Here is a 56,969-nt window from a genome sequence, read left to right as displayed (position 1 = left end):
AAAGTTTGGTAGGGAATAGTGTTTTCTTAACCGCTTCCAATGTAGCCTGTTGAATGATCTGGTGATCTCGGTGACCAGAAATTCCAGACGGCGGGAAGGTGATAACAAGATCGGGACGTATTTGTTCCATGATCTTAGACAAATCATCGACGAGCTGATGGAAAGGGAGTTTGGCTAAACGACCATCTCCATAATCCCGCAAAATGCACTCGTTCATGCCGAGGACATCAAGAGCCCGTGCCAGTTCTTGGGTGCGGACATCACCTAGCTCCTCTTGGGTGCAAAGCGGTGGTTGTCCCGTTTTTCCTGCTTCGCCACGAGTGGCACAATAGAGCGTTTGTTGGACGCCTTCTGCGCTAAAACGAGCGATGGTGCCGCCACAAGTAAATGTTTCATCATCAGGATGGGCAAAACAATACAGAACATGTTGGGACATTTGGTCAATTCCTTTCTAGTTGAATGGGTCTTCTTACGTTATTATAACTAATTGTTTTCTCTGTTTTTAAATATACAAGAAAACAGAGACAATCTTTGGTTGTTTAGTGTATTATTGTATACTGAATGATGGTCTTTTAAGCAAGTAGTAATAATTCTGAGGTGGTCAGGATGGAACAACAGTCTGTTGCAACAGGTCGTCAACCGGAAGAGCGAGAAAATTTGGATGTCTTGGTTTCTACACAAACAGTGATTCAAAAGGCGTTGGAAAAGTTAGGTTATCCCCAAGCGGTATTCGAATTGCTAAAAGAACCCCTGCGTGTATTAACCGTTCGCATTCCTGTACGTATGGATGATGGTACAGTGAAAGTGTTTACGGGATATCGCGCTCAACATAATGATGCCGTCGGACCTACCAAGGGTGGTGTGCGTTTCCATCCAGACGTAACAGAATCCGAAGTGAAAGCGCTATCAATTTGGATGAGCTTAAAAGCGGGAATCGTCGATCTCCCGTATGGTGGGGGAAAGGGGGGAATCATCTGTGATCCGCGCAACATGTCTTTCCGCGAATTGGAACGCTTATCCCGCGGCTATGTGCGGGCGATCAGCCAAATCGTGGGGCCTACCAAAGATATTCCGGCACCGGATGTCTTTACCAACTCACAAATCATGGCGTGGATGATGGACGAATACAGCCGCATCCGTGAATTTGATTCCCCAGGGTTTATCACGGGCAAGCCGCTGGTGTTGGGTGGTTCCCGCGGTCGTGAAACGGCAACGGCTAAAGGGGTTACCCTGATGATACGGGAAGCGGCCAAAAAACGCGGCCTGCACATTGAAGGTGCGCGGGTGGTCATCCAAGGTTTCGGCAACGCCGGCAGCTTCTTGGCCAAATTCATGCATGATGCGGGGGCCAAAGTGATCGGCATTTCGGATGCCTATGGGGCTCTGCATGATCCAAAGGGATTGGATATCGACTATCTGTTGGATCGTCGCGATTCTTTTGGAACCGTCACCAAACTGTTTAAAGATACCATCTCCAATCAGGAACTGCTTGAGCTCGATTGCGACATTTTGGTTCCGGCGGCGGTGGAAAACCAAATCACGGCCAAGAATGCGGATCGCATTAAAGCCAATATCGTTGTCGAGGCGGCCAATGGCCCCACTACGTTGGAAGCGACCAACATCCTCCACGAACGTGGAATCCTTTTGGTGCCAGACGTATTGGCGAGCGCGGGTGGCGTCACCGTTTCTTACTTCGAATGGGTGCAAAATAACCAAGGGTATTATTGGTCTGACGAAGAAGTGGAACAAAAGTTGGAAGACATTATGGTGCGTGCTTTTGAAAACGTGTATAACACAGCAAAAAACCGCAATGTGGACATGCGCCTCGCCGCGTATATGGTCGGTGTGAGAAAAATGGCAGAAGCATCACGTTTCCGTGGTTGGGTATAGTATAATAAGGTGAGTGGTTAGGAGAACACCCTAAGTGAAGGGTGTTCTTCTTTTGCATCGTTGGAGGTGACTGTATGTTATGTTTGATGTCATTGTAGTCGGAGCGGGCCCCTGCGGATTGTCTGCCGCGATTGAGCTTCAAAAAGAGGGATTGGAGCCGTTAATCATCGAAAAAGGCTGTTTGGTAAATTCGATTTATCATTATCCTTTGTCCATGACTTTCTTTAGCTCAGCCGACAATTTGGAGATCGGAGGTATCCCATTTACGACGGTTAATGAAAAACCCACCCGATATGAAGCGTTGGCCTATTTTCGGACCGTGGTCAGAAAACACCATTTGGAACTTCACACTTACGAAAAAGTCGTGGAAATAGAACGGCTGAAAGAAGGGTTTCGCGTGATGACGTCCAGACGGGATGGACGTGGCATATATGAAGTGAAATATGTGGTATTGGCTACAGGGTATTATGATAACCCCAACTTGATGAATATTCCGGGGGAAGATTTGCCCCATGTGAAACATTATTTTCACGATGCCCATCCGTATGCGGGGGATCGGGTCGTGGTGATCGGCGGACGAAACTCCGCGATTGATGTGGCGCTTGACCTGCATCATGTGGGGGCGCACGTGACTATGGTTTACCGCAAAAATTCCTTTCATGATAGCGTCAAAGCATGGGTGAGGCCGTTGATTGAAACCGCGATCGAAAAAGAACGCATCCATATGCACTGGGGAGCGGAGGTGCGTGAGATCACTCCACGAGCCGTAGTGATAGAAAAAGACGGGGAATTGACGGAGATTCCAGCTGATGCCGTGTTTGCGATGACGGGATATCGACCCAACTTATCGTTTGTGGAGCGGTTGGGCGGAGAGATAGACCATGAGACGGGTGTGCCGATTTTGTCAGATGCGATGGAAACCACGGTGCCCGGGTTGTTTCTGGCCGGAGTGATCGCCACAGGACATGATGCAACCAAAGTTTTTATCGAGAACGGACGTTATCATGGCCGTTCGATTGCGCGCCATATCCGGGACAAACAGAAGCTAACCTGCCCGTAAAGCAAAAAAAGCGATTCCGGGAGCCGGAAATCGCTTTTTTATTTAGCTGTGAAGGCCCAATTGCAGCATGAATAACAAGGCGATGATAAAAAATGGGAGCGGCACTTCCCTCGCGCGTTTCGCCGCGATTTTCAAAATGGCATAGGCGATAAAACCGAAAGCGATACCATTGGGGATGCTGTAGGTAAAAGGGATGAAGGCAAAGGTGATAAACGCCGGCAATCCCTCCGTAAAATCGGTAAATGGAATCGATTGCACCTCTTGCATCATCAAACCTCCCACCACGATCATAATGGCGGCTACCGCGCTTTCCGGAATCCAGTTGAGGAAGGGAATAAAGACGAGCGAGAGCAGGAACAGCCCCCCCGTCGTGATGGCCGTCAGCCCCGTTTTGCCCCCGGATTGGGTCCCTGTGGCGCTTTCCAAGGCGCAGATCGTCGCACTTGTTCCCAAAAGTCCTGCGACAATGTTGGATAAACCACTGGCCTGAAAAGCGGCGGGGAATTTTTGCTTGTCTTCCAGTAATCCTTGCAACAGCCCCATATTTTCAAACACGAGAATCATGGTTAAGGTGAAAGTGGCCACCCAGAAAGAGAGTTTGCCCATGCCGTACAGCACAAAGTTGCCCAGCAGGGGAGCATAGCCGGCCAACGACAGGGAAGTCGGCTCACTGTGGATCGACGCCGGGTTTGCCATGAGTGAGACCAAGGTGGCCAAGAATAGGGTGATTAAAAATGCGCCCTGCACTTTGCGCACATAGAGAATCGTCAGCAGGACGAGGCTGAATACAGTCAACCACGCTTTTGGCTGATGCAGATCACCGATGCTGACAAAGGTTTGTTCATTCGCGATGATCAATCCGCCCTTTTGCAAACCAATGAAGGTGATAAGTAGGCCGATGCCCACCGTCATCCCTTTTTTTAAGGCGGTGGGTACTGCGTTGCTCAGCCAGACGGCCAGAGGCGTAAAGGTGATGATGGAAAACAAGATGCCAGCCATCACCACCACGGTTAACGCTTCTTGCCAGGTGAGCCCCATCTCATGCACCATCGTATAAGTGAAAAACGCGTTGACGCCCATGCCCGGTACGACGACGATCGGGGCATTTGCCCACAACCCCATCAACAAGCAGCCGAGGCATGAGGTGAAGATGGTTCCCAAGAGCGCAGCCCCGAAGGGAATGCCTGTTTCGGCGATAATGGAACTATTCACGATAATAATGTAGCAGATGGTGAAAAAAGAGGTTAATCCAGCCAAAAACTCGGTGCGAATAGAAGTATTACGTTGATTTAAACGAAAAACCGAAAAAGATTCTTTCAATTTCCTTCCTTCTTTGCTTCATGCTCCCTCACCCACCCACGCTCCAAATGAGCGCACGATTAAGCTCAAAACTGAAAATAATTTTGCAACTCTGTTGCGTCTTGTGTCATCGATAAGGCGAGCATCAGTTTAATCCGCGCTTTTTGGCCGTTGATCCCATTGGAGAAGATCAAACCGAGCTCTTTTAGTTGTTTCCCACCCCCTTCATACTCATACGTGTCCTGGACAAAGCCGTTGAAGCAACGGGACACCAATACGACAGGGATTGGTTTGGCCAGCGCCTTTTTTAATCCGGGCAACATCGCTGGCGGTATATTTCCTTGCCCCAGACCTTCCAGTACGATGCCGCCGATGCGACGGTCCATTGCCCAGGTGATCAAGCTGTCGTCCAACCCTGCCACCACCTTGATCAAAGCGACTTCGTGCTCAGGCGGCTTGAAGGAGAAACGAGGTTCCTTCACCGAGTTGCGCAAGAAGCGAATCTCCTTTTTGGTCACCAAACCGACAGGCCCCAAGCCAGGCGATTGAAAGGTGGCCACATTGCTGGTATGCGTTTTGGTTACGTCTCTGGCGGTGTGAATTTCATCATTGAAGACGACTAGCACGCCGCGGCCTTGGGCTTGCTCATGTGCGGCGACGCGGACGGAATTCACCATGTTCACAGGCCCATCCGCCCCCAATTCATTGGAGCTTCGCATCGCCCCGGTGACGATCACGGGCTGTTCGTGATCCAAGACAAGATGAAGAAAATAAGCGGTTTCTTCCAGTGTATCCGTCCCATGCGTGACTACGACGCCATCCGCTCCCCGGTCAAGATGATTCTTTACCCGCTCCGCAATCTGGAACATATGGAACGGCGTAATGTGGGGACTGGGCATGTTGAATAGATGATCCATTTCCACATGCGCATATTGGTTCAAAAGGGGAAGAGCGCTTTGCAAGGCAAGGGGATCTTGCAATTTGACCCCTTGCGATTCCAAGTTTTGGCTCATGGCTATCGTTCCGCCGGTGGTAATGACAATCACTTTTTTATTCATATATGATAGCCTGCGGGTGGTTGCCCGCCCTGTTCCACCTTTCTGTAATGGGATGCCATTCTCTATCGTATGGAACCCATCCGCTCGTGTCAATAATAGGGAGGAGAAATTAAGGGCGGTGAGACGGATGAATGAAAATGCAAAATATGTGGTGACCATCAGTTGCAACCAATGCGGCGAACGATTCATTTTAAAAGGAAGAATGAAAAAAGGGAAGTTGGAAACAGGCTTTAAGCGATGTCTTTGCAACAATGACGCCGACTTTGACATTGAACGGGAAAAGCTGTGAAACGGAAGTCGGAATAGCTTCCGGTTTTTTGTGTGGACGGTTGCATATTTCTTTCCCCTCTCGCTCAGACTATCTGAAGAAACAAAGAGAGTTGGAAGCCTAAGAACCCATGAGGATAAAGGAGACGTGATGCCATGTACAAACGAATGGCAGCGATCTTATTGCCGATTGTAGCCGTCGCATTTATCGCCGCAGCTGCATGGGGATATATGGAGCATCAGGATAAAAATTCGGTATTGATTAAAGCGGAAAACCAATATCAACGAGCTTTCCATGATTTGAATGACCGGATGAACCGTTTGCAGGGGGAATTGGGGAAATCGATTGCCCTCAATTCAAGGCGGCAACTAAGTTCCGCCATGACCAACGTTTGGCGCTTGGCGTACGCCGCGCAAAGCGATATCGGCCAATTGCCTTTGACGCTGATGCCATTTGATTCCGCCGAGAAATTTTTGTCTCGTGTCGGAAATTTTGCCTACGAAGTGGGCGTCCGCGATTTGGATAAGGAACCGCTCAACGAAAAAGAGTGGAAAACATTGAACACGCTTTACCAACAGTCGAGGCATATCAACGACGACTTGTCTTCGCTACAAAGTCAAGTGCTGAGCCGCAATCTGCGTTGGATGGATGTGGAATTGGCTGTGGCTTCAGAAGACAAGAAGATGGATAACACGATTATTGACGGGTTCAAGAAGGTCAACCAAGTTGTTCAAGAGTTCCCGGAAGTCGATTGGGGGCCGTCCGTCAACAACATGGAGATACGCCAGCGGGAACGGGTAAAGCGGCTAACAGGAAAACTGATCACACCGGAACAAGCCAAACAGCGTGTGGCGTATGCGTTTGGTCGCGATTCAACCAAAGGGATGAGTGTGACCAGAAACAAAAAAGGGGATTATCCCACTTACAGCGTAAGATATCAAGGGCGAAACCAGACGGAAGTGTATACGGATCTCACTACTGTCGACGGACATATCGTCTGGATGGTGTTTGACCGGCCCGTCAAGAAAAAACGCCTGAATATCGATCAAGCGTTATCCCGGGCGACCCGTTTCCTCGACCGGGTTGGTTATGAAAACATGACGGCGATTTCTTATGATGAAGTGTCCAATATCGCCTCATTCAATTTTGTCCACAAAGAAGACGGCATCTATGTCTATCCGGAGTCCTTGGCGGTGAAAGTGGCTTTGGACAACGGAGAGATCATGGGCCTGCAAGCGGACGAGTATGTATTTAACAAGATGGATTGGACCAAGCGGAAACCGAAATTGAGCGCGGCTGAAGCCCGTAAGCAAGTAAATCCCCATCTCAAGGTAACCAAAAGCAATCTGGCGGTGATATATAACCGTAACGGCGATCAAGTGTTGTGTCACGAATTTATGGGAACGATCAATGGCGAGCAGTATCGACTTTTCATCAATGCCAATACGGGTGAAGAGGAGTATATTGATCGAATAGAGAAAGCCAACGCGAATCAAGTTTAATATTTTAAATGAGCCGATATAATACAATCGGCTCATTTAATTGTTTTCATTGCAAGTGTGACAAAATTATGTTATTCTTTAAACAGGATTTCTTTACTCTAATAACCATAGGACTAATTATGGAATCCTCATAGGGTTAGCCAAAAAAGAAATACATAGGTTGATAGGCTGTTGGGGTCAAAGATTTCGATAGGGATTTACTTGAAGTCGATTTAAATCGAATAAGTATCTCCAATCGAGCAGGTATTCCCTGCTCGCTTGTTTTTCATCCCGGCTTAGGGAGGATATGTAAGATTGATGAAACATTTGCAAATAGCGATTGATGGACCGGCTGGAGCCGGAAAAAGCACGGTGGCGCGCCAAGTCGCGGGTCGCCTCGGTTTGTCCTATGTGGATACAGGAGCCATGTACCGGGCAATCGCTTGGAAAGCGCTGCGTGAGAATCTGGATGTGCATGACGAAGAAGCGATTACCCAACTAGCTGAACAGCTCACTTTTTCCCTTCATCCACAAGGGATTATCGTCAATGGTCTTTTGCTGAAAGAAGAGATTCGCACTCAGGAAATTTCGGCGTTGGCTTCGGCTATCGCCAAAATGCCGGGAGTACGCCGCATTCTCGTCAATAAACAGCAAGAAATCGCCGCGCGGCAGAGTGTGGTCATGGATGGAAGGGATATCGGCACACATGTTTTGCCAGAGGCAGACGTAAAAGTGTTCTTAACCGCTTCCATTGAAGAACGCGCGTTTCGACGATATAAAGAGTTGAAAGCGAAAGGGATCGATGTGAATCTCGACCAGTTGAGGGAAGAGATCAAGCATCGGGATGAAAATGATCGCACTCGCAAGTATGCTCCACTTGAGCAGGCGAAAGATGCTGTGCTTATCGACACGACCGATCTTTCAATCGAGGATATTGTCGAAAGCATTATGCAACTTTGCCGTCACAAAATGGGCGGTGAGGAGTAAGATATGTTGTATACGTTGATCCGCGGATTCGCACGGTTTTTGCTGAACATACTGTACCGCGTCGAAGTGAAGGGAGAGCGTCACATTCCCACCCAAGGACCTGTTGTCCTCTGTGCCAATCACATCAGCAATTTTGATCCGCCTTTGGTGGGGGCATTTATCACCCGCCAAATCCACTTTATGGCGAAAGATGAACTTTTTCGCATTCCGATCCTGGCCCGTTTTCTTCGCGAACTGAACGCTTTTCCGGTGAAAAGGGGAGCGGGGGATAGCGCGGCGGTCAAAAATGCGATCAGATTGCTGAGAGATGGACAGATGTTGGGTATTTTTCCCGAGGGAACCCGCTCCAAGACGGGCGAACTGGGAAAAGCCCACATTGGTGCTGCGCTGATTGCACTAAAAGGCAAAGCGCCCATTGTTCCTGTGGCCATCATCGGTCCTTATCGCTTGTTTCGACCTGTGAAGATGGTAATAGGGCAACCGATCGATGTAACTCCTTACACAGAGGGGAAAGTAAGTGCGGAAACCGCAAACGAACTCACTGATCTCGTTATGCATCAAATCCAACAAATGTTGAATGAACACAGGTAATTAGATCGAATGAAAAAGGTGAGTAAATCACCTTTTTCATCCAGATCTTTCCTTCATAAACTTTAGATTTGGACATTTTTAAGTTAGTGTGGAGAATGAGGAGGGCACGTTCATGGCAGAAGAGATGAAATCTGAATTGACTGAAGTCACTACTTTCCAAGTAGGCGACGTAGTGAAAGGAAAAGTTGTCAACGTAGAGCAGAACCAAGCGTTAGTTGATATTGGTTATAAATCGGAAGCCATTTTGCCGATTTCAGAATTATCTAGTTTGCACGTGGATAAGGTGGCTGACGTCTTAAGTGTTGATGACGAGTTGGATGTGAAAGTGATTCGCATCAAGGAAGATGAAGACAAATTAATCGTTTCCAAAAAAGCGGTTGATGCTGAAAAAGCCTGGGAAGAGTTGGAACGCAAATTTGAAACGGGTGAAGTGCTGACGGCAACTGTGGCGGACATCGTAAAAGGTGGCCTTGTGGTTGATGTTGGCGTGCGTGGATTTATTCCCGCTTCTCATGTCGAACTTCATTTCGTAGAAGATTTCAGCGATTATAAAGGTCGCGAGCTTTCCTTGAAAGTGATTGAACTGGATGCTGAGAAAAACAAATGCATCTTATCGCACAAAGCCGTTCTGGAAGATGAATTGAACCGCAAAAAACAAGAAGTGTTGGCTTCCCTGGAAGAAGGGCAAGTGTTGGAAGGAACCGTCCAGCGTCTGACCGACTTCGGAGCATTTGTGGATATCGGTGGCGTAGACGGGCTGGTGCATGTATCCGAGTTGGCTTGGCACCGCGTTGAGCATCCAGCCGACATGTTAAATGAAGGCGACAAAGTGAAAGTAAAAGTGCTCAAAGTGAACCGCGAGCAAGAGCGCATCAGCTTGAGCATCAAAGAGGCCAGCGAGGGTCCATGGGAAAAAGTGGCCAAAGAGATTGCTGCGGGTGACGTGGTGAAGGGTACCGTTAAGCGCCTCGTTTCCTTCGGTGCGTTTGTCGAAGTCTTCCCTGGTGTGGAAGGATTGGTGCATGTATCCCAAATTTCACGCCGCCACGTGGCCACTCCAGCGGAAGTATTGGAAGAAGGTCAAGAAGTGCAAGTGAAAGTGCTTGAAATGGCTCCCGAACAAAAGCGAATCAGCTTAAGCATCAAAGATGTCGAAGTGGAAGAAGAGCGCAAAGAAGTGAAAGAAGTTATGGAGCAACAGCAACAAGAACAGCCGTCAACCGGTTTGAATGTGACCTTGGGTGACATGTACCCAGAGTTGCGCAACTTGAAATAATGCCATCTTTGACGAGAACCAGCCAGATTTTGGCTGGTTCTTTTTTGCTTAAAAAGCCGCTGTTGGAGTGAAACTACAAAAAATCTCCTTGTGGTTGGAGGAAATTGGAAGATGGCTCCCGGCATTTTGGCGCAACTCAGCATCATTATTTTATTTATTTTGTATTGGGCGGAGTGGTTTCAAACGGATCTGTCCCGCAAGAAAGGGTACGTGTTGGTATGGGGGGCTTTAGGATTGACCTCTTGTCCGCCCCTTGGCATAACGGCGTCCTCGTGGATTCATCCCGGGTTGATCGTGTTGCTGTCTGGCCTGTTGATGGCACTTTGTCGGCTTCGCTTGTCCAGGGCGGTCATGATGTTAAGCCATGGCTTGTTTTCCGGGACCCTGCTCTTCTTGTGGCATGAATATGCCCGAGTGAATACCGATTGGGCCAATCCGCTTTTTCGATCGCTCTGTGTCATGGCGTTTTCCGGATGGGGCTTGCTCATATCGCGGCGAATCTCGGAACAAACGGCTTATATTTTGTACGGGAGTTTCATGTTGCATGTTTGGATCACCTATTTTCACCGAGAGATGTTGATGCCTTTGATATGGGGGCCTCAGGAGTTTTTGGATACCGTTTGGCTTTCGCTTACGGTGATGTTGGGGTTGCAGCGGACGAAAGCGTTTGTCACCGTTTGGATTAAGAATGGTCTCCGTTGGAAAGGGTACGAACTTATACGAAAGGAAGAGTGAGATGACTGTATCCCTATATACCATGGCGGTGATATTGGGCGTTGCCACTGGCTTTGGCACCAGGATTCGCCTGTTGCAATGCGATTACCGACAATACCCCACTTATCCGCACGGCCATGTGATTCATCTGGCCCTGGGCTTTATTGCTGCCGCTCTTGGCGCAGTGGCGGTCCCTGCTTTGGCGCAAAAGGATTATACGGCGGTTACCTTTTTAACATTGGCAGCCCAGCAATTTCGTGATGTGCGCAATATGGAAAGGCAAATGTTATCCAACTTGGATGAAATGGAATTGGTCCCCCGAGGGAAAAATTATATTGAAGGGATTGCCATGGTTTTTGAAGGGAGAAATTATATCGTCATCTTTGCCGCTTTTCTTACCTCACTCAGTGTCATGCTTTATCACTATTGGTGGGTGGGAGCGATAACGGGCGTGCTGACGATCCTATTAAGCGGCTTTCTGATGTCGGGGAAAGTGATTCATGATATTGCCGACGTGGAGGTGGCTGAGCTGCGCAATGAAGGACCCAGCCTTTATGTGGATGATATCTACTTAATGAATATTGGTCTGGAAGATAACCGCAAACGCATTTTGGAGAATGGCATCGGCATCGTGATCACACCCCGTCAGGCGAGTGCCCGGATCACGATAGGGAATGTCGGGCAAAGGCAGGCCATTTTGCACGATGTATCCTCCATTCTAGGTGTGTACCGCGATACGGGAGAACCCGCGCTGGTTCCTTTGGCGAAACGGGATCTGAAAGATGGTCGCTTAGGCGTGTTGTTGCTGCCGCAAGAGAAAGATGTGGAGCGTGCAATGGCGATTGTCAAAAATGTTCCTGTATTGGAGAGTGCGATTCGCAAGCCGGGCAAAATGCCTCACGAGCTGGATAAAAGGTGGGGGAACGCATGAGCAAGGAAAAAATATTGGCTGTGGTTACGACCAATCATGAGAAAGTGGCCGGGGGCGCTCCCATTTTCGTGGCGGACACACCGGAAGAGCTGGAGAAAAAATCGTTTCTGCTCGAAAAAATCATGGATGCGATGGTGCATGAGATCGATGCGGAGACGAAGATCATCGTGAAACATTAAGATATCCGGTTGCCTAAAGAATCAATGTTCAGTAAGATTAGGTATGTCTTATACTTGTATATGGGAATATGTGAAAAGTGAGGATTTCGTATGAGCTTACCTGTAGTAGCCATTGTTGGACGACCTAATGTGGGAAAGTCGACGATTTTTAATCGTTTGGCCGGTGAACGCATAGCGATTGTCGAAGACCAGCCGGGCATTACCAGAGACCGGATTTATTCTCGAAGCGAATGGAATGGGCGTGAGTTTCACTTAATTGATACAGGCGGTATTGAATTTGGTGATACGGATGAAATCATGGATCATATCCGCAATCAAGTGGAGCTGGCCCTTGACGAAGCGGATGTGATTTTATTTGTCACTGATGCCCGGGACGGTGTGACTGCGGCGGATGAAGAGGTAGCCCGTTTTTTGCATCGAACCAATAAACCGGTCATCCTGATGGTCAATAAGGTGGATGACATCAAATATGCAGAGAGCGTGTTTGAGTTTTACCAATTGGGCTTTGAGCATGTGATTCCGGTTTCTTCCTTGCACGGAACCGGAACAGGGGATATGCTAGATGCAGTTGTGGAGCATTTCCCTGACAAAGAAGAAGAAGTTTACGATGAAGATACCATCAAAGTGTCACTCATCGGGCGCCCCAACGTAGGGAAATCTTCTCTTGTCAATGCGATGCTGGGCGAAGAACGGGTCATTGTCAGCCCCATCGCGGGGACGACACGAGATGCTGTGGATACGCCGTTTGAATTTGAAGGCCAAAAATATGTCCTCATCGACACAGCGGGCATCCGCAAACGGGGAAAAGTGTATGAGTCGATTGAGAAATACAGCGTAATTCGTGCCTTGCGCGCAATTGAACGATCCGATGTCTGCTTGATCGTCATCGACGGGGAACGAGGGATCGCGGAACAGGATAAGAAAATTGCCGGATATGCGCATGAAGCTGGACGCGCTGCCATCTTTATCGTAAACAAATGGGATGCGGTGGAGAAAGATGAAAAGACGATGGATCGCTTTAAACGGCGGATTCGTGACGAGTTTCAATTTATGCATTATGCCCCGATCCTGTTTGTCTCTGCCAAGACGAAACGACGTGTCCATCTCGTACTGCCTGAGGTCAATGAAGTGGCCGAACAACATACGATGCGCGTGCCCACCTCTGTGCTGAACCAAGTGATTCAAGACGCGTTGGTGACCACTCCGCCCCCGTCTGATCGGGGCCGCCGTTTCCGTGTTCGTTATGTGACGCAAGCGACGGTGAAACCGCCTACGTTTATCCTGTTTGTCAATGACCCGGAGCTGGCGCATTTCAGTTACCTGCGCTATCTCGAAAATCAATTGCGTCAAGCGTTTCCATTTAAGGGGACTCCACTGAAAATCTTTTTGAGGAAGAAAAGTTAAACATTGGAAATTTGAAAGACGGGAGAGGGCAATGACGATGTTACAAACATGGGTGATTCCCATTGTCATTTCTTATTTATTGGGCTCGATCAGTTTTAGTTATTTATTGACCAAATGGCTAAAAGGGGTCGATATTCGCGACTATGGTAGCGGCAATGCGGGAGCTACCAACACATCGAGAGTATTGGGGAAAGGGCCCGCAGTCGTTGTCTTTTTGCTGGACGCGTTAAAGGGAATGGCAGCAGTGGGCCTGGGATATTGGTTGGCTAATGGACACAATGCGGATGTGATGATGATGGTCTGTGGAATCGCCGCGATCATCGGTCACAACTGGCCGATCTTTTTGGGATTTCGCGGGGGGAAAGGAATCGCCACAACGGTGGGGGTTACTCTTCTCATCGGTTTTACCGCGGCTCTGATTGCGGGCGTATGTGCAATTCTCTTTATCTTATTCACCCGCTATGTGTCAGTTGGATCGCTTGTCTTTACAACGATTGTCCCAGTGGCCATGTGGATCTTGGATTTTCCCGCGGCCCTTGTTTGGTTGATGTTGATCGTAACGGTGATGGCGATTTGGCGACATAAACAAAATTTAATCAATCTGATTAAGGGGAAAGAACGTAAGATTTAGATTGATTTAAGGGAGAAGTTACATGAAAGGTCGAGTTGCTGTACTTGGAGCTGGAAGTTGGGGAACGGTTCTTGCTGCGGTATTGGCCGATAATGGTCATGAAGTTACCTTGTGGGCGCGACGGGATGAACAAGCGAAGGAAATTGATCAAGCGCATACCAACCGCAAATATTTGCCGGATGTGACGTTGCCTGTTACCATGCGTGCCACTTCTTCGTTGGCTGAAGCACTGGTCGATAAAGAGGCGGTATTATTTGCGGTGCCTTCCCATTCAATGAGGGAAATCGCCCGTGAAGCGCGGCAATGGATGACGAAGGATATGCTGGTCATTCATGCGGCCAAGGGGTTTGAAATCGACACATGGAAGCGGATGTCTGAAGTCTTGGCGGAGGAATTGGGCACAGAGCATAAAGAAGGGATCACGGTTTTGTCTGGGCCAAGCCATGCTGAAGAAGTGATTCGTCGTTGCCCTACGACAGTGGTGGTGGCGTCCCAAGCGGAACAGGCGGCGGAGCGAGCACAAATGCTGTTCATGAACTCTTATTTCCGTGTGTACACCAATCCCGATGTCATTGGCGTGGAAGTGGGAGGCGCATTGAAAAACATCATCGCCTTGGCTGCTGGACTTGTTGACGGGCTCGAATTTGGCGATAATGCCCGGGCGGCGTTGATAACCAGGGGATTGGCGGAGATTGCCCGTTTGGGCAAGGCGATGGGGGCGGAACCGATCACCTTTGTCGGATTGGCTGGCGTGGGTGACTTGGTGGTCACTTGTACTAGCCGCCACAGCCGAAACTGGCGGGCTGGCCACATGATCAGCCAAGGAAAGAAACTGGATGAAGTGCTCCGTTCGATGGGCATGGTCGTTGAAGGGGTGCGCACCACCAAAGCCGCCTATATGCTGAAAGACCGATACCGGGTAGAAATGCCGATCGCTGAACAGCTGTATGCCGTTTTATTTGCGGAAAAAGAACCAGCACAAGCGGTGAAAGAGCTGATGGGGCGTGGGCGCACACAAGAATTGGAAGAAATTGTTGGCGGTTGGTAGCCATTTTGGGCTTTTTTCCTGTTGCAAGCTTTTTCCCTGTTTCATACTCTGTAATAGCTCCAACCAATATCCATAAACTTGAGCACGAGAATCGGGGCCAGGGATGTGTAAAAGTCAAGGGATTGGTTACAAAGAAGAGGGGTAATGCTACCTAGCATTACCCCTCTCGCTTTTTGTAACTCGCTGCGGCGGGTCGTGACGACCGGAAAAAACCGGAGATCAATCGTTGGAAAAGCGGGGACTGCAATAAGCTAAAGATGTTACCAAAATTAAAGGATGGCATTTGTCCCGGAAAAGGTCCGGGTGTGGGTTCGTCGTCAAATGGCATCTTGATAACGGGGATGTCTTCGTCTAATGTGGATGGGGGACGGTTTCCGCCCGGAAGGGAAGGAAACCCGCCCTGTTGGTTCATATTGGACATCACTTTCGTGGCGATTTCAAACATTTGATAGGCATTATCCATCATGTTTTCCACCCGTTGAATCGATTGGCTCAGGTCTTTGACAGTAGAACGGAAAGTCATGAACCCGCTAAGAATCTTGGCGATATTGGCGGAAGGAAGTTGCGGAAAATGGGGAGCGACAGGCGTTAAGTCTGGTTTGACTTCGGGTGAGACAGTGGGTGCTTTTTTTGTGTTCGTTTTTTTGCGCAGCGATTTCTTTTTCTTTTTCTTTTTGGTGCTCATTGGGAAGTCCTCCATTTCAGGCTAAAGTCTATTTATCGTATGCAGGATGCCGGCTAATGAAGCAGGGCACCCGCCCGACTAGTTGGTAGGCGGAAGTGGATTTGATATACTGTATTGATGAAGACAAGGGGTGGAGAAGAATGGAACTAGGTGTAAGTTTATTTTTGTTGGTCCTCATCAATCTGCTGATGACCCTGGGACGGCAACAAAAAAGAGCATGGGTGAAATGGGGATTGTCCCTTATCTCATTTATTTTGTTGATCGTAGCGCTTTTATTTATTTTGAGAATGTTTATGTGATGGAGGAAAAGGAAATGCGACGCTGGGGTTCTTACATGGCGATCCTCTTGTTACTCTGCACGGTGATAACCGGTTGCCTGTATCCGCAGGAAAAAAGGCAAGAATGGGATAAATTGGATCAGCATCTTGCCCGTGTCCAGGCGGCGGTGGACACCTATCTGAAACAACAAAAGATGCTACCCTATAAATACAGCCAAGATGACATCAAATGGTCAACCCGCTATCAGGTGGATTTTATGCAAATCCAAGGTTATTTGGGGGAAATCCCTCCGTCTGCGTTTGAAAAGGGAGGGTATTTCATTTATGTGATGACCGACGTGGAGACAAAACCGCTGGTGCGTTTGTTTGATTTGCGCATCCATGATGCCGTGGATAAGGTGCAAATGTCGGTAAATGCTTACAAAGCAAAAGAGGGGAAATATCCGTTGGGTGAAACGGTGGCTCCCCATTTTTATAAAGTGGATATGGAGAAGTTGGACCTTAGTGACGTCCATGTGGTCAGTCCCTATTCCCCAGATACGATGCTGGATCTGATCATGGACGACCGTGGGCGGGTGTATGTGGATTACCGTAGCGAAGTGATGAAAAAATGGCAATACGCCAAAGAGAAGCCTTCAGAAGCGGAAGATCTCCGGGCTTGGTTGGCGAAGGACTCCTATTTTGTGCCGGGCTATTCTCCCATGATGCAAATGAAGAAAAATACACCGGAATTCATCTATCCCGCTGAAGAGATGAAGCAAAAGTCGCCTTGAATCCAAGGCGACTTTTGCTTTTGTGAGAATTTCTGAATCGGGCCGACATATTTATGGAATGTGAGCATCAAAGAATGACCATTGTCTTTTAAGGGGTGAAATCGATGGAGAGCTTGTGGTTTCATCTCATTGTCGTTCCAGGCGTCTTTCTTCTTGGCCGCTTGTCCGGCTCTGTTAAGGTGACAGGCTTTCGAGCGAGAACGGTGTTGGCGAAGGGGAGAGTCCCCCTTTCGGATAAGAGAAAGAAAAAAGAAATCAAGTAAGTTCAACCGATGTGCTCTATTTTTTTGGGCAAAGAATTCATATTGGGAAAAGGCATTCATATATTAGTAGTGTCTAAGGAAGGGTCCGGAGGGAGGGGGTAGCCTTCGCACCGGCGACAGATCCAGAAAGAGGGCGATTTTTGAAGGAGGGACTTTCGTGGAGAAAGTAGATATCTTGAAAGATATTGCAGAACGGACAGGAGGAGACATCTACCTGGGTGTGGTCGGTGCGGTGCGCACCGGTAAGTCGACATTTATCAAACGGTTTATGGAACAGGTAGTGATCCCTAACATTCAGAACGAAGCCGATCGCACGCGGGCGACAGATGAATTGCCACATAGCGGCGCGGGAAAGACGATTACGACGATCGAACCCAAATTCGTGCCGAATCAAGCGATCCAAATTCATGTGGATGAGGGACTTGATGTCAATATCCGCTTGGTTGACTGTGTTGGCTATGCGATCAATGGCGCGAAAGGCTATGAGGATGAAAATGGGCCGCGCATGATCAGCACGCCGTGGTTTGAAGAACCGATTCCGTTCCAAGAGGCGGCGGAGGTCGGGACAAGAAAGGTGATTCAAGAACACTCTACGGTAGGAATTGTCATCACAACGGATGGTTCAATCACCGACATTTCACGCGAATCTTATGAAGAAGTGGAAGAGCGGGTGATTAATGAACTGAAGGAAGTGGGGAAGCCGTTCATCTTGCTCTTAAACTCCACACGGCCCTATAGCGAACAAGCGCAACAACTGCGGGGGGAACTGTCCGAGAAGTACGACATTCCCGTCATCGCCCTAAGCGTGGCGACCATGAGCGAAGAGGATATTCTCGGCGTGATGAGGGAAGTGCTGTTTGAGTTCCCCGTGCATGAAGTGAATGTCAACTTGCCAAGCTGGGTCATGGTGCTGGATGAAGATCATTGGTTGCGCCGCGACTTTGAAAATTCCGTGCGGGAAACGGTGAAAGACATCAAACGCTTACGTGATGTCGATCGGGTCGTTGGCCAATTTTACGATTATCAATTTATCGAGAAAGCGGCCTTGTCCGGGATGGACATGGGGCAGGGAATTGCCGAAATCGATTTGTACGCTCCTGACGCATTGTACGATCAGGTGTTGCAAGATGTGGTGGGTGTGGAGATTCGCGGCAGAGACCACCTGTTGGAGCTGATGCAGGAATTCAGCATCGCCAAGCGGGAATACGACAAAGTTTCAGATGCGATTAAGATGGTGCGGACGACTGGCTATGGCGTGGCACCGCCCGCCTTGGAAGAAATGACGTTGGATGAGCCGGAGCTGATTAAACAAGGCAGCCGCTTTGGAGTGAGACTCAAAGCGACGGCCCCCTCTATCCACATGATTCGCGTCAATGTGCATTCCGAATTCGCGCCAATCATCGGATCTGAAAGACAGAGTGAGGAGCTATTAAATTATCTCATGCGCGACTTTGAGCAGGATCCACGCAGCATATGGGAAACGGATATTTTCGGCCGCTCGCTGAATCAAGTGGTGCGTGAGAGCATTCAGGCGAAATTGGCGATGATGCCGGAAAATGCGCGGTACAAATTACAAGAAACGTTAGAGCGGATCATTAATGAAGGATCGGGCGGTTTAATCGCGATTATATTGTAAGGATTTGGAGATGAGCGCTGAAAAAGCGCTTTTTTTGTTTCAGAATAGAGAAATCGCAAAGATTCTCTTGAACTTCCTAGAAGTCTATATTAGTATAGGATTGTCCCGCGCAAAGAATCCTCTTTCGCGGATCGCTTAAAAAGCGATAGTTGTGGATGTTTTAGGAGGTGCGGTTATGAATAAAACCGAACTAATCAATAAAGTAGCCGAAGCTACTCAAATGACCAAAAAAGACGCGGCAAAATCTGTGGAAGCTGTATTCGAAGCGATCACCGAAGCCCTGCGCACGGGTGACAAAGTGCAACTTATCGGCTTTGGAAACTTCGAAGTGCGTGAGCGTGCTGCCCGCAAAGGTCGTAACCCACAAACTGGTGAAGAAATTGATATTCCTGCAACGAAAGCACCAGTTTTCAAACCTGGTAAGCAATTGAAAGAAGAAGTAAACAAGTAAGCAGGATTCTTTATCACATTGTTTTACATAGGAAAGACCTGCTAAAAAGGCCTCCACTGAGGCCTTTTTCTTTTACGCTTATCCATTCGGTAATTGTGGTATAATGTTACAATAGCATGTTTATAGTTGTTAAGAATATAAACAAAGTGAAGCTAGTGGATGGAGGAACAAGGAATGGTTGATCATCGCAAAATAGAAGAAGCTGTGCGCATGATTTTGGAAGCGATTGGCGAAGACCCAAACCGCGAAGGTTTGTTAGATACACCCGCTCGTGTGGCACGCATGTATGCCGAAATCTTTTCCGGTTTGAATCAGGATCCCAAGGAACATTTTTCGGTGGTATTTGGAGAAGATCATGAAGAGCTTGTGCTTGTGAAAGATATCCCATTCTTCTCCACCTGTGAGCATCATTTGGTACCTTTTTTCGGCAAAGCCCATGTCGGGTACATTCCGCGCGGAGGCCGTGTCACCGGGTTAAGCAAATTGGCGCGTGCGGTTGATGCGGTGACCAGACGCCCTCAGTTGCAAGAGCGGATTACGGCGACGGTGGCTGACTCCATTGTGGAGACCTTGGATCCCCATGGGGTGATCGTTGTTGTGGAGGCGGAGCATATGTGCATGACCATGCGAGGCGTGAAAAAACCGGGTTCCAAGACGATTACATCGGCGGTGCGTGGTGTGTTTGCCGAGGATTCAGCTGCCAGAGCGGAGGCCCTCAGCTTAATCGGATTAAAATAAAAAAAACCTTGACACATTTGCGAGCGCGTTATATACTCATAATTGCCGATGCGCAATTGCATAGTTATCGGGCTATGGCGCAGCTTGGTAGCGCGCTTGCATGGGGCGCAAGAGGTCGTCAGTTCAAATCTGGCTAGCCCGACCAAATCAAAGACCCTTCCTCATGGAAGGGTCTTTTTCATTGCATTAAGCGGGGACTTCCATGTTAAAATATAAAAAAATAACAGAAAAGGGAGGGGTTAGGAGTGCAGGGATCGGTTGATTATGTTTTGATTAAAGCAAAAGAAAACGGTGTCAACGTCATTGGTCTGACACGTGGAAAAGACACCCGATTTCACCATTCTGAGAAATTGGACAAAGGTGAAGTCATGATCGCGCAGTTTACCGAACATACCTCGGCCATAAAAGTGCGCGGCAAAGCCACGATTATCACACCGTTTGGCACGGTTGACACGGAAAGCGAATAAGCATGTTTCTTCTCCTCCCTTTGTAAAATGGTGACAAGGGGAGTTAAAGGAGGATGAAGCGTGAAAGCATTAGCTGTGCGGATGTTGGCCGTCTCAGTGTGTTCAGCCATGTTAGCAGCGACGATCTCACTCGTTCCCACGCTTTGGAGCACAGGGGAACCAACAGAGGATGTCGCTGTTTTTCATCATGTGGCCCGAGAACCGCTCACCGAGAAGTCACTCGCCCATTTTCTTGATCAATCCGCAGTGCAAACCGAACTCAAACGAGCGGACCTTTATAGGGATACCCTGTTTATCGAGTTGGCTTCCCTGGCGAACTCGGAACAAGGCCATCAAGCTATGATTCATTTGATTATCCAGGTGTTCAGCGAGACGAACAATGTGAATCAGCTTCAGGTGCTCGTTCATTTTCAAGACCGAACAGCGGCATTGCTGGAGGCGGAGCGATCACGCGTGGAAAAGGCCAACTTGGGGGATGGACATGATATCCGGGCATGGGAGAGATTAAAAAAATTGGCCACAATCACCACGTTTTCGCCAATGAATTAGAGAATAGGGAAAACAATGGAAGCATGCCTATCCTAATAAAAAGTATGGTATACTATTCGCAGTGCCTGAACTTTGTGGTTTTTGGGGGAACGTTTGCATGTCGTCCATACATAATGATGAACTAAAATGGATTTTAAATACGATTGATGGTTTAACCACACATTCGTATGTGAAACAAATGATTGGGAGACCCACGATCCCTGTTTTTTTTGTGCGTGTTTTGCGGTTAATGCTTAAATCGCTGCATGTGCCTGAAGAACGGGCACGTTTATATACGGTTGCGGTCACGCTGCTCGATATGGGACAAGTGATGCATGAGACCGTTTCCATTCAGTCGCAAACAGATCCTGATGAGCATCGTAAACAGCAATTATATGTTCTTACGGGAGATTATTTTAGCAGTGTATTTTATCAACAACTGGCCAAGCATCAGGAGATGAAAGGCATTTCTTACCTTTCTCAAGCGGTCAGCCGCATGAACGAAAAGAAAATGACCTATCACATGGCACAAGGCACTTTTGCTTCAAAGGTGGAAGAATGGGAGATGTTGCGAGAGATATCGGGTGGACTTCTGGCAGCGCTAGCCGATTTTTTTCATGTGGATCTGGAAAAGCCGACGGTATGGCGTAACATCGTGATGGATCTGATGGTGCTCTATGATGTCAAATGCGGATGGGACTCGTTCGAAACGGAAGCAGAGGTGGAGTGGATCAAAAACACCTCAGAGCGCCTCAATAAGGCGAGTGCAGAACTGGCGGACCCACCCATCCAAAATGAGCTCAATATCCTGATAAGTGAGGCAATGCCTTTCACTTAAAGCCAGCTGAGCGGTGAAAGGGAGTGGACAAGAGGATGAAAGAAAAAACGGATAAAGCGACATTTGTCCTGCAGGTATTTGAAAGCATCGCCAAAGATTATGATCGCATGAATACTTTGCTAAGCTTCTATCAGCACAAGCGTTGGCGCAAGTTCACCATGAAAAAGATGGCAGTCAAACCGGGCGATACGGCCATCGATGTATGTTGCGGCACAGGAGATTGGGCGATCGCGCTCGCTGAAGCTTCGCATACGGGTCGAGTGGTGGGGCTCGACTTCAGCGCCAATATGCTGCAGGTCGCGCAGGCGAAATTGTCCGAAAAAGGATTGGAGCAGCGGGTCGAACTGGTTGAGGGAAATGCGATGCAACTGCCGTTTCCCGATCATAGCTTTGATCACGCGACGATTGGTTTCGCTCTTCGCAATGTGCCTGATCTGGTGCAAGTGTTAAAGGAGATGAAACGGGTCGTCAAGCCAGGCGGGCAAATCGTTTCGTTGGAGTTGTCCAAACCGACGTGGCCACCGTTTCGCGCGGTGTACTTTCTTTATTTTGAACGAATTTTACCATGGTTAGGCAAACTTTTTGCCAATCGATATGAACAATATCGCTGGTTGCCGGAATCCCTGATCCATTTTCCGGATTACATGGAATTGGCTCGAATCATGAGGGAAGAAGTGGGTTTGATCGATGTGGAGGTGTATCCGCTGACTGGCGGAATCACGGCACTGCACATCGGGCGTAAATCAGCGGATGATAGATGAAATGAAGGAAGATGGTAGGATGAACTTGGTACAGAAATTAAAAGTCGTGTTGGAGATGATCAAGTTTGAGCACACCATTTTTGCCCTGCCATTTGCTTATATGGGGGCTGTACTAGGTAGCCTGGAAGTGCGTGGGCATCTCCCCAGCTGGGCGGAAATCGGTTGGATCACCTTGGCGATGGTGGGTGCGCGCAGTGCCGCAATGGCCTTAAACCGTTTGATTGACCGACATATCGACGCTAAAAACCCCCGCACCAAAAATCGGGCCATTCCAGCAGGTTTGGTTACCGTCCCGTTTGTATGGGGGTTTGTCGTTGTTTCCTTCGCATTGTTGTTTGTGGCGGCGTTCCAATTGAATATGCTGGCTGTCAAATGCCTGCCCCTCGCGGTGTTTTTCCTTATGTTTTATTCTTATACCAAACGTTTTACCTGGACATGTCACTTTTTCTGTGGCTTGTCAAGCGCTCTGGGGGCGATGGGCGGTTGGGTGGCAACGACTGCGCAAATCGACCTGACATCGATCGTCCTTTATTTGACCGTGGCATTATGGATTGGCGGTTTTGATGTCATTTATGCTTGTCAAGACGTTGAGTTTGATCAAAATGAGCGTTTGTTCTCGATCCCGTCCCGTTTTGGCATCACGGCGGCGTTATGGATTTCCGGGCTGATGCACGTGGGGACGGCGATAGGCTTGATTGCGCTGATTTTTATGACCACGCTCGGCCTGTGGTATGCGATCGGGGTAGCGATTGCCATCGCCATATTGATTTATGAGCATGCGATTGTGAAACCAAATGATTTATCCCGCTTAAATACAGCCTTTTTCACCATGAATGGTGTGTTGAGTGTCTTGATTTTCGTATTTACCATATTGGATGTGTTGTTATGAGTCACAAACGCTTGATTTTGGGGATGACCGGGGCGAGTGGCGCCCCGTATGGTTTATGCATTTTGGAGGAATGTTTAAGGCAAGGACATGATGTGCATCTCGTTGTCTCAGAAGCGGGATGGCGCGTATTGATGGAAGAGCACGGATGGGAAGTGCATGAGCGGGAGCATTGTTTCACCAAGCGCTATGGGCATCTGCCGGGCACCCTCATTTATCATCCCGTCAAGGATATTGGCGCGACGATTGCATCCGGCTCCTTCCAGACGGACGGCATGATCGTCGCCCCATGTTCCATGGCGTCGCTGGCCAAATTGGCTCATGGCCTGTCGTCTAATTTGCTGGAGCGGGCGGCGGATGTCATGCTGAAGGAAAACAAGCCGCTCATTATCGTTCCGCGGGAAACGCCACTCTCTGCCATCCATTTGGAAAACATGTTGAAATTGTCCCGCTCTGGGGCCTCCATCGTGCCAGCGATGCCCGCGTTTTATCACCAACCGACCTCCATTGAGGAGATGGTGCGGTTTGTGGCTGGAAAAGCACTCGATTTGCTGGCAATTGAACATCAGTTATACCAACGTTGGGAGGGTGGACGATGAAACCGATCCGAATCGGAAAAATCGCATTTACCAACATCTTGCCGATATATCATTACTTGGACGATCGAGGGCTTAATGTGGAGTGGGTCCGTCAGGTGCCAACCCTGCTTAACCGCAATATGGCGCTGGGGAAGATCGATATGGGGCCGATTTCCGCTTTTGCCTATGCCGAACACGCTGAAGATTATGTGCTGATGCCCGATTTATCGATTAGTGCGATGGGCCCGGTTGGCTCTATTTTTCTGTTCACCAAAGGTTGCCAGTTGCACGAGCTGGACGGAAAAACCATTGCGTTAACCAATACTTCGGCCTCTTCCGTCGCCCTTCTCCAAATCATCCTGGAGAAGTTTGCAGGGGTGAAACCGACTTATGTGACCATGCCCCCTTCCTTAGAAGAAATGATGAGCGTTGCGGATGCGGCTTTGCTGATTGGTGACGACGCGGTAATGGGCAAGTGGAATCATCCGGGGTACCGGTTGTACGATTTGGGTGAAGAATGGATGAAGCAAACGGGACGGAGCATGACGTTTGCTGTATGGGCGGTAAGGCGCAAGATTGCCGAATCGCGCAAGAGCGAATTGGAGGAACTCTACCATCGCTTCATGCGGGCCAAAGCGGAAGGGCGGAAAAACATGAGGCCGGCGATTGAAGAAGCGATGCGTCAATTGGGAGGCGATCCGGCCTTCTGGCAAAAATATTACGATGGCCTTTCTTATGATTTTGGCGAGAGGGAAAAGCGGGGCTTGGAAACCTATTTCCGTTATGCCACAGACTTGGGACTGTTGCCAGCCAATGTAGAAATCCGCATGTTAGATTTACCTGCAAGTCTTGGCATGCGCTGATTAGGGTGAAGTGGATGAATCTACAGAAAATATATGAAGAGAAAAAAAAAGACTTAGAACAGATTGAGCGTGAGTTGGCCCGTTCCATTCAAACGGACCATGAAACGTTGCAAATGACCTCCACCCACCTGTTGGAAGCGGGGGGGAAACGGATGCGTCCAGTTTTCGTGCTATTGGCGGGATCTTTTGGTTCATATGAATTGAAGCGCCTGCAAAAAGTGGCGGTTTCCTTGGAATTGATCCATATGGCGACATTGGTGCATGATGATGTGATTGATAATGCGGCGACGCGGCGGGGACGCAAAACGGTCAAAGAAGAATGGGATAACCGGATTGCCATGTATACCGGGGATTATATTCTTGCCCGCGCGCTTAAGGAATTGACCGACTTACCGAATCATCACCTGCAGGAAACGTTGGCAACGGCCCTTATGCGGATGTGTCTGGGAGAAATTGCGCAAATCCAGGACTTGTTCAGTGAACAGCAAAGCTTGAAAAAGTACTTGCGCCGCATCAAGCGAAAAACGGCTCTGCTCATGGCGGTCAGTTGCCAACTCGGCGCTCTTGTCAGCGGTGTCAAGCCCGCATGGGAACGCGCCTTAACCGCTTATGGCTATTATGTGGGCATGGCTTTTCAATTGACGGATGATGTGCTTGATTTTGTGGGGGATGAGAAAACATTGGGCAAACCCGCCGGAAGTGACTTGCAGCAGGGCAATGTGACTCTGCCGGTGATTTATGCGCTGCATCAGGGGTCTGAGGAATGCAAACGATCGATTCTCGCTTACTTGCGTTCAAAGGGAGAGTCGGGTTCGCTAAGCGAAATCCTTGAGATGATCCGAAAAAGCGGCGGAATTGAATATACCATGGATTTGACCCGCAGGTATATGGATAAAGCCTTTGCTTGTTTGAAAAAGTTGCCCGCCACACCTGAACGGGAATCCCTCAAGCTGATTGCCGAATTCATCCTGCGCCGCTCTTATTGAAAAACAGGGAATGGTTGCGTTTACATACCATTCCTGTTACAATTTTTCATGGCACCGCATCGGGTGTTCTTGATACATAGCAAAAGTGGAGGAGCTACGGGTATGGAGAAAACGTTTATCATGGTTAAACCGGATGGCGTGCAACGCGGATTAATTGGTGAAATTGTCTCTCGTTTTGAGAAGAAAGGTTTTCAGTTAGTCGGAGCAAAATTGATGACCGTTTCCCGTGAATTGGCTGAAGAGCACTATGCTGAACATAAAGAAAAGCCCTTCTTTGGGGAACTGGTTGAATTTATTACTTCCGGTCCTGTTTTTGCAATGGTGTGGCAAGGAAATAACGTGATCGCCACTGCGCGTCAAATGATGGGCAAAACCAATCCGGCTGATGCTCTGCCAGGAACCATTCGTGGTGATTTCGGCGTGAATGTCTCCATGAACATCGTGCACGGTTCCGATTCTCCGACGAGCGCGGAACGTGAAATCGCGCTGTGGTTTAACCAAGAAGATGTAAGCGAATACGAAAAAACGATCAATCGCTGGATTTAATCGCCAAAAGAGTACGGCTCAAACCGTACTCTTTTTCTTTTAAAACTGCGAGATCACAGACAGAATGGCGGTTTATTTTCAACCGGTTCTGTCTAGACTGATAATAACTTCGGTAAAGGGGGAGTCAGGATGGAAATCCCACTCAGTGTGCAAGAGGTGACCGCCAAAATCAGGCAGATGGAAGAAAATGGTCAACCGCTGGGCAAAAAGAAAGTGAAGCAAGCTCACCCCGACTTGATGCTAAGTGCTCTTTATTATTTCCCGAGTTGGGAATACGCGGTTCAAAGCAGCACAGGAACCAAGTGAGACAAGGCTACCACGCTAACGGTTAGGAACCGGAGAAAAAGAAAGATTGAAGAGAAAAACGAAATGGAAAACCGACTTAACCCATAAGTCGGTTTTTTGATTGATGGAAAATAACAAACGATCGGATTGTATGCGGTTACAATAACCCGGTTCTGAAGCGATCGGGTTATTTTTTGTTAAATCTTATTTTTTACGCTTCAAAACTATGGTATGATTACTAACAAATTTTTATCCAACTATGGTGGAGTGAGCTTAGATTAGGAGAGGACGATGAGAGATGAGATACTTAACCGCCGGCGAGTCGCATGGACCGCAACTGACATTAATCATTGAAGGGCTGCCAAGTCATCTGCCTTTCAGCAAAGAGAAAATCGACTTCCAATTAGCGCGCCGCCAAAAAGGGTATGGCCGGGGCCGCCGGATGCAGATTGAGAAAGATCAGGTGCAGATTTTGTCCGGTGTCCGCTTTGGCGAGACGACGGGTGCCCCGGTAACGCTCGTGGTTGAGAACAAAGACTGGACGCACTGGCAAAAAGTGATGAGTACGGATCCATTGCCTGAAGAAGCCGAAAAGCGTCGCATCTCGCGTCCGCGCCCGGGACATGCGGATTTGAATGGAGCGATCAAATACGATCACCGCGACATGCGCGATGTATTGGAACGCTCCAGTGCGCGTGAAACCACGATGCGTGTGGCGGCGGGGGCTGTGGCGCGTCTGATCCTGGAGGAATGCGGCATCCGCATCGCCGGACATGTGCTGCGCATTGGCGACGTCGAAGCGAAACGGGTGGAGCTGTCTTGGGATGAACGTCTCGAGCGTGCGGAGCGGTCCCCTGTCCGTTGTTTGGACCCAGAGGCCGAACAACAGATGATGTCGCTCATTGATCAAGCGAAAAAAGAAGGGGACTCCCTTGGAGGCATCGTGGAAGTGATCGTGGAGGGAGTGCCGGTTGGCTTGGGGAGTCATGTGCACTGGGACCGCAAATTGGATGCCCGCATCGCGCAAGCGGTAGTCAGCATCAACGCTTTTAAAGGGGTCGAGTTTGGGATTGGCTTTGAAGCGGCCAGTCGCCTTGGTTCGCAAGTGCATGATGAAATCGAGTGGTCGACGGAAAAGGGATTTAGCCGCCGGACCAATCGTTTGGGCGGTTTTGAAGGCGGCATGACGACAGGAGAACCGATTGTGGTTCGCGGGGTGATGAAGCCGATTCCCACGCTTTACAAGCCGCTCCTCAGTGTTGATATCGATAGTAAAGAACCGTTTGCCGCAAGCATTGAGCGCTCGGACAGTTGTGCTGTGCCAGCGGCTTGCGTCGTGGCGGAAAACGTCGTGGCATGGGAAGTCGCGCGCGCGTTGTTGGAAAAATTCCCCGCGGACACATTGAGCGAACTGAAAGAACAACTGGCCCGCTATCGCGAAAGGGTGTTGAACTTCTGATGAAAACCTTGCTGGTTGATGTTGCCGGTCATCGCTATCCCATTCGCATCGGTCAGGGGACCCATCAGTTATTGCCGCAGTTGTTGACAGAAAACGGGATTGGGAAAGAACGAATGTTGATGCTGATTTCAGACAGCCATGTCGCTCCGTTGTATGGCCTGCCTATGCAAGCTTCCTTGCAGGCCGCGGGGTATCAGGTGGGATTAAGTGTCATTCCCCCTGGCGAAGAGAGCAAAAAGCTGAGTGTCGTTGAACAGGTGATCGGGGACTGTCTGCGGTTTGGACTTGATCGCAGCAGTTTGGTGCTGGCTTTGGGTGGCGGTGTGGTGGGGGATTTGGCCGGGTTTGTCGCTGCCACCTATATGCGGGGCATTCCCTTTATCCAATTGCCGACAACCTTGTTGGCGCATGACAGCAGTGTGGGTGGAAAAGTGGGTGTTAATCATGCGTTGGGCAAAAACTTTATCGGGGCGTTTCATCAACCGTTGATGGTGGTGTTTGACGTTGATGTGTTGGCGTCATTGCCTGCGCGCGAAGTGGTTTCCGGACTTGCGGAAGTGGCCAAACACGCCTTGATCTGGGATGTTTCGTTTGTGGAGTGGTTGGAGGCGCACGCCGAGGCTTTGCTCGCTCTGGACCCCGAACGGATGACGGAGGCGATTTATCGCGGCTGTGAGATCAAGTCTGCGATTGTATCCCAAGATGAGAAAGAATTGGGCATCCGGGCCATACTCAATTATGGACACACGATCGGCCATGCCTTGGAGGCGGTGTCGGCGTATCAAAGGTATACCCACGGGGAAGCGATCGCCATTGGTATGGCGGGTGCGGCAAGATTGAGCGTTCGCTTGCTGGGGGCTCCGGAAATGTTGGTGCACCGGACGGAACAACTTCTCCATCGCTTGCGTTTGCCCATCCGCTATACGGAAGACTGGCCTCAGCAGGCTCTCCTTGACGCGATGAAGAAAGACAAAAAAGTGCGTGGTGGCCATTATGCGTTTGTGTTGGCCAAACAGTTGGGGCAAGTTGAGTTGGTGCGTGGGATCGCAGAAGATCAAATCACTCAGGTGTTAAAGGAAATACATGCTTGACGATCAAAAGAAACGGTCCGCTTAGGCAGGGTGGCCCGTTTCTTTTTTGGGATATGGGTTGACATTCTGTTGAAGCTTCGATAAAGTCTTTTAATAAGATGAGACATAAGATTGAGTTGGTTTGATTAGTTATTAGTTGAGAGCTGAGTTGAGTGGAGAATAGGATATAGTATAGATGAGCTGAGCCAGAAGATGAAGATTAAGACAACTTCAGTCAGAGCTCATTTGCTTTGGCTTTTTTATTTGCATCACGATCCCCTATATCCTTTTCTCTCTTCTCGCCTGATTGAGAAGGAGGGAGTATCCTTGATTTACCCCGCATATGAAGCATTTCAATCTTTATCCTCTTCATATTCTTTTATTCCCATTTGCAAGACCGTGGTTGCCGATACGGAGACGCCGATTCGTTTGTTTGAACGGGTGAAAGAAGATCCTTACGCCTTTCTGTTGGAAAGTGTGGAAGGGGGCGAGCGGTGGGCGCGTTACTCCATGATTGGAGCCAAACCGATGTGCATTTTGAAGAGCAAAGGCAACCAGTTCACGATCGAAGACAAAAATGGAAGCCGCACGGTGGAAACGGCCCATCCTTTACGATTTTTGCAAGAATGGATCGGTCAATTTCAGGCGCCGCAATATGCTCATCATGCCCCTTTTCTCGGTGGGGCGGTGGGGTATGTGAGCTATGAATCGGTCCGTTTTATGGAACCTTCCCGTCCCATCACCCATCCGCCCGAAGACTCTCGGGCTTATGATATCCATCTGATGGTGGCTGATCGGATGATCATATTTGATCATCTCAAGCTGACCGTTACCTTTGTGCAACATCTGCTTCTGCGCGATCAAGAAACAGAGGCTACTTTATCTGGCCGGTATCAACAGGTTGTGCGAGAGCTGGAAGAGTGGAGCGCCCAGACGCTGCAAGGGGGACCAAGGGGGTCGATGCCCATTCAGTCCGCCACGACGCTTGATTCCGAATCATATGAAGAATGGGCCAATATAGACAAGGAAGGTTATATGGGCTTAGTGGAGATGGCGAAGGAGCATATTCGGGCAGGTGACATCTTTCAAGTGGTGTTGTCCCGCAAATTTACCCAGCCTCATCCGCCTGATCCGTTTCGTGTCTATCGGATCTTGCGCGTGCTCAATCCCTCACCTTATATGTACTATTTGCGCCTCGGAAAAGAGCAGATCGTTGGCACCTCCCCGGAGCGGATTGTCCGGGTGACAGATCGCTTGGTAGAAATCTGTCCAATCGCCGGGACACGCCCGCGGGGCAAACACGAGCTTGAGGATCGGCAATTGATGGAAAATTTGATGAAGGATGAGAAAGAAATTGCCGAACATGTGATGCTGGTTGACCTGGGTCGCAATGATCTGGGGCGGGTCGCGGAGTATGGGACGGTGCAAGTCCGTGAAGGGATGGTCGTGGAGAAATACTCCCATGTGATGCATCTGGTTTCCTATTTGGAAGCGACATTGAAAGAAGGGGTGCACGCCCTTGAAGCCTTACAGGCTTGCTTCCCCGCCGGAACGTTATCGGGCGCCCCAAAAATCAGGGCGATGGAGATCATCCGTGAGTTCGAACCGGCGCCGCGTGGCGTGTATGGCGGAGCGATCCTATATTTGAGTTTTACCGGCAATCTCGATTCATGCATCGCCATCCGAACGATCCACTTTCAAGATCAGATCGCAACGGTGCAAGCGGGAGCGGGGATTGTGGCCGATTCGGATCCTTATCGTGAGTTCATGGAAACATCGCATAAAGCCAAGGGAATGTTGACCGCGCTTAAGTTAGCCAAAGAGACGGAATATGTGGAGGGATTGAAATGATTGCGGCTTTGGTTAAAAAAGTGGTCGAGGGGCGGCATTTGACAGCGGAAGAAGCAAAACAAGCGATGGAATGCATGATGGGGGGAAGTGCGACGCCGGTCCAAATCGCCAGTTTGCTGACCTCACTTCGCATGAAAGGGGAAACCATTGACGAACTCCTTGGATTTGCCCAAGGGATGCGCGCGCAGGCTGTGCCTGTGTCGACGGCTTTTGCCGATGCGGTGGACACCTGCGGCACGGGCGGAGATGGCGGAAAAACATTTAACATCTCGACGGCCACCGCCTTTGTTGTAGCGGCAAGTGGCATCCCGGTCGTAAAACACGGAAACCGGGCAGCCTCCGGCAAGAGTGGCAGCGCGGATGTGTTGGAGGCGTTGGGTGTGCATATCGGCCTCAAACCCAATGAGGCGGAACGTTTATTGAATCAAACGGGGTTGGCGTTTTTATTTGCGCAACTTTATCATCCGGCGATGAAGCATGTGATGCCGACGCGTAAGGAATTGGGATTTCGCACCTTTTTCAATCTTTTGGGACCTCTTTGCAACCCGGCTGGGGTCAAGGTGCAATTGGTCGGGGTGTACGATGCCGCGTTGACAGAACCTGTCGCCCATGTGCTCATGCGGTTGGGAATCAGGCGGGCGATGGTCGTGGCGGGGCGAGATGGCTTGGATGAACTGACCAATACGGCGGAGACGCAAGTGAGTGAACTGCGGGACGGACGGGTGGAGACGTATGAAGTCACACCGGAAGCGATCGGTTTGCCAAGAGTGGCAAATGAAGAGATCGCGGGCGGTACGCCAGAGAAGAATGCGACACTGATTCAAGGGATTTTTGATGGCCGGATTGAGGGCGGCGCCCGCGACATTGTCGCACTGAATGCGGGCGCGGTCATCTACTTGGCGGGCAAAGCGGCATCGTTGGCCGATGGAGTCAAAGAAGCGCTGCGCGTCATCGCCTCGGGTGCCGCCATGCGCAAATTAGATGAAGTGATCCGCTTATCACAGGAGGTTGCACATGTTTCTTGATAACATTCTAACTCAGAAACAGCATGAATTGGCCCGATTGGTTCAATCGGTTACGGATGAGAAATGGGATCAGGCGGCGCGGATGCTCAAAGGGATATCTTTGGCCGAGAGCATAAAGCGCGAGCGGGGATTGGCGGTCATCGCAGAGATTAAGCCCGCCTCTCCATCGAAAGGAATCATTCGCGAAGAAGTGGATCCGATCTCGTTCGCGTCGGCATATGAAGCAGGTGGCGCCAATGCGATCTCTGTTTTAACGGATGTCTCTTTCTTTAAAGGTTCCAATGAAAACTTGAGCAAAGTAAAGAATCAGGTGTCCCTGCCCGTTCTGCGCAAAGATTTTATCATTGACCCGATTCAGGTGTTGGAGAGCAAATTGATTGGCGCCGACGCCATCTTGCTGATTGTGGCCGCGCTCGACGAAAAGCGCCTGATCCTGTTGAGTGAAACGGCCCATCGATTGGGTATGGAAGTATTGGTTGAAATCCATGATGAAACGGAAATAGAAGCCTCCTTGGCTTGCGGGGCGGATGTGATCGGCATCAACAACCGCAATCTGGAGACATTTGCCACCAATTTGGCGGTAACGGAGCGGGTGCGCCCCAAGTTGCCGAGCGAACTTCCGGTGATCGGGGAAAGCGGGATTCATTCACCGACGGATGCGAAGCGGATGGCAGATGCGGGAGTCCAAGGAATCTTGGTGGGTGAATACCTAATGCGACAGGCCGATCCGGCGCAGGCTTTGCGTGAGTTGAAGCGAGTGAAGTCCCCATGACGCGGATCAAGCTGTGTGGGTTTCGGACGGTGGAGGATGTGCGGAAGGCATCCTCTCTTCCCATTGATGCCATGGGGTTCATATTGGTGCCCGGACGCAAACGGACGATTCCTTTGGATCGTTTGGCGGAAATGCTGTCCGCTGTTCCACCGGGCATTAAAAAAGTGGCCGTGCTGAAAGATGCTTCGGTGAGTGAGATCACGGAGTTGCAGAGCCGATTTTCTTTTGATGGCTTGCAACTGCATGGAGAGGAATCCCCAGCTTATTGCAGAGCGCTCCGGGAACGTGTGCCGATTGATCTTTGCAAGGTGTTCCATGTGTCACAAACGGCGGTGCTTAAAGCGGAAGTGCCGCTCTATGCCCCTTGGATTGATCGAATCTTGCTCGATTCGGCCATGGGTGGAACAGGGGAAACCTTTGATTGGACGGAAATACCCCGCTGGAAGGATGCGGCCCAAGCGTTCCAGATTCCTCTTTGGGTGGCCGGAGGCTTGCATCCCGACAATGTCGCCAACTTGATCAAACCGTATGGCCCCGATGGCGTCGACGTCTCCAGTGGCATAGAAACGGACGGGAGCAAAGACGAGGAAAAGATGAAAAGATTTGTGGAAAGGGTGAGGGAGTGTGATGATGAAAGATCGGGTGGAGGAACGGCGGGTCTCATGGAGATACGGTGAATTCGGGGGACGTTTTGTGCCGGAAACGACCATGATGGCGCTGGAAGAGCTTGAGCAAGGATTTGCCGAAGCGGTGCGAGATGAGGGTTTCATCGCGGAATACAAGGCGCTGCTCATGCACTATTCGGGGCGCCCTACCGCCTTGACGTTGGCTGCTCGCTTGAGCGAGAAGGTGGGTGGAGCCAAAATCTATCTGAAGCGGGAAGATTTGAACCATACGGGAGCCCATAAAATCAACAACGCCTTGGGGCAAGCTCTGTTGGCCAAGCGGATGGGCAAGCGAAAAGTGATTGCGGAGACAGGAGCGGGCCAACATGGCGTAGCGACTGCGACCGTGGCGGCCCTGTTGGGTTTGGAATGCGAAGTGTACATGGGTGAGGAAGACGTGCGCCGCCAACAATTAAATGTGTTTCGGATGGAGCTTTTGGGAGCGAAAGTGATTCCCGTCACATCCGGCACCCGCACGCTCAAAGACGCGACCAATGAAGCGTTGCGCCGTTGGGTGGCAGAAGTGGACCGGACTTTTTATCTGTTGGGGTCTGCCGTGGGGCCTCATCCCTATCCGCCGATGGTAAAATTCTTCCAACGCGTCATCAGTGATGAGGCAAAACAACAAATTGTGGCGCGTGAGGGGAAATTGCCGGAGGATGTCGTGGCGTGTGTGGGTGGCGGCAGCAATGCCATCGGGATGTTTGCCGCGTTCCTTGAAGATCAGGGAGTAAGGTTGCATGGGGTGGAAGCGGCCGGAAAAGGGGTTGACACTGAGTATCATGCCGCTCCGCTGACCAAAGGGCGCCCAGGAGTGCTGCACGGCATGTACAGCTATTTCCTGCAGGATCAGGAAGGTCGCGTGTTGCCGGCCCATTCCATTTCAGCCGGATTGGATTATCCCGGTGTGGGGCCTGAACATGCTTTTCTCAAGGAGAGCGGACGTGTGCGTTATACTGCGGCAACGGACAAGGAAGCGATTGACGCGGTTCAACTTCTCTGCCGCACGGAAGGGATTTTGCCGGCGTTGGAATCGGCCCATGCCATAGCGGAAGGAATCAAGCTGGCCGAAAAGCGTCACAAGGATGAAATCGTCTTGATCTGTTTGTCCGGACGCGGAGATAAAGATGTGGAGTCGATCCGTCAAGCGTTGGAGGTGGAGCAAGGATGACGAAGCTAGAAGTGAGACTGCGGCAAGAGGGGCAATATTTCATTCCTTTTATCACGGCGGGAGACCCTAGTTTGGAGGCATCGAAAAAGATCCTATATTTGTTACAAGAAGAAGGGGCGGCGGCCATTGAGCTCGGTGTGCCTTTTTCTGATCCGATGGCAGATGGTCCCGTGATCCAAGCGGCATCCGAACGGGCATTGGCACACAACATTTCTCTCCAAGATGTATTGCGGTTGGGCAAAGAATTGCGCGAAGAAGGTTATCACACGCCATTGATTCTCTTTACGTATTTCAATCCCGTCCTCCATTACGGATTGGAAGCCTTAGTGGAAGAAGCGCAAGCAAGCGGATTTGCGGGAATCATCGTGCCCGACCTGCCGTATGAAGAAAGCGCCCCGTTACGGGCGGTTGGCAAACAATGCGATTTTCCCGTCATCCCATTGGTGACGCCCACCTCCAAAGAACGGATCGAAAGCATTGTCTCTGATGCGAGCGGATTCGTTTACTGTGTCTCTTCCTTGGGCACAACGGGGATGCGTCAGTATTTTGCCGACAATGTGGAAGAGTTTTTGGCGACGGCGCGCGCGTTTAGCCCTGTGCCAACGGCGGTGGGGTTTGGGGTATCCACGGGTGAACATGTGCGGCATTTTCGCAGGCATGCGGATGCGGTCGTGGTAGGGAGCGCGTTGGTGAAGAAAATTGAAGAAGCACAACAAGCGCTCCTTGATCCACAGCAGATTGATCAGGCTCTGGCTTCTCTCAGACAATTTGTCAGACAGTTAAAATCGGAGTAAGATAAAATGGAAAAGAGATGAGAGGAGCAAGGAAATGCAACCAAAAGTGTCGGTCAGGGGCTTACCATTGTATAAACCAGGCAAATCTTTGGAAGAGGTGAAGCGGGAGTTTGGATTGGAAGATGTGATCAAGCTCGCCTCCAATGAGAATCCGTTTGGATGCTCACCGAAAGTGTGGGAGGCTTTGGAAGGAATCAAAGGAGAATTTCAATATTATCCTGAAGGCGCCGCTCCAGAATTGCGGGAAAAGCTGGCGGAACATTTGGAGGTCGATCCGCGCCGCTTGATTTTTGGCAACGGTTCGGACGAAATTGTGCAGATCATTGCCCGCACGTACCTTGATCGTGGCGACGAGTCTGTGATGGCTGATCTGACTTTCCCCCGTTATGAAACAGTGACGCGCATTGAAGGGGGAGTCCCTGTCGTCGTGCCGCTGAAAGAGGGCGTGCATGATCTGGAGGGCATGTTGGCCGCCATCACGGACAAGACCCGGCTTGTATGGGTCTGCAATCCCAATAATCCCACAGGGACCATTGTGAGCCATGAAGCGTTGAGCGATTTTCTTGACCGCGTACCGCCGCATGTGCTGGTGGTTGTGGATGAGGCCTACCATGAATATGTGACGGATTCCGCTTATCCCGACACGATTTCATTGTTGGATTACAACCCGCAAATCATCATTTTGCGCACGTTTTCCAAGATTTATGGATTGGCGGCTTTGCGGATTGGCTATGGGATCGCCCATCCCGATGTCGTCGCAGAGCTTGAACGTGTTCGTGAACCATTTAACGTAAACCGCCTTGCGCAAAAAGCGGCGATTGCGGCGGTGGAGGATGAGACGTTTGTTTTCTACTGCCGCACCCAAAACCGCATCGGCATCAGCCAAATGACGGAGAAGTTTGATGAATGGGGACTCTCTTATTTTCCGGCCCATGGCAATTTTATCTTGGTGGATACCGGGCATCCGGCCGATGAAGTTGATGAGTACTTATTACGGCATGGCGTGATAGTGCGCTCCGGTTTGCACCTCGGGTTTCCCACGCATATTCGCGTGACGGTTGGGAAAAAAGAGCAAAATGAACGTTTCTTAGAAGTGTTGCACGCATATTTGCATAAGAAAGGAAAGTGAAAGCAGCATGCCAGATCGAATAGCCGTATTGGGAATCGGACTGATTGGAGGATCGATAGCGTTAGGGTTGAAGGAGCGAACGGATGTAGAAGTGATCGGTTATGATCGCTCAAGTGAAGACTTAGGGTTAGCCGCGGCATTGGGGGCCATCGACAAAGGCACGGTCGATCTGGCTGAAGCGGTGAGTGAAGCGGATATCATCATCATCGCGTTGCCGGTCGGAGCCATTAAAGAGACGATCGATCGGTTGGCTGAGCTACCGTTGAAGGAAGCTTGTATTGTCACGGATGTGGGGAGCACCAAATCGGAAATTGTCGCTCACAGCAAAAAGCTGAAGCAAAAAGGCACCATCTTTATCGGTGGTCATCCGATGGCGGGATCCCATCGCTCCGGCATCAAAGCGGCCCATTCACTGTTGTTTGAAAACGCCTATTACGTACTTACTCCGGATCCCGATACGTCTCTTCTGGCAGTGCAAAAGTTAAGCCGCTTGTTGCATTTGGCGACGAGAGCGGAATTGATTATCATGAACCCGATCCATCATGACCGCGTGGTGGGGGCCATCAGCCATTTGCCGCATATTATTGCCGCGGGCTTGGTCAATATGGTTGGGGATTACAATGAGCAAAATGAATGGTTTCATCGGTTGGCGGCTGGAGGCTTTCGCAGTTTGACGCGGATTGGCGCCAGCCATCCCATTATGTGGCGGGATATTCTTCTCTCCAATCAGGAAGAATTGATCAAACTGCTCGACGATTGGATGTTGCAGATGCTCAAAATGCGCACGGCTATATACAAGCAAGACGCGAACCAGATCGAGGCCTTTTTCGCAAGGTCGAAACAATTGCGTGGACAGTTGCCCGACCGTGAAAAAGGGTTGCTCATGCCGCTGTATGAATGTTATCTCGACATTCCCGACCAGCCGGGGGAGATCGCGCGCGTGACCGCGATTCTCAGTGAGAATGACGTGAACATCAGTAACATCGAAGTGCTGAACAACCGTGAAGAGTTGCCGGGTGTGTTGAAATTGACTTATAAGAAAGAGCAAGATTATCAACAGGCGGTGGTTTGCTTGAAAGCGGCGGGATATACCGTGTTCACTGATCACGACAGCGCTGACCCTAGTGAAACGAAAGTGAAAAGCAAGTTAATGAGCTAACGCATTTCCAAACAGATGGGGAAACAATAATGCAAAAGGGGGAGATTTTACCCATGATTCGCACATCTCAGCGCAAACCTTTTCGCGCTACCCTTACCGTGCCGGGTGACAAGTCGATATCCCACCGCTCGATCATGTTTGGTGCTATTGCCAATGGAATAACGGAGGTAGAGGGTTTTTTGCCCGGGGCTGATTGTTTGAGTACGATCCGCTGTTTTGGGCAGTTGGGAGTAGAAATTGAACGGCTGTCGGAAACGTCCGTTCGTGTGCATGGCCGTGGCTTTGCCGGGTTGGCCGAACCGGTTTATCCGTTGGACGTGGGAAATTCGGGAACCACCATTCGCTTGATGCTGGGTATTCTGTCTGGTGTTCCGATCTTTTCGACATTGATTGGCGATGAGTCTATTGCCAGACGGCCCATGAAACGGGTGGTGGAGCCCTTGCGGAAGATGGGGGCGCGTATTGACGGACGGCAAGATGGCCGTTTTACCCCCTTGTCGGTGCGAGGGGGACGGTTGCAGGGATTAACCTATGAGAGTCCCATTGCCAGCGCGCAAGTGAAATCTTGTTTGCTGTTGGCGGGATTAAATGCGGAAGGGTACACGATTGTGCGTGAGCCTTATCAGTCACGGAATCATACGGAATGCATGTTGCCGGCGTTTGGGGTGGAACTGGAAACGCAAGGGGCCGAAGTGAAAATCAAAGGGGGACAAGAGCTGACAGGAACCCGGGTGAGAGTGCCTGGAGATATCTCTTCAGCGGCCTTTGTGTTGGCGGCGGCCTTGATGGTGCCAGGGAGTCAAGTGACGGTTGAACAAGTGGGCCTCAATCCAACCCGAACAGGAATCTTGGATGCTTTCCGCATGATGGGGGCCGAAGTGCAAGTGGAAGTGACAGATCATTGGTGCAATGAACCGGTGGGAAATGTGACGATCGCTTGTGAGGAATTGCGGGGAGTGGAGATTAAGGGAGAATTGATCCCGCGACTGATCGACGAGATCCCTATTCTCGCGGTGGTGGCTACACAGGCGCGCGGCAGAACGGTGATTAAAGATGCGCAAGAGTTAAAAGTGAAAGAGACCGACCGGATTGCGACCACTGCACAGGAACTGCGAAAATTGGGAGCCATCATCGAAGAAACGGAAGATGGCATGATTATTGAAGGGGGAACGCAACTGACCGGCGGAAGTTGCCACAGCCATGGGGACCATCGCATCGGTATGGCCATGGCGATCGCCGGGTTTGCCGCTTCTGGCGAAGTGGTGGTGGAGGGCGCGGAAGCGATTGACGTTTCCTTCCCCGGGTTTGCGAGACTAATTTCCCAATTGTAGTCAATTCAAATCAGAAAATTATAAAAAGTGATTGACCTTGTCCCTGCTCATCCGTATAATTGAAAATACAGTATGGTTTCTCTCCACTCCTATCCAATATTGTACGTCCTGTGCAAAACCGCTCTCACAACGAGCGGTTCTTTTTTTTGCTCTTTTTTCATAAAAGTGGGGTGAGGTGGTTGTCGATGGTCAAGCATATGAGCCGAATGGGCTGTGAGATCTTGCTCGTTGTAGGGATTTTGATCGCCTTGAAAAACAGCTTCTTTCCCTGGATCATTTCGGTTTGGTACCCGGATCCACTGTTATCGGAAAAAATGGGGGAATGGACGGCCATCATCGTGGGGGTGGGCACATGCCTCATCTATATGGGGTTGGGCTCCGCGGCCAAGTACGTCCATTCGCTCACCCTGTCGCAAATGGTCGGCGCATTTGGTTTATTGCACTCTGCTTTTTTCCTTCCCTTTCCCCCTTGGTTAAGTCAGATTTACCGGGATTGGCAAGGTTTATTGCATGATATGCTGGCGTTGTTTCTTCCTGAACAAATGTTTACATCCACGGAATTGTTTTGCTTGTTTTTGGCTTTATTCATACTGGGTCGTATGTTTCATGTACGGGAGAATGAGCCCAAGCGACTGGGCGACTATGGAGGGGGAGACGAAAAAAATTTGCCTTCTTCCTCCATATGAGTCTATCTTTGTCTCGTTTCGTCAAAAATAAGAACAATGACGTAGCGAGAGGAAGGGAAGACGGTGAGGATTGCAGATTGGTTGACCTATACGGACATAGAGCAATTAAAACAATTGACCCGTTTTTATGGCTGTCAAAGCCATAATCAGCACTCAAAAAATGAGTTGATCTGCTCGCTGCTGCAACAGCTCGGCAAAAAAAATCATTTGTGTGATCAAATCCGTTCATTGACCAGGGCAGAGCAACGGTTTTTGCAACTGTTGGTGTTTGATCAGAGCCCGGCTTACACGTTCGAAGAATTGCTGGGCAAAGGCAGGGCGGCCTTGGACGGGGCAGAAGGAGAACCCCGGTCGTTGGTCGTGAGCGCCTTGAAACGCGGTTGGCTGTTTCCGGGCTATTCGCATCGGACACAATATCTTTATCACCTCCCATCCGATTTAAGCAAACAGATTCGCGAAATATTTGTCGAGCCTTTTTTGCAACCCCATTTCCAATTGATGTCGAAACCTTCATTTTACCGGGATGAACAAGGGCAGATGATGGCGGATTTGCATTGCTTTCTCGATTTCCTGAATAAGGAAGTGATCCGCCTGACGGTGGACGGTGCCATCTATAAGCAACAACAAAAACAAATCTACCAATTGATGGCGGTCGAAGAAAAGCCGATTGCGTCAAAGGAGCCGCGCTTTGGTTTTGGCCGGAGGTACCATCAATATCCCGACCGTTTTTCCTTTTTATATGATTATGCGTTTTATAATAGATATTTTGTTGAAGATCAAGAAGGTTATTTGCGTTTAAATGTTGAATGGAGCGGGAATATAAGTAAACAAGAAGACGAAGGCAAAAAAATGGTAAGGTTTTTCATCCGCCTGTACCGCAAGCCCATTCCTCATCTTCCCATCATCCTTCGTTGGATTGCGACTCTGTGTCACCCGGGATGGATGATGGCAGAAGTGGTTTACCAAGCGATTGAACCTTGGCTGATCCCGTATTACTATGAGACAAAGGAAAGCCTGTTTGAAAAGGTGACGCGCATGTTGGTTCATTTAGGGGTTTTGCGGGCGGGAGTGGACGGTGACACGCATTATCTTTCGTTAACTCCGATTGGTGCCAAATGGTTGCACGGAATCACCGCGTTTAGAGAAAAAGTGATTGAAGACCAATTTTTGAAATTGGGCTGACGTGCAGGAAAATAGGCGAAAACAGTCGAATCATATTGTTACCGGAAACTTTTTTAACATGTTTCTGTGTAACATACCCAAGCAATAGACTAAATATTCTAATAATTTCGCGAGTGAGGGGAAAGAATGGAGAGCAGCATTACTATTCAAGAGAAGAAAGAATTTATTCGTTGGTTCTTGAATCGTTATGAGCTGCAAAAAAAAGAAGCTGCGTGGTTGCTTGAATTCCTGTCTTCAAATGAGCAATTGTTAACCCGCATTCACTTTGTGGAGCATGTTCGCCATCTCCCAAAAACGATGATCATGTCGACGAAATGTAGCAAGATGATTCCGTTTCGGTTTACCAAAAACAAACGCGTAGGCACTGACGTTGAAACTGCGTTTTATGATATCCGCACCTATCCACATGAGGAAATTTATATTGGGCTGTACTTTAAAGATCGAGCCGCATGTCCCGAATATGCCGCGATATTGGAGGGAAATCCCATGGAAAAACATGACTTGGTGCAAGACCATTTGCTCAGTCTGTTCGCGGAGATCGTCCTCGACAAAGCGGTAAAAGAATTTCAGCGCAAAGAACTGTACAAACGAATTGATGATGCGCTCAAGGATAGAGACGAAGAAACATTTTTACAGCTCAGCGAACAATGGATTAAGATACTGGAGTCCTGAATCATATTGGGGTATAATGCTCAGCATAAAGCTGGGCATTTTTCTTTGGAAAGAAGGAATCGATCATGATTTTGAAAGGGATCGACCGGGAACAATGGCGAAGCGTGGCGGCCTATGTGGATACGCTTTTGTTGCCCATCGCGCCCGTCAAGCTCGTGCATAAAGAGTTGCATGTTGATGTGAGCGCACCCATTGATGAATTGGCGAGTGATTTGGAGGAAAAGCTAACAGGGAGACTTTTGCTGCTTCCCGGCATTTCATACATTGGACAAAATCAAGAGGTGTTTAAATCATACATAAATGAAATAATAAAAGAGATGGTCAACTCTGGATTTACTTATCTCATCATGCTTGCGGACCGGACCCAAACGACCATCTTGGCAGAAGTGCAGGAAGCGTTTGCAGAACAAACAGGATTAAATATCATGATCCATACGGTTGAATCAAGCGAAAGGGAACCTGAGGCGGGGCTGGAGCGAACCAAAGAACAGCTTTACCAAAAAGTGCTAGAAATGTGGCAAAATCATTCATAAATTGTTAATAAAAAGTCCCGATTTTGTCGGTGTTAAGTCATGGCGATTTCTTGACTTACCCACCCACCTTTCGCTATCATGTATTATGTCCTAGTAAAAGATAGTAAGTGTTCTAGCAAAACAGATTCCGGTCCGAGTGGACGGTTTAAGCCGTATAGAAGGAGGTCGGACAAGTCGTGAGTAAGAAAGTTTCCCGCCGCCAGTTCTTAACGTATACGTTAGGTGGGACAGCCGGTTTCCTCGCTTCGGGGATGCTTTTCCCGATGGTGCGTTTCGCTGTGGATCCTATGCTAAAAAAAGGAGAAGCAGGGAATTTTTTGGATGTGGGTCTCAAAGTTGATGAGATCACAGAAACTCCCATCAGTGTGAAGTTCGTCATTCATCGCAAAGATGGTTGGTACGAGCCACCAAAAGGGGAAACCATGACGGCATGGGTATTGAAAGATGGCAATGAGATCATCGCCCTTTCACCAGTGTGCAAACACTTGGGTTGTACGGTGAACTTCAACACCAATCCACAATTCAAGAATGAATTTTTCTGCCCTTGCCACTTTGGACGATATACGAAGGACGGGACAAATGTTCCTGGTACTCCTCCAGCAAAACCGTTGGATCGTTATGAAACCAAGATTTCGAACGGTAAGTTGCTGATCGGACCACTAAAGAAAGCTTAATGGCTCTTGAAACGGAGGTGTAGCGGATGCTGCGCGCCATCTATGATTGGGTGGACGAGCGTCTGGATATTACGCCGATCTGGCGCGATGTCGCCGACCACGAAGTACCGGAACACGTGAACCCTGCCCACCATTTTTCAGCATTTATCTACTGCTTTGGTGGACTGACATTTTTTGTTGTCGTTATTCAAATACTGTCCGGTATGTTCTTGGCGATGTATTATGTTCCAGACATTGTAAACGCTCACGCAAGTGTAAATTACCTGCAGAACGAGATTGCCATGGGCGCTATCGTTCGCGGGATGCACCATTGGGGTGCGAGTGTCGCTATTGTGATGCTTTTCCTACATACCCTGCGTGTCTTTTTCACCGGTTCTTACAAGCATCCACGTGAATTTAACTGGGTTGTAGGCATGTTGATTTTTGCGGTTATGCTGGGTCTCGGATTTACCGGATACCTCTTGCCTTGGGATAACAAAGCGTACTTCGCCACCAAGGTAGGAGTGGAGATTGCGGCATCTGTACCAGTGCTCGGGCCATATATCGCTATCTTCCTGCAAGGTGGAGACATCGTAGGTGCTCAAACACTTGCTCGTTTCTTCGCGTTACATGTGTTCTTCCTCCCAGCAGCGTTACTCGCATTGTTGGGCGCACACTTTATTCTCATTCGTCGTCAGGGCATTTCTGGACCGCTATAAGGTCTACGCGTGAGGAGGGATCCACTTGGCACATAATCAAGACGGAAACCATACACAAGTCCACTATGTGGGAGACTCGCGCGTTCGTGCAGACCGTCCAAAGATGTATCCCAAGGACTACTCGGAGTTTCCTGGTAGAACGGAAGCTTTCTTTCCTGACTTCCTTCTGAAAGAGTGGATGGTAGCTGCCGTCTTCCTCGTTGGTTTCATGACATTGGTCATGGCCCATGAACCAGAATTGGGAGAACTGGCGGATCCGACGAACACCGGTTTCTTGCCTGTACCTGACTGGTACTTCTTATTCTTGTATCAGCTGTTAAAGTACAAATGGGCTGCTGGTAAATTCGTAGTGATTGGAACCGTTATCTTACCGGGGATCGCCTTTATGGCATTAATGCTGGCACCTTGGTTAGATGGCACAAAAGAACGTCGCCCGCTGAAACGTCCAGTGCCGGTAGGCATTATGCTGGTTACGCTTGTAGCGATCTGCGCACTGACATGGGCGGCTGAATATGAGCACGAATTGCAATTGGAATCAGCAATCGGTAAAACACCACAAAATACTAAAGTAATTGCCCAAGACGAACAAGGATATGAAATTTACGCGAAAAACGCATGTATTAAATGTCATGGTGATAACTTGGAGGGTAAAAACGGCCCTACGCTGATCGGTGTGGGTAACCGTCACACCGCTGAAGAGATCACCAAGTACATTGACGAAGGCAAAGGAACGGCCATGCCTGCGGGTATGTTCCAAGGTAGCGAAGAAGAGAAGAAAGTTCTTGTAGAATGGCTCATGAAACAAAAGCAACAATAATCGCAGTAAAAACCTGGTTACGTCTATGTGACCAGGTTTTTGTATAGCGGAAAAAGTGGGTGTGATCCATGTTTGTGTCTGATGCGGTGCGGTATTTGCTGACTTTGCTCATGCGTCGTTGGGTGTTATGGACTTTATTCATTGTAAATTTCCTCGGGTCGATTTATGGTTTCTATTGGTACAAAAACCAGTTGGCCTTTACCGAGCCCAAGGTTCTGAATATTTTTGTTCCCGACAGTCCCACGGCTAGCACGTTTTTCACGCTTGTGTTGCTGTTGTATCTGTTGGCGCGCCGTAGCCCTTTATTGGAAGCTTTCGCTTCGATCACGCTGTTTAAATATGGCATATGGGCGGTTGTGATGATCTTTTGGGGAGCTTACTTGGATGTCCGCCCGATGATGGAAGCCTTGACATGGCAGCATTGGATGTTGGTCTTTTCTCATTTGGGGATGGCTCTGCAAGCGATCCTCTATGCTCCTTTTTACACGTATGGCCGACGGGAAATCCTGTTCGTTGGCGGCTGGACTTTGTTAAACGACGCCTTGGATTACAGCGGATTGGATATTCACCCCTGGCTGGCGCTGTCATTGGAGCCTTACGATCATTTGGTGGGGATCTTTACGGTCATCCTCAGTGCGACGACGTTGCTGTTGTTTTCGATCTTTGCGATGTTGCCAAGCTTATGGCGCAAGTGGCACTTTACCCCGTTGAAATCTTCATAAACCGCAATTGGAAAACCAGGTGGATGTCCTGGTTTTTTCTTTTTCCTAGACGGAGCGGAGAGACATATTCCATTGTCCAAAAAGAATAGACTTGTACTAGAGACCGGTGAACGGGAGGTGTGACAACTACGTGCAATTGAGATGGATGGGTTCAGTGATGGTGGTGATGTTATTATTATCGTTCATCCATCCTGTCGTGCAGGCTGGAGAAATTGAGCGGGAGAGGGAAGAGTGGTCGCAAATGGCCGAAAAAATTGAGACAGAGGTGCAACAAGGCCATTTGATGGCGGCACGGGAAGATTTGGCGGTGTTGGCGCGGCAATTTTCCAAAGCGGACTGGTTGAGCAAAAAATTAACGCTCGAGGCTGTGCACATCTTGGCGGAAGTGTTGATGGAGTTGGAGTGGAGTTTGAACCAAGTTCGACCCGATCCCACCAAGCTTGCCCAAGCAACGGAACGGATGCGTTTGGCTTTTGACGCGTTGTCCCATCCCAATCAACCCTTGTGGCAACGGTATTATGAACCGCTGAAAGAGGGGGTTGCGGAGGTCAAGCAGGCAGTGAAGCGAAAGCAAGATCAACAGACCCGCCAGGCGATCGAAGAATTGTACGCAAAGGTTCAACTGGTTCGCCCCGCCTTAATTGTGGCAAAAAGCCCCTATGCTGTACATAAAATGGATTCCCTGATCACCTTTATCAGAAAAGAAAAGCAATTTGATCGGTTAGCCAGTGCGGTTGGACAATTGGAGCAATTGCTATATCCCCTCTTCTACGGCTCTGAGCAGGATGTCATGGCGACCGTCAATAGCTGGAACGAGGCGGAAGTGATTTCACTTACTTATTGGTTGATGCTGTTGATTGTGGCCGTTCTGGCCTATGTCGCCTGGCGCAAATATCGCGGTGAATCTCCACCCGTGGCAACATGAAAAACGGCTAGAAGATTCTAGCCGTTTATTTTCCGTAGGTAAATCCTTCCCCCAACACGTCTTTGGCGTCGTGCACAACGACAAAGGCAAAAGGGTCATAATGGTTTACCGTATCTTTTAACTTGGGCAGTTCATTCGGGCCAACGACGACATAGAGAATTTCTTTTTCGTGGCCGGTGTACCCGCCTTTTCCTTTTAAAATGGTGACGCCGCGGTTCATTTTCTGGGTAATGGTCCGGGCAAGCTCTTGCGGGTGATTGGTGATAATGGTGGCCGCTTTGGAAGCGTTGAGCCCTTCCACCACGAAGTCAACCACACGGGCGCTGATAAAGACGGCGACCAAGGTATACATGGCCATATTCAACCCGATCAAAAAGACGGAGCTGGCAATGACGGCAAAGTCAAACAAGAACATCGTCCGGCCAATGCTCCAACCGAGATATTTTTGCACGATCCGAGCGATAATATCCACCCCACCGGTCGTGCCACCGATCCGAAAGATCAGTCCAAGCCCCACACCCACCAACACGCCCGTATATAGTGCGCATAAGAGGATATCTTTGGGAGGTGAGCCCCAAGCTGTGGCAATCGGAGTGGTCAGTTCCAGCATGAGGGAGGAGGCCCCGATCCCGATCAAGGTATAAACGAACGTTCGACGCCCGAATACGCGGTAGCCGAGGAACAAGAGTGGAATATTCAATAAAAGAATAATCAAGCCAGGTGACCAACCAAAGGCATAGTGGAGCAACAAACTGATGCCGGTGAAACCCCCTTCGGCCAAATGGCTGGGAATGGCAAAGAAGTTGATTCCCACAGAAAAGATGAAAGCCCCCAAAAAAATCAGAAAAACGTTTCTACCATGCGTAATCCCCGTTAACTTCATCGTAACCGCCTCTTCATTTATCATTTAATCCCGCTATATTATACATTTCCTATTTTGCCTCATCAATGATAGAAACATGAAGAAGAGCGTGAAAGCTTTAACATGATCTTTTCAAATGATTAATCAACCCGGAATCTAAGGAAATCAAGCCGAAAAAACCCTTTCTCGGATATTTTTCGCTTTCCGCTTGTTTCTTTAAGGAACCCTCGTTACTATAAATAAATAAGTAACAAGAAACGATTCGCTCCACATCTCACGTTAGGGGCTGGCAGGAGCGAAGGATTTATGAAATGATTAGAGTGATACCGGCAATCGATCGTCTTATGTTGGATGCCTTTTGACATTTGGTTTTCGCTAGTGATAAAACAAAGGAAGAGCCATTCATCTGTTGGCGCATGAAGCGAAGGAGAATGTGATGGAGGCAACTGGCAAAGGCTATGCACGTTGAACAGTCCGTCTGCGGCGAAGGGGCCAGTGAGCGGATGAGCAAAAGCTGACATTCTTTGCCGGTGGCGGTTGGAGGTTGATATGATGGCGGAGAAAACATTAAAAGAAATTCAGCAAGAAGTGCACGAGTATATTAGTCAGTTCAAAGAGGGGTATTTTCAGCCATTATCCATGCTGGCGCGGATGACAGAAGAAGTCGGGGAGTTGGCCCGTGAAGTGAACCATCACTATGGAGAGAAGCCGAAGAAGCCAGGTGAGAAAGAGAATACCCTTGAGAGCGAGTTGGGCGATATCATCTTTATCGTCACCTGTTTTGCCAATTCGCTCGATATCGATTTGCAAAAGGCGTTTGATGGAGTCATGCACAAATACCGCACCCGCGATGCCAATCGCTGGACGCGGATTGATCAGGAACAAAAGTAACGGAGATAGAGAGCAGAGGAGAATGACAGCATGAGTATTCGAATCATCGTTGCCGGAGCCAGCGGGCGCATGGGCCAAGAAGTAGTCAAAATGATAAAGCAACATGATCATTTGAAGCTGGTTGCCGGCGTTTCACGGACACACGCAGGACAAGATGTGGGTGAAGCGTTGGGATTGGCTCCATTGGGAGCGCCTTTTTATGCGACGGTACAGAAAGCGTTGGACGAGCAAAAAGCGGATGTGTTGGTTGATTTCACCACGCCTCATACGGTGAAAGAGCATATGGCGTTGGCCATTCGCCACGGTGTTCGACCGGTGGTGGGGACAAGTGGTTTATCGGAACCGGAGATCCAAGAGTTATCCGAATTATGTGCGGTGAGCGGAGTGGGGGCCATCATTGCGCCAAACTTTGCGCTCGGTGCCGTGCTGATGATGGTGTTTGCCCGTCAAGCGGCCAAATATCTGCCCCATGTGGAAATTGTGGAATATCATCATGACCAAAAATTGGACGCTCCCTCGGGCACGGCGATGAAAACAGCGGAGATGGTTGCTGAAACACGGACAGAGATGAGACAGGGGCATCCGGACGAGAAAGAATTGCTTCATGGGGCACGCGGGGGATTGACCCAAGGGTTTCGGGTGCACAGCGTGCGTTTGCCGGGGCTTATTGCCCATCAAGAAGTGCTGTTTGGCGGCGACGGGCAACTTTTGACGATCCGCCATGATTCATTTAACCGTGAATCGTTTATGCCGGGAGTCAAATTGGCGATTGAAAAGGTGATGGAGCAAGATCGGTTGATCTATGGTCTGGAAAATGTGATTGAATTCGCTTAAAGGAGACCGACGTTTTATGAAGGATGTGTTTCCGCGCTTCCCTTTGCTCAGCGGTGACACCCCGTTGACGCCGCTTGCCAATCTGGCGGCGGAGTTGGGGATCGCCAGCCTTTGGATCAAACGCGATGACGTGACAGAGCTGGCTTGTGGAGGCAACAAATTGCGCAAGTTGGAGTATTTATTGGGACAAGCGCGGAGCGAGGGCTGTGACGTGGTGATCACGGGAGGGAGTCCCCAATCCAATCACGCCCGTCTCACCGTGGCAGCAGCCAATAAAGCGGGCATGGAGACGTGGCTCTGTTTTGCTGGTGACCGCTTGGGCAAAGTGCAAGGGAATTTATTGTTGGACCAATTGCTGGGAGCCCAGTTGTTCGTCACTGGGGCGTACGGTTCAGATGGGTTGCTTGAGGTGATGCGAAAGAAAGCACTTGAAGCGAAGCGTCAGGGAAAGAAGCCGTATATCATTCCGGTGGGCGGCTCTACAGGAAGAGGGGACTATGGTTATGTTGTCGCTTGGCATGAGCTTGAGCGGCAGCGCCAACAATTGGGATTGCCCCCGTTTGATGAGATTTATGTGGCGGTGGGGACGGGGGGAACGTTGGCGGGCCTCGTCATCGGTCGAGGTCAGACCCAGACCCCTACGCGCCTGTGCGGCATCAGTGTCTGGCAAGGGAAAGAGCGAGCGGAACGTGATGTGAATCGTTTCATTCGACATATTTGCGAAGAGATCAACCTGACGATGGATGCCGACATAGAATCATCGTACGTTTTGTTTGATCAATATATCGGTCGCAAATACGGAACCCCTTCTCCGGCAGGGAATGAGGCGATCCGCCGTTTGGCGCGCTCTGAAGGGATTTTGGCTGATCCGATCTACACCGGGAAGGCATTCGCGGGGATGTTGGATCAATTGGCGAAGGTTGGCAACAAAGATAAACGGGTATTGTTTTGGCATACGGGTGGAACACCGGCCTTATTTACCCATGCTGCATCATTTGAACTGGTTTGACATCTTTTACTGAAGAGGGGTAAGCCAATGAATATCGCATTGATCGCACATGATGAGAAGAAAGAGCAAATGGTTCATTTTTCCATTGCTTATGAAGAGTTGCTGAAACCTCACCGACTGTATGCCACCGGAACAACCGGCAAACGGATCATGGAGGCGACCTCACTGGAGGTGCACCGGTTTTTATCAGGGCCGTTGGGCGGAGATCAACAAATCGGGGCTTTGGTGGCGGAAAACAGGATGGACTTGATCGTATTTTTCCGGGATCCGCTGATGGCACAACCCCATGAGCCAGATATTTTGGCTTTGCTAAGGTTGGCTGATGTCCATAATATCCCCGTGGCGACCAATCTGGCAGCGGCTGAAATCATGGTGCGGGCGATCAAAGAAGGCGAACTGGCGTGGCGTGAACTGGTGAATCCAAGCAGGTAAGGAAAGAAAAGAGGGGATAAAGTGAATGCCGTCGATTTATTGGCGTTTGGCGCGCATCCTGACGACGTGGAAATCGGAGCGGGCGGGATTTTGGCCAAACACGTGAAACAAGGATACCGTGTGGCGATTTGCAACCTGACCGAAGCGGAATTGTCGTCAAACGGAACAGTGGAGCGGCGGCGTGTCGAAGCGAGACGTGCCGCCGAAATCTTGGGTGTGGAGCAAATCATTGACTTGTCTTTTCCGGATCGGGGACTTGGAGAACGGGAACAAATCAATCGGATGGCGCAAGTGATCCGCCAATGTAAACCCCGCATCGTTTTGGCTCCGTATTTTGAAGACCGCCATCCCGATCATGTGGCATGCAGCCGCATGGCAAAAGAGGCGATTTTCGATGCGGGAATTCGCAAAAAGAAGACGCCTGGGGATGAAGAAGCGCATCGCGTAAGCCAGTTTTTTTATTACTTTATCAATGATGTCCATCAAGCCGATGTGGTCGTGGACATCTCGGATGTCTATGAACAAAAGGTGGAATCCATCTTAGCCTATCAGAGTCAGTTTAATCCGACCGAAGGGGAAGTAAGCACACCGCTGAACAGTCCTACTTACCTCGCCATGGTACGTGGGCGTGACCAATTGTGGGGTCACCAGATTGGCGCGCTGTATGGGGAAGCGTTGAAAAGCCCTGCTCCACTGAAAATGACGTCGCTGATACAGCCATAAGGATGGAAAAGTGGGAGGGTTTCTAATGCGCATTGGGATTACCTGTTATCCTTCACATGGAGGATCAGGTGTAGTGGCCACCGAACTGGGAAAGTTGCTGGCCGAAAAAGGACATGACATTCATTTTATCACATATGACATGCCGTTCCGCTTGGGCCGGTTTCATCAAAATATCCGTTATCACGGCGTGGAGGCGCACCGCTATGCTGTATTCAAATACCCGCCTTATGACTTGGCGTTGGCCAGCCGGATGGCGCAAGTGGCCAAGGAGTACCAGTTGGATCTTTTGCATGTCCACTATGCGGTGCCTCACGCGATTGCGGCCGTTCTGGCGAAGCAAATGGTGGGCGATCATCTGAAAGTGGTGACCACCCTGCATGGCACGGATATTACTGTGTTGGGGGAAGACCCCTCTTTGCGTGATGTGATCTGCTTTGGCATAAAGCATAGCGATGCGGTGACGGCGGTGTCGGATGATTTGGCCAGACAGACACGAGAGCTTTTTTGTGTAAACACTGACTGCGTGAACAAAGAAATCGAACGCATTTACAATTTTGTCGACTTGCGCGTCTATTATCCGCGGGGTGTCGAACATCTGCGGGAACAATACAGTGATACGGGCGAAAAGTTGTTGTTACATATATCCAATTTTCGGCCAGTCAAGCGTCCGCTCGATGTGATTGCCGTCTTCCATCGAATTGCCAGTGAGATACCCGCTCGGTTGCTCCTGGTTGGCGAAGGGCCGGAAATGCCCAAAGTGATCCAACAAGTGCAGGAGCTGGGGTTGGAAGAGAAAGTCGTCTTCCTGGGAAAACAGGATGAGGTTGCGCAATTGATCTCCTTGGCTGACTTGTTGCTCCTGCCATCCGAAAAAGAGAGCTTTGGCTTGGTGGCACTTGAAGCGATGGCGTGTGGCGTCCCCACCATTGCCTCAACTGCCGGTGGGATTCCCGAAGTGGTGACCCACGGCCAGACGGGGTTTTTAGCCCAAGTGGGAGCCATTGAAGAGATGGCCCAGTACGCGTTGATGCTGCTCAGGGACGAAACAATGTACCAAGCTTTTTCAGAAGCGGGCCTGGATCGGGTCAAACAGGAGTTCTGCGGCTTAAAGATCGCAGGGCAGTATGAAGCGTTATATCAGCGGTTACTGTCCCGTTAGACGGAGGAACAGAGATGGACGAGCGTAAGCGAGCGGCACTTCAGGTGATGGAACGGTTGGAGCAAGCGGGATTTGCGGCGTATCTCGTGGGCGGTTGCGTCAGGGATGAGTTATTGGGGCGCCAACCGCAAGATTACGATGTGGCCACAGAGGCGCATCCTTACAAGGTGCAAGAGATTTTTCCGCGAACGGTGCCAACGGGCTTGCAACATGGCACCGTTACCGTCGTGCAACAAGGGATACCAGTAGAAGTGACGACGTTTCGGGTGGAAGAGGGATATGAAGATCGAAGGCGCCCAAGCCAAGTTGCTTTTGTCTCTTCTTTGAAGCTCGATTTGGCTCGGCGTGATTTTACGGTCAATGCCATGGCGCGAGATCGGCACGGAAAATTGATCGATTACTTCTCCGGCGTCCAGGATCTGGAAGCCCAAGTCATTCGGACCGTGGGTGAACCCCTGGAGCGATTTCGGGAAGATGCGTTAAGGATGTTGCGGGCGGCGAGATTTGTCGCTCAATTTGGCTTTTCCCTCGATGACAAAGCAAAACGGGCGATAGAGCAGTTAAAACAGGAAAGCCGCTTCCTTTCCGTCGAACGGGTGGTATCGGAATTGGAAAAAATGTGGCGGATGCCAACCCCTTCTCCAGGGATGGGGATTTTATTCGAAACCGGGTTAATTGCGGCATTACCCCCTTTTTATCAATGGATCGACGAGAGCAAGCCTGCGGCGGATCGCTTGGAACGGTTTGACTGGGTGCAGGACCGGATTGTGCGCTGGAGTTATCTGTTGTCTTTATGCGGAACAGGGGAGGCGGTTTTAGAGTCACGATTAACCCAACTAAAACTGGCAAATCGGGACAAAGAGGCGATCATCGATTGTTTGAAACTGGGTTCGAAGTGGGAGCGGCAGGGGGAAGAAGAGTGGAAACGTTTATTGTATCGTTTCGGAATCCTTGCGCTAAAGCGTGCGGCCCAGTTGGCGGAGTTGCTTGGTCGAAGGCAGGTGGATGACCCTGATGAGGCGAAACTGGAAGAGTGGTGGCAGGCGATGCCGGTCAAACAAACGCAGGACTTGCCGATTACAGGCACTGAATTGATCCGGCATGTCGGTAAAAAAGCGGGGCCTTGGGTGGGCAAGACGTTGGCTTACCTCGCTGAGCAAGCGGCGTTACAGCATATTCCAAATGAAAGAGAAGCATTGCTAAAGGAAGGATGTCAGATTGGGGCAAAGTATTCGCAATGAGCTGATTCGAGTGTTAATCGCAAGCGACGCCACTTTTTTGTCAGGCGAAGAGATCAGCCGCAAAGTGGGGGTGAGCCGTGCGGCGATTTGGAAGCATATCGAAGAGTTGAGGCAGGAAGGGTACGAGATTGAAGCGCGCCCGCGCCATGGTTACAGGCTGGTGTATCGTCCCGACCGGGTGGCCCCGGAAGAGATCTATCCCCATTTGCAGACGGTTGCGTTTGGGCGTGAAATTCGTTATCTGGTGCAAACGGACTCCACACAGATTGTCGCGCACCAATGGGCCCGAGAAGGTGCCCCGGAAGGGGCGATCGTGATTGCCGAAGAGCAACATCAAGGTCGGGGCAGAATGGGACGCGTATGGCACTCTCCACCCCAGACGGGGATTTGGATGAGCGTCATTTTGCGGCCGCCCATCCCTTTAAGTCATGCGCCACACCTTACCCTGCTCGCTTCCGTTGCCGTGCGGCGAGCCTTGGCCAAGCTGACAGAGTTGCCGGTCAAGATCAAATGGCCCAATGATTTATTGATCAACGGCAAGAAAGTATGCGGAATCCTAACCGAATTGCGTGGGGAACAAGATCAAATCCACTATGTCATTGTGGGTATGGGCATCAACGTCAATGCTCAAGTCGCCGATTGGCCGGATTGGCTGAAAGAGGTGGGTACCTCTTTAAGGCATGAGCTGGGCCGCCCCATTCATCGTGCCTCCTTACTGGCGGAGATTTTGGCTGAATTGGAGCAAAGTTACCAAGGGTATCTTGAGCGCGGGTTTGCCCCCATTCGGGAAGAGTGGCAACAAATGGCGGGGATATTGGGCGAACAGATCACGGCTCGCACATCCCAAGGAAGTTACACGGGGATCGCGGAACAATTAAATGAACATGGTGCGCTGTTGTTGCGAACGGAACAAGGCGTGGTGCCCGTCTATTCGGCAGAGATTGAATGGCAGGGTGACTCATCTGGGGAAAACTAGGGAAAAAGCGTCAGCAGAAAGGGAGTGTCATGCCTTTCCGCTGACGCTTTTCTGTTGGGGATAATGGCTTCATGGACGAACACAGTGGAGCGGTTATGCAAGGGCTTTAACGTTAGAGATAAGATTATTATTTCTCACTTGACAACTAGGAATAATGTGAATTAAATTATAGTTACATGAATATTTTGGGGCTAACTCGAAAACGAGAGGCAAACTGATCTTTCAGTATGCCTCTTTCTTTTTATCTAAAGAGGAGTAAGACGCTTTTTTAGAATAACTGTTTATCAGCATTTGGGAGGTTTATGACATGAAAATAAAAGAGGACGACGATATCGACTAGATGAAAAGAGAGGAAAGGATGGTAAAAACTTGGGTAAGAGAATTTATATAAATGCGTTTGAGATGAATTGTGTTTGTCATCAGTCGCCCGGTCTGTGGACACATCCAGAAGATCAATCAGATCGTTACAAGGATCTCGATTATTGGGTTGAACTTGCCCAATTACTGGAGCATGGAAGATTTGACGGTCTCTTTCTAGCAGATGTGCTCGGCATTTATGATGTTTATCAAAACGATAAAAGTGCTTGCATTCGTCAGGCAGCGCAAGTACCAGTGAATGATCCGATCTTACTTATTTCAGCAATGGCTAAGGCAACGAAACATCTAGGATTTGGAGTAACATGCTCTACCACCTATGAGCATCCTTATACGTTTGCTAGAAGAATGTCAACGTTAGACCATCTAACCCAAGGTCGTATTGCATGGAATATCGTTACTTCTTATTTAGAAAGTGCTGCAAAGAACCTGGGTCTTGATGAACAACTCAGGCACAGTGAAAGATATGAAATCGCCGAGGAGTATATGGAGGTTTGTTATAAGCTCTGGGAAGGAAGCTGGGAAGACGATGCTGTTGTAAAAGATAGAGAGGGAAAGATCTTTACGGATCCAAACAAAGTGCACGAGATTAATCATAATGGAAAGTACTTTAGAGTACCTGGAATCCATCTTTGTGAGCCTTCGCCTCAAAGAACGCCGGTCCTTTATCAAGCTGGAGCATCAGCAAAAGGACGCGAATTTGCAGCAAAACATGCTGAATGTATATTTACAAGCTTCCCAAGTGTTGAAACGGCTGCTCAATATGTAAAAAAAATACGTGATCTGGTAAAAAAACAGGGACGTGATCCTAAAAGTATTTTAATTTTTAACCTCTTCACTCCAATTGTAGGAGCAACAGAAGAAGAAGCATGGGAAAAATATCAAAACCTTTCGAGACATATCAGCTATGAAGGAGCGCTTGCTTTACTTGGAGGTTGGACGGGAATTGATTTTTCACAATATGATCCAGATCAAGTTATCGAATATGTTGAAACGAATGCTGTTCAATCAGCCGTTGAAAAGTTCACAAAAGCCAATCCTAATAAACAGTGGACTGTACGTGAATTGGCGAAATTTGTCGGAATTGGAGGTGCGGGACCAGTAGAGGTAGGAACCCCTCAACAAATTGCAGATGCGCTAGAATACTGGATTGAAGTGACAGGGATAGATGGCTTTAACATTGCTTATGCTACTACACCAGGAACATTCAAAGATTTTGTGGAACTGGTGGTACCAGAACTGCAGAAGCGAGGCGTTCTGAAAAAAGAATATGATGAAGGAACCTATCGTGAAAAATTATTCGGTAAAGGAAAGGCTCGCTTGTTAGATGATCATCACGGATCAATTTATCGAAAACGACTGATTCAACCCTAATATAAACATTTTTAAAATGATATAAATTTGTAAGATATATGAATCACCTTAATATTTTAAGGCATTTGGACAAATCATGCATGCTGCAATTGATATAGGAATCGCACAAGTTGCGTTACAGGATGGCGCAAAGTTTGAACGAGAAAAGTCTACCCCCTAGCGGTTTGTCCCAAGCTGCAGATGATCCCTATCTTATCAAAAGATTGGGATAGTTAGGCATTAGTCTCAACGCAGCTGAAGCGTTCTTAAAAGAGGCGGCAGTTGCAATTGATATAGCCCGAGAAAATCTAGATGAAACTACAGCGGGTCAGGCGCCCGTCTCCGTGGATTCTGCCAAATATGTTGCAACTGAGGCTGTCATTGAGGTAACCTCTGCACTGTTTGAGTTAGCAGGCACCTCTTCTATGGATGAAAGATATAATCTGGATAGACATTGGAGAAATGGACGTATCCATACGCTATATGATCCTGCTCGTTGGAAACTTCATCGTGTGGGTAATTGGATTCTTAATGGTATTTTACCCGAAGATTTCTAGAGGGTACTGAAAATAATATATCTCTAATTCTCAATAGCAAGCGAAGGAGAAGAGAAAATGAAAGTGACAGTAGAAGATTCAAATATTTTTTTACAAAAAGCGTCTTTACTTGCTCAAGAGTTTGCCAAGGATGCTGTAGAACGTGACAAAGCAGGGGGAACACCAAAGATCCAACGGGACAAACTAAGAGAAAGTGGGTTATTAAAGCTCCTCATTCCCGAGCAATATGGGGGAGATGGACAACCGTGGTCCACGGTACTTCGCATCGTCCGGGAATTTGCAAAGGTAGATGCTTCATTAGGACATTTATTTGGTTATCATTTCTTGTGCCTTGCGAGAGTGTATTTGAAAGGTTCACTAGAGCAGAGAGAATATTTTTTTACGGAAACTGCAAAAAACAACTGGTTTTGGGGAAACTCGACCAATCCACTCCAGCGAACCTGCATAGGGAAACGGGATGGCGATCGGGTAATTGTGAATGGAAAAAAATCTTTTAGCTCTGGATCTCCCGATGCTGATCTTCTCTTGATTTCTTGGGTGGATGAGAATTCGGACGAATATTTTAATGGGGTTATTCCTCCTTCCCGGAATGGTGTAATCGTTCATGATGATTGGGACAGTATTGGACAGCGTCAAACGGGCAGTGGTACGGTTAGCTTTCAAAAGGTTATTGTTGAACAACATGAGATACTAGGAAATTCTAATTTGGCGCATTCGGTTTTTTCCACGATTAATCCAATATTATCACAGAGTATTTTAGCAAATATCTTTGTCGGAAGTGCAGAGGGGGCCATTGCCGAGGCGAAAGAGTATACAACAAAGTTTTCACGTCCATGGCTTGCC

Annotated in this window: 64 protein-coding genes and 1 tRNA gene (2 of these 65 cut by a window edge); 60 read left to right on the top strand and 5 right to left on the bottom strand. The window is 49.3% G+C overall.

The genetic code is table 11. The features are described from left to right. Positions 1-436, bottom strand: the 5' portion of a protein-coding gene (locus tag ACFQNG_RS13755) for a PIG-L deacetylase family protein (RefSeq protein WP_379865825.1). 239 nt of this gene lie to the left of the window's left edge; only the first 436 of its 675 coding nucleotides appear in the window; its start codon is at positions 434-436; the stop codon falls past the left edge of the window. A 170-nt stretch (positions 437-606) separates the two neighbouring features. Here ACFQNG_RS13755 and ACFQNG_RS13750 point away from each other — a divergent pair, with 170 nt between their 5' ends. Beyond that, complete coding sequence (locus tag ACFQNG_RS13750) at positions 607-1,890, top strand: Glu/Leu/Phe/Val family dehydrogenase (protein WP_379865823.1); 1,284 nt, start codon at positions 607-609, stop codon at positions 1,888-1,890. Between the two features lie 79 nt (positions 1,891-1,969). Then, complete coding sequence (locus ACFQNG_RS13745) at positions 1,970-2,950, top strand: YpdA family putative bacillithiol disulfide reductase (protein ID WP_379865820.1); 981 nt, start codon at positions 1,970-1,972, stop codon at positions 2,948-2,950. Positions 2,951-2,992: 42 nt separating this feature from the next. Here ACFQNG_RS13745 and ACFQNG_RS13740 read toward each other — a convergent pair whose 3' ends face one another. Both ACFQNG_RS13740 and ACFQNG_RS13735 read right to left on the bottom strand, forming a co-directional pair. After that, positions 2,993-4,270, bottom strand: a complete 1,278-nt coding sequence (locus tag ACFQNG_RS13740) for an NCS2 family permease (protein ID WP_379865818.1) — start codon at positions 4,268-4,270, stop codon at positions 2,993-2,995. 65 nt (positions 4,271-4,335) lie between these two features. Beyond that, positions 4,336-5,307, bottom strand: a complete 972-nt coding sequence (locus ACFQNG_RS13735; protein WP_379865817.1) for an asparaginase — start codon at positions 5,305-5,307, stop codon at positions 4,336-4,338. 127 nt (positions 5,308-5,434) lie between these two features. Between ACFQNG_RS13735 and ACFQNG_RS13730 the strand changes: the two genes are divergently transcribed. The 11 genes from ACFQNG_RS13730 to ACFQNG_RS13680 all read left to right on the top strand — a co-directional run bounded on the left by ACFQNG_RS13730 (position 5,435) and on the right by ACFQNG_RS13680 (position 14,817). After that, positions 5,435-5,596 carry a hypothetical protein gene (locus tag ACFQNG_RS13730; protein ID WP_379865815.1) on the top strand — a complete coding sequence of 54 codons (162 nt, stop codon included), beginning with the start codon at positions 5,435-5,437 and terminating at the stop codon, positions 5,594-5,596. Between the two features lie 134 nt (positions 5,597-5,730). Then, positions 5,731-7,077, top strand: coding sequence for a germination protein YpeB (gene ypeB, locus ACFQNG_RS13725; protein ID WP_379865813.1), 1,347 nt, complete (start codon positions 5,731-5,733; stop codon positions 7,075-7,077). A gap of 297 nt (positions 7,078-7,374) precedes the next feature. Then, positions 7,375-8,043: a (d)CMP kinase gene (gene cmk / locus ACFQNG_RS13720; RefSeq protein WP_379865875.1), complete on the top strand. Its 669-nt coding sequence runs from the start codon at positions 7,375-7,377 to the stop codon at positions 8,041-8,043. A 3-nt stretch (positions 8,044-8,046) separates the two neighbouring features. Then, positions 8,047-8,634 carry a lysophospholipid acyltransferase family protein gene (locus tag ACFQNG_RS13715; protein WP_379865811.1) on the top strand — a complete coding sequence of 196 codons (588 nt, stop codon included), beginning with the start codon at positions 8,047-8,049 and terminating at the stop codon, positions 8,632-8,634. A gap of 112 nt (positions 8,635-8,746) precedes the next feature. Next, positions 8,747-9,910 (top strand): 30S ribosomal protein S1, encoded by a 1,164-nt coding sequence (rpsA, locus tag ACFQNG_RS13710; protein WP_379865809.1) that lies wholly within the window; start codon positions 8,747-8,749, stop codon positions 9,908-9,910. Positions 9,911-10,021: 111 nt separating this feature from the next. Then, positions 10,022-10,645 carry a hypothetical protein gene (locus ACFQNG_RS13705; protein ID WP_379865808.1) on the top strand — a complete coding sequence of 208 codons (624 nt, stop codon included), beginning with the start codon at positions 10,022-10,024 and terminating at the stop codon, positions 10,643-10,645. A gap of 1 nt (position 10,646) precedes the next feature. After that, the gene (locus ACFQNG_RS13700) at positions 10,647-11,555 is read left to right on the top strand and encodes a YIEGIA family protein (RefSeq protein WP_379865807.1); all 909 of its coding nucleotides are present in this window, start codon (positions 10,647-10,649) and stop codon (positions 11,553-11,555) included. Then, positions 11,552-11,734, top strand: coding sequence for a capping complex subunit for YIEGIA (locus tag ACFQNG_RS13695; RefSeq protein WP_379865806.1), 183 nt, complete (start codon positions 11,552-11,554; stop codon positions 11,732-11,734). The genes ACFQNG_RS13700 and ACFQNG_RS13695 overlap by 4 nt, the downstream gene beginning before the upstream one ends. A 90-nt stretch (positions 11,735-11,824) precedes the next feature. Next, positions 11,825-13,138: a ribosome biogenesis GTPase Der gene (der, locus tag ACFQNG_RS13690; RefSeq protein ID WP_379865804.1), complete on the top strand. Its 1,314-nt coding sequence runs from the start codon at positions 11,825-11,827 to the stop codon at positions 13,136-13,138. A gap of 31 nt (positions 13,139-13,169) precedes the next feature. Beyond that, positions 13,170-13,769: a glycerol-3-phosphate 1-O-acyltransferase PlsY gene (gene plsY, locus ACFQNG_RS13685; protein ID WP_379865802.1), complete on the top strand. Its 600-nt coding sequence runs from the start codon at positions 13,170-13,172 to the stop codon at positions 13,767-13,769. Positions 13,770-13,791: 22 nt separating this feature from the next. Beyond that, positions 13,792-14,817, top strand: coding sequence for an NAD(P)H-dependent glycerol-3-phosphate dehydrogenase (locus ACFQNG_RS13680; protein ID WP_379865800.1), 1,026 nt, complete (start codon positions 13,792-13,794; stop codon positions 14,815-14,817). Positions 14,818-14,974: 157 nt separating this feature from the next. Here the strand turns inward: ACFQNG_RS13680 and ACFQNG_RS13675 are convergent, their stop codons facing one another. Continuing rightward, complete coding sequence (locus tag ACFQNG_RS13675) at positions 14,975-15,502, bottom strand: hypothetical protein (RefSeq protein ID WP_379865799.1); 528 nt, start codon at positions 15,500-15,502, stop codon at positions 14,975-14,977. 313 nt (positions 15,503-15,815) lie between these two features. Between ACFQNG_RS13675 and ACFQNG_RS13670 the strand changes: the two genes are divergently transcribed. From ACFQNG_RS13670 to ACFQNG_RS13495, 36 genes are all read left to right on the top strand, one after another. After that, entirely contained in the window at positions 15,816-16,553 is a 738-nt protein-coding gene (locus ACFQNG_RS13670) for a hypothetical protein (protein WP_379865798.1), read from the top strand. Between the two features lie 104 nt (positions 16,554-16,657). Beyond that, positions 16,658-16,816 carry a hypothetical protein gene (locus tag ACFQNG_RS13665; protein ID WP_379865796.1) on the top strand — a complete coding sequence of 53 codons (159 nt, stop codon included), beginning with the start codon at positions 16,658-16,660 and terminating at the stop codon, positions 16,814-16,816. A gap of 157 nt (positions 16,817-16,973) precedes the next feature. After that, positions 16,974-18,452 carry a stage IV sporulation protein A gene (gene spoIVA / locus ACFQNG_RS13660; protein ID WP_379865794.1) on the top strand — a complete coding sequence of 493 codons (1,479 nt, stop codon included), beginning with the start codon at positions 16,974-16,976 and terminating at the stop codon, positions 18,450-18,452. Between the two features lie 175 nt (positions 18,453-18,627). Next, positions 18,628-18,903, top strand: coding sequence for an HU family DNA-binding protein (locus ACFQNG_RS13655; RefSeq protein ID WP_379865791.1), 276 nt, complete (start codon positions 18,628-18,630; stop codon positions 18,901-18,903). Positions 18,904-19,077: 174 nt separating this feature from the next. Continuing rightward, positions 19,078-19,641: a GTP cyclohydrolase I FolE gene (gene folE / locus ACFQNG_RS13650; RefSeq protein WP_379865788.1), complete on the top strand. Its 564-nt coding sequence runs from the start codon at positions 19,078-19,080 to the stop codon at positions 19,639-19,641. A gap of 68 nt (positions 19,642-19,709) precedes the next feature. After that, positions 19,710-19,786: transfer RNA gene (locus ACFQNG_RS13645), tRNA-Pro, on the top strand. A 100-nt stretch (positions 19,787-19,886) separates the two neighbouring features. After that, positions 19,887-20,108 carry a trp RNA-binding attenuation protein MtrB gene (mtrB, locus tag ACFQNG_RS13640; RefSeq protein ID WP_379865787.1) on the top strand — a complete coding sequence of 74 codons (222 nt, stop codon included), beginning with the start codon at positions 19,887-19,889 and terminating at the stop codon, positions 20,106-20,108. A 60-nt stretch (positions 20,109-20,168) separates the two neighbouring features. Further along, positions 20,169-20,657: a hypothetical protein gene (locus tag ACFQNG_RS13635; protein WP_379865786.1), complete on the top strand. Its 489-nt coding sequence runs from the start codon at positions 20,169-20,171 to the stop codon at positions 20,655-20,657. 97 nt (positions 20,658-20,754) lie between these two features. Beyond that, positions 20,755-21,474 carry a heptaprenyl diphosphate synthase component 1 gene (locus ACFQNG_RS13630; protein WP_379865784.1) on the top strand — a complete coding sequence of 240 codons (720 nt, stop codon included), beginning with the start codon at positions 20,755-20,757 and terminating at the stop codon, positions 21,472-21,474. A 35-nt stretch (positions 21,475-21,509) separates the two neighbouring features. After that, on the top strand, positions 21,510-22,235 hold the full coding sequence (locus ACFQNG_RS13625) for a demethylmenaquinone methyltransferase (RefSeq protein WP_379865783.1): 726 nt from the start codon (positions 21,510-21,512) through the stop codon (positions 22,233-22,235). A 19-nt stretch (positions 22,236-22,254) separates the two neighbouring features. Continuing rightward, positions 22,255-23,124, top strand: coding sequence for a UbiA-like polyprenyltransferase (locus ACFQNG_RS13620; protein ID WP_379865782.1), 870 nt, complete (start codon positions 22,255-22,257; stop codon positions 23,122-23,124). Then, positions 23,121-23,720, top strand: coding sequence for a UbiX family flavin prenyltransferase (locus ACFQNG_RS13615; protein WP_379865780.1), 600 nt, complete (start codon positions 23,121-23,123; stop codon positions 23,718-23,720). The genes ACFQNG_RS13620 and ACFQNG_RS13615 overlap by 4 nt, the downstream gene beginning before the upstream one ends. Continuing rightward, the gene (locus ACFQNG_RS13610; RefSeq protein WP_379865779.1) at positions 23,717-24,562 is read left to right on the top strand and encodes a menaquinone biosynthetic enzyme MqnA/MqnD family protein; all 846 of its coding nucleotides are present in this window, start codon (positions 23,717-23,719) and stop codon (positions 24,560-24,562) included. The genes ACFQNG_RS13615 and ACFQNG_RS13610 overlap by 4 nt, the downstream gene beginning before the upstream one ends. Positions 24,563-24,576: 14 nt before the next feature. After that, positions 24,577-25,548 carry a polyprenyl synthetase family protein gene (locus ACFQNG_RS13605; protein WP_379865778.1) on the top strand — a complete coding sequence of 324 codons (972 nt, stop codon included), beginning with the start codon at positions 24,577-24,579 and terminating at the stop codon, positions 25,546-25,548. Positions 25,549-25,650: 102 nt separating this feature from the next. Beyond that, positions 25,651-26,094 (top strand): nucleoside-diphosphate kinase, encoded by a 444-nt coding sequence (ndk, locus tag ACFQNG_RS13600; RefSeq protein WP_379865777.1) that lies wholly within the window; start codon positions 25,651-25,653, stop codon positions 26,092-26,094. Between the two features lie 129 nt (positions 26,095-26,223). Next, the gene (locus tag ACFQNG_RS13595; protein ID WP_379865776.1) at positions 26,224-26,400 is read left to right on the top strand and encodes a hypothetical protein; all 177 of its coding nucleotides are present in this window, start codon (positions 26,224-26,226) and stop codon (positions 26,398-26,400) included. Positions 26,401-26,677: 277 nt separating this feature from the next. Next, the gene (gene aroC / locus ACFQNG_RS13590) at positions 26,678-27,838 is read left to right on the top strand and encodes a chorismate synthase (RefSeq protein ID WP_379865775.1); all 1,161 of its coding nucleotides are present in this window, start codon (positions 26,678-26,680) and stop codon (positions 27,836-27,838) included. Beyond that, on the top strand, positions 27,838-28,929 hold the full coding sequence (gene aroB / locus ACFQNG_RS13585; protein WP_379865774.1) for a 3-dehydroquinate synthase: 1,092 nt from the start codon (positions 27,838-27,840) through the stop codon (positions 28,927-28,929). The genes aroC and aroB overlap by 1 nt, the downstream gene beginning before the upstream one ends. A gap of 306 nt (positions 28,930-29,235) precedes the next feature. Further along, positions 29,236-30,759, top strand: a complete 1,524-nt coding sequence (gene trpE, locus ACFQNG_RS13580; RefSeq protein WP_379865773.1) for an anthranilate synthase component I — start codon at positions 29,236-29,238, stop codon at positions 30,757-30,759. Continuing rightward, the gene (gene trpD, locus ACFQNG_RS13575) at positions 30,756-31,784 is read left to right on the top strand and encodes an anthranilate phosphoribosyltransferase (protein ID WP_379865772.1); all 1,029 of its coding nucleotides are present in this window, start codon (positions 30,756-30,758) and stop codon (positions 31,782-31,784) included. Before trpE ends, trpD begins: the two co-directional genes overlap by 4 nt. Then, a complete protein-coding gene (trpC, locus tag ACFQNG_RS13570) occupies positions 31,774-32,556 on the top strand; it encodes an indole-3-glycerol phosphate synthase TrpC (protein WP_379865770.1) in 783 nt (260 codons plus the stop codon). Before trpD ends, trpC begins: the two co-directional genes overlap by 11 nt. Beyond that, positions 32,553-33,233 (top strand): phosphoribosylanthranilate isomerase, encoded by a 681-nt coding sequence (locus ACFQNG_RS13565; RefSeq protein ID WP_379865769.1) that lies wholly within the window; start codon positions 32,553-32,555, stop codon positions 33,231-33,233. Before trpC ends, ACFQNG_RS13565 begins: the two co-directional genes overlap by 4 nt. After that, entirely contained in the window at positions 33,184-34,392 is a 1,209-nt protein-coding gene (gene trpB, locus ACFQNG_RS13560; RefSeq protein ID WP_379865768.1) for a tryptophan synthase subunit beta, read from the top strand. The genes ACFQNG_RS13565 and trpB overlap by 50 nt, the downstream gene beginning before the upstream one ends. Next, positions 34,389-35,186: a tryptophan synthase subunit alpha gene (trpA, locus tag ACFQNG_RS13555; RefSeq protein ID WP_379865767.1), complete on the top strand. Its 798-nt coding sequence runs from the start codon at positions 34,389-34,391 to the stop codon at positions 35,184-35,186. Before trpB ends, trpA begins: the two co-directional genes overlap by 4 nt. A 34-nt stretch (positions 35,187-35,220) precedes the next feature. Next, positions 35,221-36,315, top strand: a complete 1,095-nt coding sequence (gene hisC / locus ACFQNG_RS13550; RefSeq protein ID WP_379865766.1) for a histidinol-phosphate transaminase — start codon at positions 35,221-35,223, stop codon at positions 36,313-36,315. Between the two features lie 7 nt (positions 36,316-36,322). Beyond that, positions 36,323-37,474 (top strand): prephenate dehydrogenase, encoded by a 1,152-nt coding sequence (locus ACFQNG_RS13545; protein ID WP_379865765.1) that lies wholly within the window; start codon positions 36,323-36,325, stop codon positions 37,472-37,474. Positions 37,475-37,527: 53 nt separating this feature from the next. Continuing rightward, the gene (aroA, locus tag ACFQNG_RS13540) at positions 37,528-38,805 is read left to right on the top strand and encodes a 3-phosphoshikimate 1-carboxyvinyltransferase (protein WP_379865764.1); all 1,278 of its coding nucleotides are present in this window, start codon (positions 37,528-37,530) and stop codon (positions 38,803-38,805) included. A gap of 185 nt (positions 38,806-38,990) precedes the next feature. Further along, positions 38,991-39,491, top strand: a complete 501-nt coding sequence (locus tag ACFQNG_RS13535; RefSeq protein WP_379865762.1) for a hypothetical protein — start codon at positions 38,991-38,993, stop codon at positions 39,489-39,491. A 63-nt stretch (positions 39,492-39,554) separates the two neighbouring features. Then, positions 39,555-40,673, top strand: coding sequence for a hypothetical protein (locus ACFQNG_RS13530; RefSeq protein ID WP_379865761.1), 1,119 nt, complete (start codon positions 39,555-39,557; stop codon positions 40,671-40,673). Between the two features lie 126 nt (positions 40,674-40,799). Continuing rightward, positions 40,800-41,345 (top strand): ReoY family proteolytic degradation factor, encoded by a 546-nt coding sequence (locus ACFQNG_RS13525; RefSeq protein WP_379865760.1) that lies wholly within the window; start codon positions 40,800-40,802, stop codon positions 41,343-41,345. Positions 41,346-41,410: 65 nt separating this feature from the next. After that, positions 41,411-41,878: a DUF2487 family protein gene (locus ACFQNG_RS13520; RefSeq protein ID WP_379865759.1), complete on the top strand. Its 468-nt coding sequence runs from the start codon at positions 41,411-41,413 to the stop codon at positions 41,876-41,878. Between the two features lie 176 nt (positions 41,879-42,054). Then, positions 42,055-42,552 (top strand): ubiquinol-cytochrome c reductase iron-sulfur subunit, encoded by a 498-nt coding sequence (locus tag ACFQNG_RS13515; protein ID WP_379865758.1) that lies wholly within the window; start codon positions 42,055-42,057, stop codon positions 42,550-42,552. Positions 42,553-42,578: 26 nt separating this feature from the next. Continuing rightward, complete coding sequence (qcrB, locus tag ACFQNG_RS13510) at positions 42,579-43,250, top strand: menaquinol-cytochrome c reductase cytochrome b subunit (protein WP_379865757.1); 672 nt, start codon at positions 42,579-42,581, stop codon at positions 43,248-43,250. Between the two features lie 25 nt (positions 43,251-43,275). After that, positions 43,276-44,067, top strand: a complete 792-nt coding sequence (locus ACFQNG_RS13505; RefSeq protein ID WP_379865756.1) for a menaquinol-cytochrome c reductase cytochrome b/c subunit — start codon at positions 43,276-43,278, stop codon at positions 44,065-44,067. Positions 44,068-44,135: 68 nt separating this feature from the next. Further along, positions 44,136-44,789: a DUF1405 domain-containing protein gene (locus tag ACFQNG_RS13500; protein WP_379865755.1), complete on the top strand. Its 654-nt coding sequence runs from the start codon at positions 44,136-44,138 to the stop codon at positions 44,787-44,789. A gap of 130 nt (positions 44,790-44,919) precedes the next feature. Further along, positions 44,920-45,714 carry a sporulation protein YpjB gene (locus ACFQNG_RS13495; protein WP_379865754.1) on the top strand — a complete coding sequence of 265 codons (795 nt, stop codon included), beginning with the start codon at positions 44,920-44,922 and terminating at the stop codon, positions 45,712-45,714. 25 nt (positions 45,715-45,739) lie between these two features. On the opposite strand, the gene ACFQNG_RS13490 is transcribed toward ACFQNG_RS13495, so the two are convergent. Next, positions 45,740-46,597: a YitT family protein gene (locus ACFQNG_RS13490; RefSeq protein ID WP_379865753.1), complete on the bottom strand. Its 858-nt coding sequence runs from the start codon at positions 46,595-46,597 to the stop codon at positions 45,740-45,742. A gap of 531 nt (positions 46,598-47,128) precedes the next feature. Between ACFQNG_RS13490 and ACFQNG_RS13485 the strand changes: the two genes are divergently transcribed. The 11 genes from ACFQNG_RS13485 to ACFQNG_RS13435 all read left to right on the top strand — a co-directional run. Next, on the top strand, positions 47,129-47,467 hold the full coding sequence (locus ACFQNG_RS13485) for a nucleotide pyrophosphohydrolase (RefSeq protein WP_379865752.1): 339 nt from the start codon (positions 47,129-47,131) through the stop codon (positions 47,465-47,467). Between the two features lie 30 nt (positions 47,468-47,497). After that, positions 47,498-48,301, top strand: coding sequence for a 4-hydroxy-tetrahydrodipicolinate reductase (dapB, locus tag ACFQNG_RS13480; protein ID WP_379865751.1), 804 nt, complete (start codon positions 47,498-47,500; stop codon positions 48,299-48,301). 16 nt (positions 48,302-48,317) lie between these two features. After that, positions 48,318-49,310 (top strand): 1-aminocyclopropane-1-carboxylate deaminase/D-cysteine desulfhydrase, encoded by a 993-nt coding sequence (locus ACFQNG_RS13475; protein WP_379865750.1) that lies wholly within the window; start codon positions 48,318-48,320, stop codon positions 49,308-49,310. A 27-nt stretch (positions 49,311-49,337) separates the two neighbouring features. Further along, entirely contained in the window at positions 49,338-49,742 is a 405-nt protein-coding gene (mgsA, locus tag ACFQNG_RS13470; RefSeq protein WP_379865749.1) for a methylglyoxal synthase, read from the top strand. A gap of 21 nt (positions 49,743-49,763) precedes the next feature. Beyond that, entirely contained in the window at positions 49,764-50,465 is a 702-nt protein-coding gene (gene bshB1, locus ACFQNG_RS13465) for a bacillithiol biosynthesis deacetylase BshB1 (RefSeq protein ID WP_379865748.1), read from the top strand. Positions 50,466-50,490: 25 nt separating this feature from the next. Further along, positions 50,491-51,624: an N-acetyl-alpha-D-glucosaminyl L-malate synthase BshA gene (gene bshA, locus ACFQNG_RS13460; protein WP_379865747.1), complete on the top strand. Its 1,134-nt coding sequence runs from the start codon at positions 50,491-50,493 to the stop codon at positions 51,622-51,624. A gap of 14 nt (positions 51,625-51,638) precedes the next feature. Next, a complete protein-coding gene (locus ACFQNG_RS13455) occupies positions 51,639-52,865 on the top strand; it encodes a CCA tRNA nucleotidyltransferase (RefSeq protein WP_379865745.1) in 1,227 nt (408 codons plus the stop codon). After that, positions 52,843-53,841 (top strand): biotin--[acetyl-CoA-carboxylase] ligase, encoded by a 999-nt coding sequence (locus ACFQNG_RS13450; RefSeq protein WP_379865742.1) that lies wholly within the window; start codon positions 52,843-52,845, stop codon positions 53,839-53,841. Before ACFQNG_RS13455 ends, ACFQNG_RS13450 begins: the two co-directional genes overlap by 23 nt. Before the next feature lie 369 nt (positions 53,842-54,210). Beyond that, positions 54,211-55,590: an LLM class flavin-dependent oxidoreductase gene (locus ACFQNG_RS13445; RefSeq protein WP_379865740.1), complete on the top strand. Its 1,380-nt coding sequence runs from the start codon at positions 54,211-54,213 to the stop codon at positions 55,588-55,590. A gap of 218 nt (positions 55,591-55,808) precedes the next feature. Then, complete coding sequence (locus ACFQNG_RS13440) at positions 55,809-56,126, top strand: acyl-CoA dehydrogenase family protein (RefSeq protein ID WP_379865873.1); 318 nt, start codon at positions 55,809-55,811, stop codon at positions 56,124-56,126. 57 nt (positions 56,127-56,183) lie between these two features. Further along, positions 56,184-56,969 carry the 5' portion of an acyl-CoA dehydrogenase family protein gene (locus ACFQNG_RS13435; RefSeq protein WP_379865739.1) on the top strand. It continues 396 nt past the right edge of the window, so the window shows 786 of its 1,182 coding nt (coding positions 1-786); the start codon lies at positions 56,184-56,186; the stop codon falls past the right edge of the window.

Source organism: Laceyella putida (assembly GCF_042665195.1).
Taxonomy (GTDB): Bacteria; Bacillota; Bacilli; order Thermoactinomycetales; family Thermoactinomycetaceae; genus Laceyella; species Laceyella putida.
Note: the sequence above shows the minus strand (reverse complement) of the source record. Positions and strands in the feature narration are given on the sequence as shown.

Coding starts and splice junctions, on each gene's coding strand:
- mgsA (WP_379865749.1), top strand. CDS start 49,338: ATGAATATCGCATTGATCGCACATGATGAGAAGAAAGAGCAAATGGTT.
- ACFQNG_RS13630 (WP_379865784.1), top strand. CDS start 20,755: ATGTCGTCCATACATAATGATGAACTAAAATGGATTTTAAATACGATT.
- ACFQNG_RS13695 (WP_379865806.1), top strand. CDS start 11,552: ATGAGCAAGGAAAAAATATTGGCTGTGGTTACGACCAATCATGAGAAA.
- dapB (WP_379865751.1), top strand. CDS start 47,498: ATGAGTATTCGAATCATCGTTGCCGGAGCCAGCGGGCGCATGGGCCAA.
- ACFQNG_RS13625 (WP_379865783.1), top strand. CDS start 21,510: ATGAAAGAAAAAACGGATAAAGCGACATTTGTCCTGCAGGTATTTGAA.
- ACFQNG_RS13595 (WP_379865776.1), top strand. CDS start 26,224: ATGGAAATCCCACTCAGTGTGCAAGAGGTGACCGCCAAAATCAGGCAG.
- ACFQNG_RS13520 (WP_379865759.1), top strand. CDS start 41,411: ATGATTTTGAAAGGGATCGACCGGGAACAATGGCGAAGCGTGGCGGCC.
- ACFQNG_RS13620 (WP_379865782.1), top strand. CDS start 22,255: ATGAACTTGGTACAGAAATTAAAAGTCGTGTTGGAGATGATCAAGTTT.
- ACFQNG_RS13610 (WP_379865779.1), top strand. CDS start 23,717: ATGAAACCGATCCGAATCGGAAAAATCGCATTTACCAACATCTTGCCG.
- ACFQNG_RS13700 (WP_379865807.1), top strand. CDS start 10,647: ATGACTGTATCCCTATATACCATGGCGGTGATATTGGGCGTTGCCACT.
- ACFQNG_RS13615 (WP_379865780.1), top strand. CDS start 23,121: ATGAGTCACAAACGCTTGATTTTGGGGATGACCGGGGCGAGTGGCGCC.
- ACFQNG_RS13665 (WP_379865796.1), top strand. CDS start 16,658: ATGGAGAGCTTGTGGTTTCATCTCATTGTCGTTCCAGGCGTCTTTCTT.
- folE (WP_379865788.1), top strand. CDS start 19,078: ATGGTTGATCATCGCAAAATAGAAGAAGCTGTGCGCATGATTTTGGAA.
- ACFQNG_RS13750 (WP_379865823.1), top strand. CDS start 607: ATGGAACAACAGTCTGTTGCAACAGGTCGTCAACCGGAAGAGCGAGAA.
- ACFQNG_RS13675 (WP_379865799.1), bottom strand. CDS start 15,502: ATGAGCACCAAAAAGAAAAAGAAAAAGAAATCGCTGCGCAAAAAAACG.
- ndk (WP_379865777.1), top strand. CDS start 25,651: ATGGAGAAAACGTTTATCATGGTTAAACCGGATGGCGTGCAACGCGGA.
- trpB (WP_379865768.1), top strand. CDS start 33,184: ATGATGAAAGATCGGGTGGAGGAACGGCGGGTCTCATGGAGATACGGT.
- bshA (WP_379865747.1), top strand. CDS start 50,491: ATGCGCATTGGGATTACCTGTTATCCTTCACATGGAGGATCAGGTGTA.
- ypeB (WP_379865813.1), top strand. CDS start 5,731: ATGTACAAACGAATGGCAGCGATCTTATTGCCGATTGTAGCCGTCGCA.
- ACFQNG_RS13745 (WP_379865820.1), top strand. CDS start 1,970: ATGTTTGATGTCATTGTAGTCGGAGCGGGCCCCTGCGGATTGTCTGCC.
- ACFQNG_RS13490 (WP_379865753.1), bottom strand. CDS start 46,597: ATGAAGTTAACGGGGATTACGCATGGTAGAAACGTTTTTCTGATTTTT.
- aroC (WP_379865775.1), top strand. CDS start 26,678: ATGAGATACTTAACCGCCGGCGAGTCGCATGGACCGCAACTGACATTA.
- trpC (WP_379865770.1), top strand. CDS start 31,774: ATGTTTCTTGATAACATTCTAACTCAGAAACAGCATGAATTGGCCCGA.
- rpsA (WP_379865809.1), top strand. CDS start 8,747: ATGGCAGAAGAGATGAAATCTGAATTGACTGAAGTCACTACTTTCCAA.
- ACFQNG_RS13525 (WP_379865760.1), top strand. CDS start 40,800: ATGGAGAGCAGCATTACTATTCAAGAGAAGAAAGAATTTATTCGTTGG.
- ACFQNG_RS13715 (WP_379865811.1), top strand. CDS start 8,047: ATGTTGTATACGTTGATCCGCGGATTCGCACGGTTTTTGCTGAACATA.
- ACFQNG_RS13730 (WP_379865815.1), top strand. CDS start 5,435: ATGAATGAAAATGCAAAATATGTGGTGACCATCAGTTGCAACCAATGC.
- trpD (WP_379865772.1), top strand. CDS start 30,756: ATGATTGCGGCTTTGGTTAAAAAAGTGGTCGAGGGGCGGCATTTGACA.
- ACFQNG_RS13475 (WP_379865750.1), top strand. CDS start 48,318: ATGAAGGATGTGTTTCCGCGCTTCCCTTTGCTCAGCGGTGACACCCCG.
- hisC (WP_379865766.1), top strand. CDS start 35,221: ATGCAACCAAAAGTGTCGGTCAGGGGCTTACCATTGTATAAACCAGGC.
- ACFQNG_RS13535 (WP_379865762.1), top strand. CDS start 38,991: ATGGTCAAGCATATGAGCCGAATGGGCTGTGAGATCTTGCTCGTTGTA.
- ACFQNG_RS13485 (WP_379865752.1), top strand. CDS start 47,129: ATGGCGGAGAAAACATTAAAAGAAATTCAGCAAGAAGTGCACGAGTAT.
- ACFQNG_RS13605 (WP_379865778.1), top strand. CDS start 24,577: ATGAATCTACAGAAAATATATGAAGAGAAAAAAAAAGACTTAGAACAG.
- aroB (WP_379865774.1), top strand. CDS start 27,838: ATGAAAACCTTGCTGGTTGATGTTGCCGGTCATCGCTATCCCATTCGC.
- ACFQNG_RS13545 (WP_379865765.1), top strand. CDS start 36,323: ATGCCAGATCGAATAGCCGTATTGGGAATCGGACTGATTGGAGGATCG.
- ACFQNG_RS13680 (WP_379865800.1), top strand. CDS start 13,792: ATGAAAGGTCGAGTTGCTGTACTTGGAGCTGGAAGTTGGGGAACGGTT.
- cmk (WP_379865875.1), top strand. CDS start 7,375: ATGAAACATTTGCAAATAGCGATTGATGGACCGGCTGGAGCCGGAAAA.
- plsY (WP_379865802.1), top strand. CDS start 13,170: ATGACGATGTTACAAACATGGGTGATTCCCATTGTCATTTCTTATTTA.
- ACFQNG_RS13735 (WP_379865817.1), bottom strand. CDS start 5,307: ATGAATAAAAAAGTGATTGTCATTACCACCGGCGGAACGATAGCCATG.
- ACFQNG_RS13500 (WP_379865755.1), top strand. CDS start 44,136: ATGTTTGTGTCTGATGCGGTGCGGTATTTGCTGACTTTGCTCATGCGT.
- ACFQNG_RS13565 (WP_379865769.1), top strand. CDS start 32,553: ATGACGCGGATCAAGCTGTGTGGGTTTCGGACGGTGGAGGATGTGCGG.
- qcrB (WP_379865757.1), top strand. CDS start 42,579: ATGCTGCGCGCCATCTATGATTGGGTGGACGAGCGTCTGGATATTACG.
- ACFQNG_RS13455 (WP_379865745.1), top strand. CDS start 51,639: ATGGACGAGCGTAAGCGAGCGGCACTTCAGGTGATGGAACGGTTGGAG.
- der (WP_379865804.1), top strand. CDS start 11,825: ATGAGCTTACCTGTAGTAGCCATTGTTGGACGACCTAATGTGGGAAAG.
- ACFQNG_RS13655 (WP_379865791.1), top strand. CDS start 18,628: ATGAATAAAACCGAACTAATCAATAAAGTAGCCGAAGCTACTCAAATG.
- ACFQNG_RS13705 (WP_379865808.1), top strand. CDS start 10,022: ATGGCTCCCGGCATTTTGGCGCAACTCAGCATCATTATTTTATTTATT.
- aroA (WP_379865764.1), top strand. CDS start 37,528: ATGATTCGCACATCTCAGCGCAAACCTTTTCGCGCTACCCTTACCGTG.
- ACFQNG_RS13670 (WP_379865798.1), top strand. CDS start 15,816: ATGCGACGCTGGGGTTCTTACATGGCGATCCTCTTGTTACTCTGCACG.
- trpA (WP_379865767.1), top strand. CDS start 34,389: ATGACGAAGCTAGAAGTGAGACTGCGGCAAGAGGGGCAATATTTCATT.